Source organism: Dactylosporangium salmoneum (assembly GCF_039532525.1).
GTDB classification, from domain to species: Bacteria; Actinomycetota; Actinomycetes; order Mycobacteriales; family Micromonosporaceae; genus Dactylosporangium; species Dactylosporangium salmoneum.
Map to the genome: position 1 here is coordinate 1 of NZ_BAAARV010000018.1, position 55,573 is coordinate 55,573.

Annotated in this window: 55 protein-coding genes; 32 read left to right on the forward strand and 23 right to left on the reverse strand. The window is 74.8% G+C overall.

The genetic code is table 11. The annotated features are described in order from the left end of the window. Nucleotides 1-121: 121 nt before the first annotated feature. Nucleotides 122-286: a hypothetical protein gene (locus tag ABD352_RS09840; RefSeq protein ID WP_344611952.1), complete on the reverse strand. Its 165-nt coding sequence runs from the start codon at nt 284-286 to the stop codon at nt 122-124. A gap of 49 nt (nt 287-335) precedes the next feature. On the opposite strand from ABD352_RS09840, the gene ilvD reads away from it, so the two are divergent. Beyond that, a complete protein-coding gene (gene ilvD / locus ABD352_RS09845; protein WP_344611953.1) occupies nt 336-2,030 on the forward strand; it encodes a dihydroxy-acid dehydratase in 1,695 nt (564 codons plus the stop codon). A 128-nt stretch (nt 2,031-2,158) separates the two neighbouring features. Here the strand turns inward: ilvD and ABD352_RS09850 are convergent, their stop codons facing one another. Then, the gene (locus ABD352_RS09850) at nt 2,159-2,719 is read right to left on the reverse strand and encodes a hypothetical protein (RefSeq protein ID WP_344611954.1); all 561 of its coding nucleotides are present in this window, start codon (nt 2,717-2,719) and stop codon (nt 2,159-2,161) included. Nucleotides 2,720-2,780: 61 nt separating this feature from the next. Between ABD352_RS09850 and ABD352_RS09855 the strand changes: the two genes are divergently transcribed. Next, on the forward strand, nt 2,781-3,110 hold the full coding sequence (locus tag ABD352_RS09855) for a response regulator (protein ID WP_425553516.1): 330 nt from the start codon (nt 2,781-2,783) through the stop codon (nt 3,108-3,110). On the opposite strand, the gene ABD352_RS09860 is transcribed toward ABD352_RS09855, so the two are convergent. Further along, nucleotides 3,086-5,983 (reverse strand): phosphodiester glycosidase family protein, encoded by a 2,898-nt coding sequence (locus ABD352_RS09860; protein WP_344611956.1) that lies wholly within the window; start codon nt 5,981-5,983, stop codon nt 3,086-3,088. The two genes, ABD352_RS09855 and ABD352_RS09860, sit on opposite strands and share 25 nt — an antisense overlap. 108 nt (nt 5,984-6,091) lie before the next feature. On the opposite strand from ABD352_RS09860, the gene ABD352_RS09865 reads away from it, so the two are divergent. Beyond that, entirely contained in the window at nt 6,092-6,907 is an 816-nt protein-coding gene (locus ABD352_RS09865; RefSeq protein WP_344611957.1) for a hypothetical protein, read from the forward strand. A 14-nt stretch (nt 6,908-6,921) separates the two neighbouring features. Here ABD352_RS09865 and ABD352_RS09870 read toward each other — a convergent pair whose 3' ends face one another. From ABD352_RS09870 to ABD352_RS09885, 4 genes are read right to left on the reverse strand one after another with little or no spacing between them, the layout of a single operon-like run. After that, complete coding sequence (locus ABD352_RS09870; protein ID WP_344611958.1) at nt 6,922-7,551, reverse strand: RraA family protein; 630 nt, start codon at nt 7,549-7,551, stop codon at nt 6,922-6,924. Continuing rightward, nucleotides 7,500-8,450 carry a lysylphosphatidylglycerol synthase domain-containing protein gene (locus ABD352_RS09875; protein WP_344611959.1) on the reverse strand — a complete coding sequence of 317 codons (951 nt, stop codon included), beginning with the start codon at nt 8,448-8,450 and terminating at the stop codon, nt 7,500-7,502. Before ABD352_RS09875 ends, ABD352_RS09870 begins: the two co-directional genes overlap by 52 nt. Before the next feature lie 45 nt (nt 8,451-8,495). Continuing rightward, nucleotides 8,496-9,926, reverse strand: a complete 1,431-nt coding sequence (locus ABD352_RS09880) for a sensor histidine kinase (RefSeq protein WP_344611960.1) — start codon at nt 9,924-9,926, stop codon at nt 8,496-8,498. Further along, entirely contained in the window at nt 9,923-10,627 is a 705-nt protein-coding gene (locus tag ABD352_RS09885; RefSeq protein WP_344611961.1) for a response regulator transcription factor, read from the reverse strand. Before ABD352_RS09885 ends, ABD352_RS09880 begins: the two co-directional genes overlap by 4 nt. A 507-nt stretch (nt 10,628-11,134) precedes the next feature. Between ABD352_RS09885 and ABD352_RS09890 the strand changes: the two genes are divergently transcribed. Together ABD352_RS09890 and ABD352_RS09895 are read left to right on the forward strand one after the other, a co-directional pair. Beyond that, nucleotides 11,135-11,491, forward strand: coding sequence for a hypothetical protein (locus ABD352_RS09890; RefSeq protein ID WP_344611962.1), 357 nt, complete (start codon nt 11,135-11,137; stop codon nt 11,489-11,491). Nucleotides 11,492-11,557: 66 nt separating this feature from the next. Continuing rightward, nucleotides 11,558-12,070: a BON domain-containing protein gene (locus ABD352_RS09895; RefSeq protein WP_344611963.1), complete on the forward strand. Its 513-nt coding sequence runs from the start codon at nt 11,558-11,560 to the stop codon at nt 12,068-12,070. Between the two features lie 233 nt (nt 12,071-12,303). On the opposite strand, the gene ABD352_RS09900 is transcribed toward ABD352_RS09895, so the two are convergent. Further along, nucleotides 12,304-13,881, reverse strand: coding sequence for a methyl-accepting chemotaxis protein (locus ABD352_RS09900; RefSeq protein WP_344611964.1), 1,578 nt, complete (start codon nt 13,879-13,881; stop codon nt 12,304-12,306). Between the two features lie 55 nt (nt 13,882-13,936). Here ABD352_RS09900 and ABD352_RS09905 point away from each other — a divergent pair, with 55 nt between their 5' ends. The 3 genes from ABD352_RS09905 to ABD352_RS09915 all read left to right on the forward strand — a co-directional run bounded on the left by ABD352_RS09905 (nt 13,937) and on the right by ABD352_RS09915 (nt 20,342). Then, nucleotides 13,937-15,328 carry a sensor histidine kinase gene (locus ABD352_RS09905; RefSeq protein ID WP_344611965.1) on the forward strand — a complete coding sequence of 464 codons (1,392 nt, stop codon included), beginning with the start codon at nt 13,937-13,939 and terminating at the stop codon, nt 15,326-15,328. Nucleotides 15,329-15,365: 37 nt separating this feature from the next. Continuing rightward, on the forward strand, nt 15,366-18,095 hold the full coding sequence (locus ABD352_RS09910) for a hybrid sensor histidine kinase/response regulator (protein ID WP_344611966.1): 2,730 nt from the start codon (nt 15,366-15,368) through the stop codon (nt 18,093-18,095). A gap of 417 nt (nt 18,096-18,512) precedes the next feature. Then, nucleotides 18,513-20,342 carry an ABC transporter ATP-binding protein gene (locus tag ABD352_RS09915; protein WP_344611967.1) on the forward strand — a complete coding sequence of 610 codons (1,830 nt, stop codon included), beginning with the start codon at nt 18,513-18,515 and terminating at the stop codon, nt 20,340-20,342. Nucleotides 20,343-20,353: 11 nt separating this feature from the next. On the opposite strand, the gene ABD352_RS09920 is transcribed toward ABD352_RS09915, so the two are convergent. Further along, entirely contained in the window at nt 20,354-21,271 is a 918-nt protein-coding gene (locus ABD352_RS09920; protein WP_344611968.1) for an EamA family transporter, read from the reverse strand. Between the two features lie 68 nt (nt 21,272-21,339). Between ABD352_RS09920 and ABD352_RS09925 the strand changes: the two genes are divergently transcribed. The 4 genes from ABD352_RS09925 to ABD352_RS09940 all read left to right on the forward strand — a co-directional run bounded on the left by ABD352_RS09925 (nt 21,340) and on the right by ABD352_RS09940 (nt 24,232). After that, entirely contained in the window at nt 21,340-22,194 is an 855-nt protein-coding gene (locus ABD352_RS09925) for a LysR family transcriptional regulator (RefSeq protein ID WP_344611969.1), read from the forward strand. A 14-nt stretch (nt 22,195-22,208) separates the two neighbouring features. Beyond that, the gene (locus tag ABD352_RS09930) at nt 22,209-22,784 is read left to right on the forward strand and encodes an FhaA domain-containing protein (protein ID WP_344611970.1); all 576 of its coding nucleotides are present in this window, start codon (nt 22,209-22,211) and stop codon (nt 22,782-22,784) included. Beyond that, on the forward strand, nt 22,781-23,350 hold the full coding sequence (locus ABD352_RS09935; protein WP_344611971.1) for a hypothetical protein: 570 nt from the start codon (nt 22,781-22,783) through the stop codon (nt 23,348-23,350). The genes ABD352_RS09930 and ABD352_RS09935 overlap by 4 nt, the downstream gene beginning before the upstream one ends. Nucleotides 23,351-23,755: 405 nt before the next feature. Next, a complete protein-coding gene (locus tag ABD352_RS09940; protein ID WP_344611972.1) occupies nt 23,756-24,232 on the forward strand; it encodes a macro domain-containing protein in 477 nt (158 codons plus the stop codon). On the opposite strand, the gene ABD352_RS09945 is transcribed toward ABD352_RS09940, so the two are convergent. From ABD352_RS09945 to ABD352_RS09965, 5 genes are read right to left on the reverse strand one after another with little or no spacing between them, the layout of a single operon-like run. Continuing rightward, complete coding sequence (locus tag ABD352_RS09945) at nt 24,223-25,197, reverse strand: quinone oxidoreductase family protein (protein ID WP_344611973.1); 975 nt, start codon at nt 25,195-25,197, stop codon at nt 24,223-24,225. The genes ABD352_RS09940 and ABD352_RS09945 overlap by 10 nt on opposite strands. After that, nucleotides 25,197-25,559 carry a hypothetical protein gene (locus tag ABD352_RS09950; RefSeq protein ID WP_344611974.1) on the reverse strand — a complete coding sequence of 121 codons (363 nt, stop codon included), beginning with the start codon at nt 25,557-25,559 and terminating at the stop codon, nt 25,197-25,199. Before ABD352_RS09950 ends, ABD352_RS09945 begins: the two co-directional genes overlap by 1 nt. After that, a complete protein-coding gene (locus tag ABD352_RS09955) occupies nt 25,556-26,419 on the reverse strand; it encodes a DODA-type extradiol aromatic ring-opening family dioxygenase (protein WP_344611975.1) in 864 nt (287 codons plus the stop codon). Before ABD352_RS09955 ends, ABD352_RS09950 begins: the two co-directional genes overlap by 4 nt. A 3-nt stretch (nt 26,420-26,422) precedes the next feature. Next, nucleotides 26,423-27,190, reverse strand: coding sequence for a citryl-CoA lyase (locus ABD352_RS09960; protein WP_344611976.1), 768 nt, complete (start codon nt 27,188-27,190; stop codon nt 26,423-26,425). Then, nucleotides 27,175-28,296, reverse strand: coding sequence for a CaiB/BaiF CoA transferase family protein (locus ABD352_RS09965; RefSeq protein WP_344611977.1), 1,122 nt, complete (start codon nt 28,294-28,296; stop codon nt 27,175-27,177). The genes ABD352_RS09960 and ABD352_RS09965 overlap by 16 nt, the downstream gene beginning before the upstream one ends. Before the next feature lie 128 nt (nt 28,297-28,424). Between ABD352_RS09965 and ABD352_RS09970 the strand changes: the two genes are divergently transcribed. Both ABD352_RS09970 and ABD352_RS09975 read left to right on the forward strand, forming a co-directional pair. Then, a complete protein-coding gene (locus tag ABD352_RS09970; protein ID WP_344611978.1) occupies nt 28,425-29,840 on the forward strand; it encodes an amidohydrolase family protein in 1,416 nt (471 codons plus the stop codon). Nucleotides 29,841-29,863: 23 nt separating this feature from the next. Further along, complete coding sequence (locus tag ABD352_RS09975) at nt 29,864-30,655, forward strand: IclR family transcriptional regulator domain-containing protein (protein ID WP_344611979.1); 792 nt, start codon at nt 29,864-29,866, stop codon at nt 30,653-30,655. Between the two features lie 13 nt (nt 30,656-30,668). Here the strand turns inward: ABD352_RS09975 and ABD352_RS09980 are convergent, their stop codons facing one another. Further along, complete coding sequence (locus ABD352_RS09980; protein ID WP_344611980.1) at nt 30,669-31,055, reverse strand: hypothetical protein; 387 nt, start codon at nt 31,053-31,055, stop codon at nt 30,669-30,671. A gap of 30 nt (nt 31,056-31,085) precedes the next feature. Here ABD352_RS09980 and ABD352_RS09985 point away from each other — a divergent pair, with 30 nt between their 5' ends. Beyond that, complete coding sequence (locus ABD352_RS09985; RefSeq protein ID WP_344611981.1) at nt 31,086-31,958, forward strand: TIGR03620 family F420-dependent LLM class oxidoreductase; 873 nt, start codon at nt 31,086-31,088, stop codon at nt 31,956-31,958. Here the strand turns inward: ABD352_RS09985 and ABD352_RS09990 are convergent. The 4 genes from ABD352_RS09990 to ABD352_RS10005 all read right to left on the reverse strand — a co-directional run bounded on the left by ABD352_RS09990 (nt 31,945) and on the right by ABD352_RS10005 (nt 34,755). Continuing rightward, nucleotides 31,945-32,694 (reverse strand): inositol monophosphatase family protein, encoded by a 750-nt coding sequence (locus ABD352_RS09990; protein ID WP_344611982.1) that lies wholly within the window; start codon nt 32,692-32,694, stop codon nt 31,945-31,947. The genes ABD352_RS09985 and ABD352_RS09990 overlap by 14 nt on opposite strands. After that, nucleotides 32,675-32,860 carry a hypothetical protein gene (locus ABD352_RS09995; RefSeq protein ID WP_344611983.1) on the reverse strand — a complete coding sequence of 62 codons (186 nt, stop codon included), beginning with the start codon at nt 32,858-32,860 and terminating at the stop codon, nt 32,675-32,677. The genes ABD352_RS09990 and ABD352_RS09995 overlap by 20 nt, the downstream gene beginning before the upstream one ends. Further along, complete coding sequence (locus ABD352_RS10000) at nt 32,857-33,294, reverse strand: VOC family protein (RefSeq protein ID WP_344612071.1); 438 nt, start codon at nt 33,292-33,294, stop codon at nt 32,857-32,859. Before ABD352_RS10000 ends, ABD352_RS09995 begins: the two co-directional genes overlap by 4 nt. Nucleotides 33,295-33,378: 84 nt before the next feature. Further along, on the reverse strand, nt 33,379-34,755 hold the full coding sequence (locus tag ABD352_RS10005; RefSeq protein WP_344611984.1) for a dihydrolipoyl dehydrogenase family protein: 1,377 nt from the start codon (nt 34,753-34,755) through the stop codon (nt 33,379-33,381). Between ABD352_RS10005 and ABD352_RS10010 the strand changes: the two genes are divergently transcribed. Further along, a complete protein-coding gene (locus tag ABD352_RS10010) occupies nt 34,754-36,001 on the forward strand; it encodes a hypothetical protein (protein WP_344611985.1) in 1,248 nt (415 codons plus the stop codon). The two genes, ABD352_RS10005 and ABD352_RS10010, sit on opposite strands and share 2 nt — an antisense overlap. Before the next feature lie 61 nt (nt 36,002-36,062). Continuing rightward, on the forward strand, nt 36,063-36,383 hold the full coding sequence (locus ABD352_RS10015) for a GlsB/YeaQ/YmgE family stress response membrane protein (RefSeq protein ID WP_344611986.1): 321 nt from the start codon (nt 36,063-36,065) through the stop codon (nt 36,381-36,383). Here ABD352_RS10015 and ABD352_RS10020 read toward each other — a convergent pair. After that, the gene (locus ABD352_RS10020; RefSeq protein ID WP_425553513.1) at nt 36,380-37,903 is read right to left on the reverse strand and encodes a methyl-accepting chemotaxis protein; all 1,524 of its coding nucleotides are present in this window, start codon (nt 37,901-37,903) and stop codon (nt 36,380-36,382) included. The two genes, ABD352_RS10015 and ABD352_RS10020, sit on opposite strands and share 4 nt — an antisense overlap. Nucleotides 37,904-38,014: 111 nt before the next feature. On the opposite strand from ABD352_RS10020, the gene ABD352_RS10025 reads away from it, so the two are divergent. The 11 genes from ABD352_RS10025 (at nt 38,015) to yicI (ending at nt 49,868) form a co-directional block, all read left to right on the forward strand. Then, complete coding sequence (locus tag ABD352_RS10025) at nt 38,015-39,010, forward strand: LacI family DNA-binding transcriptional regulator (RefSeq protein ID WP_344611988.1); 996 nt, start codon at nt 38,015-38,017, stop codon at nt 39,008-39,010. A 61-nt stretch (nt 39,011-39,071) separates the two neighbouring features. Further along, a complete protein-coding gene (locus ABD352_RS10030) occupies nt 39,072-39,962 on the forward strand; it encodes a S1C family serine protease (protein ID WP_344611989.1) in 891 nt (296 codons plus the stop codon). Nucleotides 39,963-40,004: 42 nt separating this feature from the next. After that, a complete protein-coding gene (locus ABD352_RS10035; RefSeq protein ID WP_344611990.1) occupies nt 40,005-40,997 on the forward strand; it encodes an AAA family ATPase in 993 nt (330 codons plus the stop codon). A gap of 4 nt (nt 40,998-41,001) precedes the next feature. Then, nucleotides 41,002-41,895 carry a DUF58 domain-containing protein gene (locus ABD352_RS10040; RefSeq protein WP_344611991.1) on the forward strand — a complete coding sequence of 298 codons (894 nt, stop codon included), beginning with the start codon at nt 41,002-41,004 and terminating at the stop codon, nt 41,893-41,895. Then, nucleotides 41,892-42,815, forward strand: coding sequence for a vWA domain-containing protein (locus ABD352_RS10045; RefSeq protein ID WP_344611992.1), 924 nt, complete (start codon nt 41,892-41,894; stop codon nt 42,813-42,815). Before ABD352_RS10040 ends, ABD352_RS10045 begins: the two co-directional genes overlap by 4 nt. Next, nucleotides 42,815-43,888, forward strand: coding sequence for a VWA domain-containing protein (locus ABD352_RS10050; protein WP_344611993.1), 1,074 nt, complete (start codon nt 42,815-42,817; stop codon nt 43,886-43,888). Before ABD352_RS10045 ends, ABD352_RS10050 begins: the two co-directional genes overlap by 1 nt. Before the next feature lie 55 nt (nt 43,889-43,943). Continuing rightward, complete coding sequence (gene lipB / locus ABD352_RS10055; RefSeq protein ID WP_344612072.1) at nt 43,944-44,567, forward strand: lipoyl(octanoyl) transferase LipB; 624 nt, start codon at nt 43,944-43,946, stop codon at nt 44,565-44,567. Between the two features lie 81 nt (nt 44,568-44,648). Beyond that, the gene (locus ABD352_RS10060; RefSeq protein WP_344611994.1) at nt 44,649-45,947 is read left to right on the forward strand and encodes an ABC transporter substrate-binding protein; all 1,299 of its coding nucleotides are present in this window, start codon (nt 44,649-44,651) and stop codon (nt 45,945-45,947) included. Continuing rightward, on the forward strand, nt 45,944-46,816 hold the full coding sequence (locus ABD352_RS10065; protein ID WP_344611995.1) for a carbohydrate ABC transporter permease: 873 nt from the start codon (nt 45,944-45,946) through the stop codon (nt 46,814-46,816). The genes ABD352_RS10060 and ABD352_RS10065 overlap by 4 nt, the downstream gene beginning before the upstream one ends. Then, nucleotides 46,813-47,625, forward strand: coding sequence for a carbohydrate ABC transporter permease (locus ABD352_RS10070; RefSeq protein WP_344611996.1), 813 nt, complete (start codon nt 46,813-46,815; stop codon nt 47,623-47,625). The genes ABD352_RS10065 and ABD352_RS10070 overlap by 4 nt, the downstream gene beginning before the upstream one ends. Before the next feature lie 8 nt (nt 47,626-47,633). Then, nucleotides 47,634-49,868, forward strand: coding sequence for an alpha-xylosidase (yicI, locus tag ABD352_RS10075; RefSeq protein ID WP_344611997.1), 2,235 nt, complete (start codon nt 47,634-47,636; stop codon nt 49,866-49,868). 4 nt (nt 49,869-49,872) lie between these two features. Here the strand turns inward: yicI and ABD352_RS10080 are convergent, their stop codons facing one another. Further along, nucleotides 49,873-50,337 (reverse strand): RrF2 family transcriptional regulator, encoded by a 465-nt coding sequence (locus ABD352_RS10080; protein WP_344612073.1) that lies wholly within the window; start codon nt 50,335-50,337, stop codon nt 49,873-49,875. Between the two features lie 99 nt (nt 50,338-50,436). Between ABD352_RS10080 and ABD352_RS10085 the strand changes: the two genes are divergently transcribed. Further along, a complete protein-coding gene (locus ABD352_RS10085) occupies nt 50,437-51,180 on the forward strand; it encodes an SDR family oxidoreductase (protein ID WP_344611998.1) in 744 nt (247 codons plus the stop codon). A 10-nt stretch (nt 51,181-51,190) separates the two neighbouring features. Here ABD352_RS10085 and ABD352_RS10090 read toward each other — a convergent pair whose 3' ends face one another. Beyond that, nucleotides 51,191-51,874 (reverse strand): TetR/AcrR family transcriptional regulator, encoded by a 684-nt coding sequence (locus ABD352_RS10090; protein ID WP_344611999.1) that lies wholly within the window; start codon nt 51,872-51,874, stop codon nt 51,191-51,193. A gap of 131 nt (nt 51,875-52,005) precedes the next feature. On the opposite strand from ABD352_RS10090, the gene ABD352_RS10095 reads away from it, so the two are divergent. Next, nucleotides 52,006-52,764 (forward strand): aminotransferase class IV, encoded by a 759-nt coding sequence (locus ABD352_RS10095; RefSeq protein ID WP_344612000.1) that lies wholly within the window; start codon nt 52,006-52,008, stop codon nt 52,762-52,764. Nucleotide 52,765: 1 nt separating this feature from the next. Here ABD352_RS10095 and ABD352_RS10100 read toward each other — a convergent pair whose 3' ends face one another. Further along, the gene (locus tag ABD352_RS10100) at nt 52,766-53,341 is read right to left on the reverse strand and encodes a helix-turn-helix domain-containing protein (RefSeq protein WP_344612001.1); all 576 of its coding nucleotides are present in this window, start codon (nt 53,339-53,341) and stop codon (nt 52,766-52,768) included. A gap of 47 nt (nt 53,342-53,388) precedes the next feature. Here ABD352_RS10100 and ABD352_RS10105 point away from each other — a divergent pair, with 47 nt between their 5' ends. Next, nucleotides 53,389-54,240 carry a class I SAM-dependent methyltransferase gene (locus ABD352_RS10105; protein WP_344612002.1) on the forward strand — a complete coding sequence of 284 codons (852 nt, stop codon included), beginning with the start codon at nt 53,389-53,391 and terminating at the stop codon, nt 54,238-54,240. A gap of 224 nt (nt 54,241-54,464) precedes the next feature. After that, entirely contained in the window at nt 54,465-55,463 is a 999-nt protein-coding gene (locus ABD352_RS10110) for an RNA polymerase subunit sigma-70 (RefSeq protein ID WP_344612003.1), read from the forward strand. Nucleotides 55,464-55,573 lie beyond the last annotated feature (110 nt).

The window sequence follows — 55,573 nt, forward strand, 5'->3', positions numbered from 1 at the left end:
GAGTCGCTCGACCGCACCTGCGGGCGAGGAACCACAAACCGGTGAACGTTTGTGGTCACAGCACTAGTATCATCAGACGTCTGCAGCGACTCGAGGCCCGAGGGCCCGTGGCGCGCCGTCCTCAACCCGAGCACGGCCGGCGCTGCTGGTCGAGGTCACCGACGCCCGCCGAGAACCGGCGGCCGAGGCCCAGCGCCTGGCCGAAGGCGTCAACGCCAGAGCGGTCGCCCTGCTCCGGCCGGCCGATGTGCACGAACTGCACCGGCTGCTGCCGGAAGCTCGCCACCGGACGCGGCCTGCACGAGCCGCCGATCCACCACTGCCCAGGAGTCCTGATGCCAGAAATCGACATGAAGCCCCGCAGTCGTGACGTCACGGACGGGCTCGAGCGGACCGCGGCGCGGGGCATGCTGCGCGCGGTCGGCATGGGCGACGACGACTTCGCGAAGGCGCAGATCGGGGTCGCCTCGTCCTGGAACGAGATCACCCCCTGCAACCTGTCCCTCGAGCGGCTCGCGCAGGCGGCGAAGGACGGGGTGCACGAGGCGGGCGGCTACCCCTTGCAGTTCGGGACGATCTCCGTTTCCGACGGCATCTCGATGGGGCACCAGGGTATGCACTTCTCGCTCGTCTCCCGCGAGGTGATCGCCGACTCGGTGGAGACCGTGTTCGGCGCGGAGCGTCTCGACGGTTCCGTGCTGCTGGCGGGATGCGACAAGTCGCTGCCCGGCATGCTCATGGCCGCGGCCCGGCTGGATCTGGCGTCGGTGTTCCTCTACGCCGGTTCCACGCTGCCCGGGCGGGTGACGCTGTCCGACGGCGTCGACCGCGAGGTCACTATCATCGACGCGTTCGAGGCCGTCGGCGCCTGCGCCCGCGGCGTCATGTCCCGCGACGACGTCGACGCGATCGAGCGGGCGATCTGCCCGGGCGAGGGCGCCTGCGGCGGCATGTACACCGCGAACACGATGGCCAGCGCGGCCGAGGCCCTGGGCATGTCGCTGCCCGGCTCGGCCGCCCCACCGGCCGTCGACCGCCGCCGCGACGGCTACGCCCGCGCGTCCGGCAAGGCGGTCGTCAACCTGCTCCGGCAGGGCATCACCGCACGGGACATCCTCACCAGACCGGCGTTCGAGAACGCGATCGCGGTCGTCATGGCCCTCGGCGGCTCGACCAACGCCGTGCTGCACCTGCTCGCGATCGCCCACGAGGCCGAGGTCGGCCTCACCCTCGACGACTTCGCGCGGATCGGCGCCAGGGTGCCACACCTGGCCGACGTCAAGCCCTTCGGCCGCCACGTCATGACCGACATCGACCGCATCGGCGGCATCCCCGTGGTCATGCGGGCCCTGCTCGACGCCGGCCTGCTGCACGGCGACGCCCTGACCGTCACCGGACGGACGATGGCCGAGAACCTCGCCGCCCTCAACGCCCCGCCGGTCGACGGCGACGTCATCCGCCGGCTCACCGACCCCGTGCACCCCACCGGGGGCATCAGCATCCTGAAGGGCTCCCTCGCCCCGCGTGGCGCAGTGGTCAAGTCGGCCGGCTTCGACGCCACCGTCTTCGAAGGCCGCGCCCGCGTCTTCGACCGCGAGCGCGCCGCCATGGACGCGCTGGAGGACGGCACCATCACGGCCGGCGACGTCGTGGTCATCCGCTACGAAGGACCCAAGGGCGGACCCGGCATGCGGGAGATGCTTGCCATCACCGCGGCGATCAAGGGCGCCGGGCTCGGCAAGGACGTCCTGCTGCTCACCGACGGCCGCTTCTCCGGCGGCACCACCGGCCTGTGCATCGGGCACATCGCCCCGGAAGCCGTCGACGGCGGGCCCATCGCCCTGGTCCGGGACGGCGACACCATCCGGGCCGACATCGCCGGCGGCACCCTCGACGTCCTCGTCGACGGCGCCGAGCTGGAGGCACGCAGGACCGGCTGGCGCCCGCTGCCGCCGGCCTTCACCCGCGGCGTCCTGGCCAAGTACGCCAAGCTCGTGCGGCCCGCGGACGAAGGCGCCGTCTGCGGCTGAACCTAGGCGAACCCCCGCAGGCCCTCCAGCGTGATCTCGACCTGGCCGGGCCCGCCCGCCCGCGCGTCGAGGCACACCCTGCCCCGCGATCGACATGCACCGAATCGTGGCACGGCGGACGAGGGTCTTCACGGCAGGCGTACGACCTTCACCGGCAGGCCCGGCCAGGTCAGACCGGCGGGGTCCACCGGGGACAGGGCGCGGTCCGGCCGGAACCACACCGTCGTGCCGGTGGTGCCGCCGGCGGGGACCGGCTCCAGGCCGGTGACCGGCAGGCCGTGCTCGTAGCGCTGGGCCCAGGCGCCGTCGTGGCGGTGGTTGGTGTGCACGAGCCACTCGCTCAGGGCGGCGACGACCGAGACACCGCGGCGCGGGTGGCCGTCGGGGAGCCGCTGGGCGGCGGGGTGGTCGAAGTACCGCAGATCCCTGGTCGCCATGACCGGCTTGCGGACCGGGCGGCCCTGCGCGTCGCGGCGGGTGTCGGTGCCCCGGCCGTTGTCGGCGACGGCGACCGAGCCGTCGGGGTGCAGCGTGACGACGCACCGGGTGACGGCCTCGTCGGCGGCGTAGGCGAGGACCTCCAGGACGAGGTGGAGGGCGCCTCCGGGCGCGAACTCGCCGGGGTGGCGGCGGATCGCGGCCAGGTGCGCGGCGTCGACCCCGGCGGACCAGTCGTGTGTGCTCGTCACCGTTGCATCGTCGCAGCCGGGGGTGGGGCAGGGCGATGCACGCTTGTAGATTCGGATCGTGCTGCTGCAGGTCGTCCGGGGGCTGTACCGCTGCGCCGTGCTCACCGCGCTGACGGTGCTGCTCGCCGCGCTCCTCGGGCACCGGCCCGATGCGTCCATTGTGGACGTACGACTCCCGCCGACCCAGTCCGACGAGGGCCTGCAGGCCGCCCTCGCCGCCCGCCGGGAGGTGCCCGGCCTGCCGGTGCTGATCCTGTCGCAGTTCCTCAGCGAGGGCGCCATCAGCAAGTACACGACGACCATCTTCGCCAAGCTCGGCCTGGCCGCCGACGACGACACCAACCGCCGGGTCCGCGCCGTCCTGGCCTACCTCGACGCCACCGCCCCCTGATCCCCGGCCGGCACCAGGTCGACGACGGCGGAGGCGGTCCGCCCGCCCGCGGCCACCGTCAGGGTGACCCTGCCCGGGCGCAGCGCGGTCAGCGTCCCGGCGCCGATGTCGAGGACCGCCAGCGCCTTGCGGGTGTCGGCGCCGGCGAGCACGAGGCCGGGGCCCCCGCTCCACGTGACGCTGGCCGGGTACCGCAGCGGGAACCGCAGCCCGAACTCGCTGGTGATGCCGGTCGCGCCGACGGGGGCCGACGCGCCGGCCGCGAGCGACGAAGGCGCGGCGAGCTCGATGCCGTCGATCAGGGGGCGGCTCTCCGCGAGCAGCCAGTCGCGGGTCTGCGGGCTCGGCCGGCCGGGCTGCACCCGGGCCGGGCGAGGGTCGACGCCGACGCTCATCCAGCCGAAGAACCCGCCCTGGTCGGGGGAGCTGTACGGCGTCTTGCCCACGGCCGGCGTGGTGACCTCGAGGACGCCGTCGGCGCGGCTCACCGCGGCGGTGTGCGCGTGCCCGGTGAACAGCGCGACCGGCTTGCCCGACTGTTCCCGGAAGTCGGCCAGCCACCGCTTGAACAGGCCGGCGGCGAGCCGGTCGGACAGCTGGGAGGCATCGGCCCCGGACGGGTCGTGCAGCGGGTGGTGGAACGAGACCACGACGCCGGTGACCGACCGGTCGCCGGCCGCGGCGGCCAGGGTCGCCTGTAGCAGCGGCACCTGGTCCCAGTCGGACGTGCGCATGTCGCCGGTGTGCGAGTCCAGCAGGATGAACCGGGTGCCCTTGTGGTCGAAGACCTGCCGGTTCGGGCGGCCGGTGGCGGCGGTGAAGGCGTCGAGGCCCCCGGTCGCGGACAGGCCGGCCTCGTGGTTACCGGGGGTCCAGTACACCGGCAGGCCGGCCGGCACGTGGTCGTGCAGCAGGGCGTTGGCGAGGGCGAAGTCGGCGGGCTGGTTGTCGTCGACGAAGTCGCCGTTGATCAGGATGAAGTCCGGGCGGGACGCGACGGCCTGGTCGAGGGCGATCGCGGCCTGCCGGGCCGAAAACGAGTCCGGGCCCGCGGCGGCGCTCACGTGCAGGTCGGACAGGACCGCGAAGGTCCAGCGGTCGCCGGGCACGCCGCCCTGCTCGACCACGTAGGGGTCCGGCCGCGGCGGCTCGGCCGTCTCGGGCCGCTGGCCGACCTGGGCGGCGAGGCCGTCGAACCGCAGCCGTCCGGCGTTCTTGTTGGTCTGGGAGGTCTCCGCGATGTACACCCGCAGCAACGTGATCGGCTCGGAGAAGCCCGCCGGGATGTCGCCCACGACGCGGCGCCAACCCGTCCAGTCGACCGTGTCGGCGAAGGTGAACGGCACGTTGGTGGTGCCCTGGGAGCGCATCATCGCGCGCAGCCAGTGCCGCTGCCCGTCGCCGTCGACCCAGAGCGCGACCTTCTTCGCCCCGGACGGCAGCGTGATCGGGTCGATGACGGCGTACGCCGCCGAGGTGCTCGACTGGCCGGTGAAGTCGTACGTCAGGCCCAGCGCGTGGTTGTCCGGGCCGGCGCCCGGGCGGTCCGCGGCGGCGGCGAAATCGACCGAGGCGGTGCCGCGGGCGGCGAGCGCGGTCCAGCGCTCACCGGGCTCGAACTCGGCGAGCGGCACGTCGACGAGCCCGACCGTCACCGGAAGCCGCGCGGTCACCGACTGCGCCGTGGCAGTGATCGTGGTGGTCCTGCCGCCCGCGTCCGCGGCGCCGGTGACGGCGAGGCTGCCGTCCGCGCCGGCCGTGACCGTGACCACCGAGCGGTCGTAGCCGAGCTCGACGTCGCGGGGCGCGACGGGGGCGTCGAACCCGTCGGCGTCGAAGCCGGTCAGCCGGACCAGCGCGGTCGCGCCCGGGTCGATGGTGACCGCCCGCTCGGTGAACGCGAGGCGGTCGAGGTCGCCGAGGACGCGCAGCGGGTGCTCGCCGGCCGCGGACCCGGCCCGGGCCCGCAGGGTGCCGGCGCCGGGCCGCCGGGCCCGGAACACGCCGTCGCGGGCGTCGCCGAGCAGGCCTGGCTCGGCGGACCATTGCACGCCACGCGGGCCGACCGGCGCGGGCCCCCAGGTCTCGTCGAAGCCGGCCGCCGCGACGTCCATGGTGAGCCCGGGCAGGACCCGGTCGGCGCCGGGCCGCACGTCCAGTCCGCGCAGCGTCCCGGAGCCCTTGGCGGCGAACAGGCCGACGCCGTTGGGCACGGCCCGCTCGCTGCCGTCCGACGGGGTGTTCACGACGTGGACGGCGGCGTCGCCGGGGCGTCGGGCGACGAGCTCGGTGGAGCCGCCGCCGTCGAGCATGAACGCATCCGCGGCGCCGAGGCGCACCATGAGCCGCGCCATGTCGTCGAAGCTCAGGCCGGTGGAGAAGTTCGCCGACCCGTCGACGGCGACCAGCAGCAGCCGGTGCCCGCCGGCCGGCCAGCCGAGCGCGGTGCGCGGCTTCGGCTCGTCGTTGCCGGTGCTGGGCGGGAAGTCGACCGCCACGCCGCCGCGGACCAGCACCGCGCCGCTGCCCAGCGCCATCCGCAGCGGGGCGGCCGTCTGCGGCGCGAAGGTCACCTCGACCGGGTCGCCCGGCCGCGCGCCGGCCAGCTGGGCGGCGGCGACGCCGCGGCCGAGGACGATGAGCCCGTTGCCCGGCACGGGGGTGGTGGTGATCCGGTCACTGACGGCGGTGACCTTGCCGTCGGTCACGACGAGTTCCGTGTACGGCCCGGCGTCCGCGATCAGGGTGCGGTTCCCGGCGCCCCACAGCGGCGTGAAGACGTCGATGCCGTCGGCGGGGATGCCGGCCGAGTTGAGGGCGGCGAGCGCCCGGGGCACGCCGGCGATGGTCACGGTACCGCGGGGTGATGACATTTCCGATTTACGAAGTTACATACACCCCCGGCAGGTATAGCCAGCGTTACCCTGGAGACTCCCTCCAGCGCCATGGATCGGCGTCGCCGCCCCCGCCAGGCTGGGGCCATGCACGCACTTCTCTCGCGCCATGCCGGCCGAGCGCTGACCGGGCTCGTCCTGGCGCTCGTCGCCGCCTTCGTCCTCGCCCCGGGCCCGCTGGCCGCGGCCGGCCCGGGCGGCGGCGGCCTCGCCGACCAGGGCCGCCTCTCCTCATCGCTGCGCGGCGCGTTCCTCGAGTACTGGCGCTCCGGCGACCGGGACCTGCCGCCGGACCTGACCCGCGTCGTCGACTTCTGGTTCCGCTACCACGTGGTGAAGGGCGCGATCGCCGCGCTGCTGCTGGTCGCGCTCGCCGGGCTCGGCGTGGTGCTGTACCGGCGGTACCTGCGGCCGGGCCGGCGGGCGGCGACCGTCGCGGCGGGGGTGTTCGTGTGGCTGCTCGGGCTGCTGGCCCTCGCGACGGTGATGGCGAACGTCCAGGGGGCGGTGGCCCCGTTCGCGTCGCTGCTGCCGATCCTGGCCTCCGGCGCCCCGGACGGGCCGCTCGCCGACGCCCTCGCGCAGACCCGGCAGCGGCTGGCCGAGGGCGGGCACTACCCGCCCGCGGTGCAGGCGATGGTGGCGGACTTCGGGCGGTACCACGAGGCGATGGCCGTCATCGCCGCCGTGGTCGCGGTCGCCCTCATCGCCGCGAGCGTCCTGCTGTGGCGGCGCTTCGCCCTGACGGCCCGGTCCGACGTGCGCGCCCGCCGGGGACTCCGCGCGCTCGGCGCCGCCTCGGCCCTGGCGTCGCTGGCCGTCCTGGTCGTCGTGGTCGCCAACACCACCGTCGCCGCGGACCCCGCGCCCGCCCTGCTCGCCTTCTTCGACGGCGGCTGGTGACCGTCTACACCCGTTTACACCGTGAACCGCAGGGCCGACGGGCGGCCCGCGGCCAGGTCGGCGGCGTGCTCGGCGACGTTCAGGCAGTCGCCGAGCGAGCCGCCCTCGGCCAGGCGGGCCAGCGCCCGCGCCTCGGTCGCCTTCAGCTCGGCCGCCGCCGCCAGCACGGCCGGGGCGGCGGCGGGGTCGAGGACCACGATGCCGTCGAGGTCGGCGAGGATCAGGTCGCCGGGCCGGACGGTGACCCCGCCGCACGTCACCGGCTCGTTCAGCGCGCCGGGCCGGGCCGTGGTGCCGGCCATCGGGGTGACGTGGCGGCTGTACACCGGCAGCTCGCACGTCGCCACGTAGCCCAGGTCGCGGTACCCGCCGTCGACGATCAGCCCCGCCAGCCCGCGGTTCTCGGCGGCGCGGGCGAACAGCTCGCCGGCCAGCGCGGTGGGCCGCCCGCCGCCGTCGACCACGACCACGTCGCCGGGCGCGGCGGCCTCGATCGCCCGGGCCACGGCGAAGAAGTCCTCCCGGCAGCGCACGGTGAACGCCGGGCCGAGGATGGCGGGGTTGCGGGAGCGGCAGCGCAGCTCCGGCGACATCACGCGGGTGTCCTTGGCAACGTCGCAGACCGCGCTGGTGTCCACCTCCACGCTCGGGAATGTACCGGACCGGCCCGCCGGGCCGCTGCCCAACAGGCCAGGCCGATCGGCAGCACGCCCCAGCAGGACAGCACCCGGTAGACGAGCACGGCCGCGGCCGCCGGGGCGGTGGCCGCTCCGGCCGCGGTGAGGGCGATGATGAGCGCGGCCTCGATGACGCCGGCCCCGCCGGGCGTGGCGGGGATCTGCCGGGCCAGCTGCGCGACGAGATACCCGGTCGCCACCGCCGTCCACGGCACGTCGAGATGCACGGCCTGTACGGCGGCCAGCAGGCACCCCAGGTCCGTGGCCCAGTTGGCGGCGGCGATGCCGACGACGGCGACCCACCGCCCCGGCGGCACCGTCCGGGCCAGCCGCAGCGTGTCCCGCAACCGCCCGCCGGACGGCCCGGCCGCGTCCGCCGCCCGGGGGAGCAGCGCCAGCACCACGGCAGCGCCGGCGAGTACCCACAGCAGCCAGGGCATCTCGATCACGCCGTACAGCACCGCCAGCCCGGCCAGGGACGCCACCCCCGACAGCAGCACGACGGCCCCGGCCGCGGCGTGCCCGGCGCCGCGGTCCCGGAAGCGCTTGAAGGCGTACCCGGCGGAGATGGCCGACCCGGCCGGCAGCGCGGCGGCCATGGCCGAGCGCACGTACGTCAGGGCCAGGGACGCCCCCGCCGGCATCAGCACCCCGAACGCGGCCAGCAGCCGGCGCTGCTGCTCGGAGAACGCGGCCATCGACACCACCGACAGGGCGGCCGCGGCGGCCAGCCACCACGGCGCCGCAGCCTGCATCGCCAGCCAGGTGGCGCCGGGGGACGGCAGGTGACCGCGCAGCCCGGCCACGGCCACGGCGGTCCCCGCGACGAGCAGCGCCGGGCGCCACCAGCGGGCGGAAGGCCTCATACCGACCACGATCGTCGGCCAGGGTAAGAGCTGGCTGCGGCGAACCTAAGAACCGGGTGAGAAAACCGGCAGCCGGATCGTCAGCACCGTGCCGCGCGGCTCGTTCGGGGCCACGGCCGCGGTGCCGCCGTGCTGGGCCGCGGTCTGCGCGACGATGGCCAGCCCCAGCCCGGAGCCGGGCATCGAGCGGGCCGCGGTGGCCCGGTAGAAGCGGTCGAACACGTGCGGCCGGTCGGCCTCGTCGATGCCCGGCCCGGCGTCGGCCACCCGCAGCTCGCAGTATCGGCCGCCGGGGCGCAGCGTGACGGTGACCGTGCCGCCCGGCGGGCTCCACTTGGCGGCGTTGTCCAGGCCGTTGACCACCATCCGCTCCAGCTCCCCGGGGCGCCCGTCGACGGTCACCGGCTCCAGGTCGGCGGCGAAGGCCAGGCCGGGCGCGCGGGTGCGCACCCGGGCGACCGCGGCGGCGACCACGCCGGCGAGGTCGACCGGCTCGGCCTCCTCGTGGTTGGTCTCCTCCCGGGCCAGCTCCACCAGCTCGGTGGTGAGCGTGGCCAGCTCGGCCACCTGCGACTCGAGGTCGGCCAGCAGCCGGGCCCGCTCCTGCGGCGGCAGCCGGTGGGCCAGCTCCGGGCGCCGCTCCACCGCCAGCAGCAGCTCCACGTTGGTGCGGATGCTGGTCAGCGGCGTGCGCAGCTCGTGGCCGGCGTCCTCGACCAGGGCCCGCTGGGCCCGCCGGGACGCGTCGATCGCGCCGAGCAGCGTGTTCACCGAGCGGCCCAGCCGGGCGATGTCGTCGTCGGCGCCGGTCACCGGCACCGGATGCGTGAGGTCCAGGGTCGCGGTCACGTCCTCGACCGCCTCGGCGAGGCGCTGCACCGGCACCAGCCCGGCCCGGGCCACCGCCCGGCCGAGCAGCGCCGCCCCGGCGATCCCGGCCGCGCACCCGGCGGCCAGCAGCAGCCCCAGCTGGGCCAGGGTGCGGCGGGCCGGGTCCCGGTCGATGGCCACCTGCACCACGCCGCCGCCGGAGGCCGGGAGGGTCAGCATGAGGTACCCGTCGCCGTCGATCATCACCGCCTCCCGCGCCGACGAGCGCTGCCCGGCGAGGACCTGCCGGGCCGCATTGGTCAGCGGCAGGGCGCCGGCGTCGCCGACCGCCTGGCCGCCGGCGTCCACGATCTGCCAGCGCGCGCCGAGGTCGCGCGGCCGCCGGTGGCCCGGCGGCCCGTGCCCCTCGTCCGGCCCGAAGTCGATCCCGCCCGGCAGCTGCCCGGCGCTGGCCTTCCACTGCTCCGGCTGGGCGGCGATGGCCTGCGCGTCGACCGTGAGCTGCTGCTCGATCTGCCGCCGCTGGATCCCGGCCACCGCGGCCAGCGCCACCCCCGCCCCGGCCAGCACAGCCACCGCGACCGCCCCGGTCACCAGCAGCGACAGCCGGGCGTGCAGCGTGCGCCGGTGCCACCAGCCGATCACAGCGGCTCCTCGCGCAGCACGAACCCCACCCCGCGCACCGTGTGCAGCAGGCGGCCCTCGCCCGCGGCCTCCAGCTTGCGGCGCAGATAGCCGAGATAGACGTGGATGCTGTTCGAGGTCTCGCCGAAGTCGTACCCCCACACGTGCTCGAACAGCACCTCCCGGGTCAGCACCTGGCGGGGGTGGCGCAGGAACACCTCCAGGATGGCGAACTCGGTGCGGGTCAGCCGCAGCGCCCGGCCGCCCCGCCAGACCTCCCGGGTCTGCGGGTCCAGCCGCAGGTCGGCGAAGGTCAGCAGCCCGGATGTGGCCGCCGGCTCGGCCCGGGCCGGCACGTTCAGCAGCGAGCGGCGCAGCAGCGCCCGGAGCCGGGCCAGCAGCTCCTGCAGCGCGAACGGCTTCACCAGGTAGTCGTCGGCCCCGGCGTCGAGCCCGGCGACCCGGTCCCCGACGCTGTCGCGGGCGGTGAGCATGAGCACCGGCACCAGCAGCCCGCCGGCCCGCAGCTCCCGGCAGGCGGTCAGCCCGTCGAGCACCGGCATGCTGACGTCGAGCACCACCGCGTCGGGCGGGTCGGCCCGCACCGCGTCGAGCGCCTGCCGGCCGTCGGCCGCGGTCTCCACCTGGTAGCCCTCGAAGCGCAGCGTGCGCGCGAGCGAGTCGCGCACCGCCGCGTCGTCGTCGACCACGAGTATCCGCACGCCGCCTCCGTCGTCCTGCTCCTGCTGTGCCGTGCCCGCTTCCGACGATCACCGGTCGGGGTGAGAACCGCCGGGCCGCCGTCCTAAGAGTTTCGTAAGAGGGGCCCGGCTCTCACGCAATTCTTATGCGCGCCGGTTGGCGAGCCTTAACCGGACGCCCGACCATGGGCATCATCAGCGGCGCCATACCCCGGGTGCCGCCCGACCCTGGAGCCCACCATGAGCGACGACGCCGAGGCCCGTTCGCACCCGGAGGAGCCCCCGCCGGTGTACCACGAGCCGGAGTACTCCGAGCCCTTGCCGCCCGCGGCCACGACCCCGCCCGCGGCGCCCCCGCCCGGTGCCGTGCCCCCGCCTCCGCCTGGCGCGGTGCCTGCGTCCGGCGCCGTGCCCCCGCCTCCGCCTGGCGCGGTGCCTGCGTCCGGCGCCGTGCCCCCGCCTCCGCCTGGCGCGGTGCCTGCGTCCGGCGCCGTGCCCCCGCCTGGTGCCGTGCCTCCGCCGGCCGCTGTGCCTCCGCCGGTCGGTGCGCCGCCGCGGGCCGGCTGGCGGGAGACGATGCGCGGCCCGCGCGGCCCGGTGATCGCCGGTGCCGCCCTGCTCCTCGGCTGTGTGCTGGGTGCCGGCGTGACCGCGGTCGGCGCGGTCGTGGCCGGCACGATCGGCCACCACGGCCACGGCGGGCCCGGCGGGCACCACCAGCGCTACGACCGCGGCCCCGGCCGCGACGGCGAGTGGAACCGCGACGCCCCCGGCAACCGCCCCGGCAACGGGCCGGCGCGCCCGCGTTACCCGGTCAACCCGGGACCGACCCAGCCCGCCACCCAGGCCCCCGCACCGGCCACCCCGGCCCCGTCCGCCTCGTAAGCGACGACCTGGTCACCGGCCCGCGGGTGAGGCCGCCTCACCCCGGGCCGAGGGACCGTGGCCGCCATGGACCCGGACGCACGGCCGGCCGAGAACGGCGCCGATGCCCAGTGCGCCGACGCCGAGCAGGCCGACCCCGGCGTGGACGGGGCCGACGCGGCGGCGCAGCGGGCGGTCGTCGACGCGCTGCGGCGCGACCCCGACACGTGGCCGAACGACATCGCGGTGGCGGTCCGCCGGGGCGTGGTGACGCTGGCCGGCTGGGTGGACCACGACCGCAAGCGGCTGGCCGCGGTCGCCGCCGCGCACCGGGCGCTCGGCGAGCCGCCGGGCGTGCGGGCCGTGGTCGACGACGTCGGGGTGCGCCTGCCCGGGGTGCTGCCGCGCAGCGACGCCGGGATCGCCGCGGCCGCCGTGCGCGCCCTCGCCGGGGCCGAGCAGGGCCGCCGCGTCGAGGTGACCGTGACCGACGGCTGGATCACGCTGGACGGGGATCACGCCCCGGTGCCGCGGCGCCTGCACGACGCCACCCTGCTGTCCCGCCTGTCCGGCGTCAAAGGCGTGACCGACGCCCGGTGACATGCCAGGGCGTCTGTTGCGGCCTGTCCGGCGCAGCGTGTCCGAGGCGCGGTGGCAGGTCGGGGCGTCTGTTGCGGCCTGTCCGGCGGCGCAGCGTGTTTGAGGCGCGGTGGCAGGTCGGGGCGTCGGTTGCGGCCTGTCCGGCGGCGCAGCGTGTCCGAGGCGCGGTGGCAGGTCGGGGCGTCGGTTGCGGCCTCTCCGGCGGCGCAGCGTGTCCGAGGCCCGGTGACCGGTCAGGGCGTCGGTTGCGGCGCGAGGCGGAAGCCGCCGACCACCTCGCGCAGCCCCGCCGACATCGCCGCCAGGTCGCCGGCCGCGGCCCGGGTCTCCTCGGCCGCCGCGGTCGTCTCGTCGGAGGAGCGCCGGACCGTGGCGATCCGCGCGGTCACGTCCGCGGTGCCGTCGCTGGCCCGGGCCGCGTCGCCGCTGATCCGGTCGCGCACGCCGCCCTGCTCGGCCACCGCGGCGGCGATCGCCCGCTGCGACTCGGCGATCCGGCCGATGGAGCCGGCGACCAGGCCGAGCGCGCCGGCCGCCCCGGCGCTGTCGCGCTGGATGGCGGCCAGCCGCTGGCCGATGTCCTCGGTGGCGCGGGCGGTCTGGTTGGCCAGCTCCTTGACCTCCCCGGCGACGACAGCGAAGCCCTTGCCCTGCTCGCCGGCGCGGGCCGCCTCGATCGTGGCGTTGAGCGCGAGGAGGTTCGTCTGCTCGGCGATGGCGGTGATCACCCGGGCCACCTCGCCGATGCGGGCCGAGGACTCGCCGAGCTCGACGATCGTCGCGTTGGCCCGTTCGGCGTGGGCGACGGCCTCGGCCACGATGTCGGTGGCCTCCTGCGCGCCGCGGGAGATCTCGTGGATCGAGTCGCGCATCCGGTCGGTGCCCTCGGCGACGGAGTGCACGTCGCCGCTGACCTCGGCGGCGCGGGCTTGCGCGGCGGAGGCATCGTCGGCGACCCGGCCGGCCCGGGCGGTCAGGTTGGCGCTCACCCCGCCGAGGCGCTGCGAGGCGGTGCTCAGCCGCTCCGCCTCGCCGGCCATGCGCTGCAGGGCGGTGCCGACCCGGTCGATGGTGGTGTTGACCGCGGTACCCATGTCGGCCAGGTCGTCGCGGCCGCGCACCGGCAGCCGGCCGGAGAAGTCGCCGCCGGCCACCTGCCGCAGCATGTGCCGGGTGCGGGCGACCGAGCCGCCGATGACGCGGGCTACGACGACGGTGGCCGCGGCGACGGCCAGCACGGCCAGCAGCGCCACGAAGAGGATGCTCAGCCGGGTCTGCCGCGACCGGCCGGTGGCGGCGGCGCTCTCCCGCGCCGCGGCCGCGTCGATCGCCCCGGTGAGCCGGTCGCTGGTCTCGTCGAAGGCCGCCCACTCCTCGTCGACGGCGGCCAGGGTGCTCGCGTCGACCGTGCCGCCGGCCGCCTCGATCGCCGCGGCGCTGGTCAGCACCCTGTCGATGGCGGGCAGGAAGCCGCCGGCCAGCTCGCGGTCGGTGGCCGCGTCGACGTGCGCGGCGCGCAGGGCGTCGGCGTGCTCGCGCAGCTCACCGGCGTGGGTGGTGAGCTCGTCCAGGACGCGCGCGCGGGCCTCGGGGCCGGTGCCGGCGGCGAGGATGTTGGCGTCGGCGTACACGACGGCGACCGTGTGCTGGGCGTCGAACACCGTGGCCCGGGTCTCCGCCACGGCCAGCGCCGTCGCCGACTGGGTCGAGGCCAGCCCGGCCTGCACGAAACCGATCCCGCCGACGACGATCGTGGCCACCACGCCCAGGGCGCCGAGGGCGGACAGCCGCCGTCCGATACTCCACCGCATGCCTGCCCCATCGGCGGGTCGCCGGCGTGGTTGAGCGGGACGCTACCGTCGCAGGATGAAGGGCTTCGTGCGGCGCATCCGGCAGCGGCTCGGTGTGCGGATGCGCTCGGCGCTGGCCGCATCGGCGGTCGTCGCGGTCGCCTCCGTGCTCACCGGGGTGACGTTCGTGATCGCGGCCCGGTGGATTCTCACGAACAACGTCGACCAGAGCACCGCCGACCGGGCCACCCAGGTCGCCGATGCGCTCGACGACCCCAGCCGGGCCAGCCTGCGGGCGGTGATGACCCCGTCGGCCCGCGACCGCACCGTCGTGCAGATCGTCGACCCGTCCGGGCGGGTCGTGGTCGCCTCGGCCGCCGTCGCCGGGGCGAAGCCCATCTCCGCGCTGCGCCCGCCCGCGGGGGAGACCGGGCGCGAGCAACGCCGGCTCGAAGTGGCGCACAACGAGTACTTCCGCATCACCGCCCTCGGCGTCGACACCGCCGCCGGCCCCCGCACCGTGCTGGTCGCCCAGTCCATCGACGAGATCGACGACGGCACCGAGGCGGCCGTCGGCGCCCTGGCCATCGGGCTGCCGCTGCTGACCGTCATCGTCGGCCTGGCCACCTTCCTGTTCGTCGGGCGCACCCTGCGCCCGGTCGACGCGATGCGCCGCCAGGCCGACACGATCACCGGCCGCAGCCTGCACACCCGGCTGCCGGTGCCGCCGACCGCGGACGAGATCGCCGCCCTGGCCACCACCATGAACACGATGCTCGACCGGATCGAGGCGGCCACGGCCGCCCAGCACCGCTTCGTCGCCGACGCCTCGCACGAGCTGCGCAGCCCCCTGGCCACCATCCACGCCGGGCTCGACCTGCTCGAGGCGGCCGACCTGCCCCCGTCCGCGGGCGCGCACGTGACCCGGATGCACCGCGAGAGCGAGCGGATGGCCCGGCTCATCGCCGACCTGCTCCTGCTGGCCCGCGTCGACGAGAAGGGGCTGCAGCTGCGCCGCGAGGACGTCGACCTCGACGACCTGGTGTACGCCGAGCGCGAGCGCCTCGCCGCCCAGCGCCCCGACCTGCGCGTCACCGTCGGCGTCGCCCCGGTCCGGGTCAGCGGCGACGCCCACCACCTGCAGCGCGTCCTGCGCAACCTGCTGGACAACGCCGCCGCCCACGCGAAGGGCAACGTCGAGATGACCCTGAGCGCCGCCGGCGGTACCGCGGAGATCACCGTCGCCGACGACGGCCCCGGCATCCCCGAGGCGGAGCGCGAGCGCATCTTCGACCGTTTCGTCCGGCTCGACGACGACCGCTCCCGCTCCGGCGGCGGCACCGGGCTCGGCCTGGCGATCGCCCACGACATCGTCACCGCCCACGGGGGCATCCTGACCGCCGAGGCCGCCCTGTCCGGCGGCGCCCTGATGCGCATCCACCTCCCGGGCCCACCCGACGCGGCGTGACGCTCAACTCCGGCGCCGTCCGGGCGATGAGACGGGTGTGGAGGAGCCCGCTCGGCGGCAGCTGCGGGGTTGGACGGTGGCGCGGCTGCTCGCCGCCGGCTACCTGCTGGCCATCGGCGGGCTGCTGCTCGTGGGGGTCGTCTCCTACGACCGCATCGGCGTGCTCGTGGCCGCCCGGGCCCAGGCCGAGGCCGGCCACGCCGTGCTCGACGACGCCGAGGAGCTGCGCAGCGAGCTGCACGACGCCGAGCGCGGCCAGCGTGGCTACATCATCACGGGAGACGAGGAGTACCTGGGGCCCTACACCGCCGCCGTCGGGCGGGTCCACGCCACCATGGCCCGCCTGGAGGCCGCCACCGCCGGCGACCCCGACCAGCACGGCGCGATCGTGCGCATGCGCGGCCCGCTGTCGGACAAGCTCGCCGAGCTGCACCTGACCATCACCCTGCGCCGCGAGTACGGCTTCGAGGAGGCCCAGCGGCTCGTCGACACCGACCGCGGCGCCCGCGACATGGCCCGCATCGAGGCCGGCCTCGACGAGATCCGCGCCGGCCGGCTGGCGCTGCTCGACGCCAAGCAGCGCCAGACCGCCCGCGACGCCACCCAGACCCGCCGGGCCATCATCGCCGCCACGCTCGGCACCGCGCTGCTCGCCGCGGCCGGCGCCCTGTGGGCCACCCGCAAGGTGACCCGGCCGATCGCCGAGGTGACCGCCGCCGCCCGGCGCGTCGCCACCGGCGAACCGGCCGGCCCGGGCGGCGGCCGCGGCGCCCGCAACGGCCCGGTCGAGCTGGCCGAGATGGCCGCCGCCGTCGACGAGGCCACCCGGGTCGTGCTGCGCGCCCGCGACGAGGCGATGGCCGCCACCCAGGCCAAGTCGGCGTTCCTGGCCACCATGAGCCACGAGATCCGCACCCCGATGAACGCCGTCATCGGCATGACCGGCCTGCTGCTGGACACCGGCCTCAGCGACGAGCAGCGCGAGCTGGCCGGCACCGTGCGCGACAGCGGCGAGTCCCTGCTCGCGATCATCAACGACATCCTCGACTTCTCCAAGATCGAGGCCGGCCAGCTGGAGCTCGAGCACGCCGTGTTCGACCTGCGCGACTGCGTCGACAGCGCCCTCGCCCTCGTCGCCGTCACCGCCGCCGGCAAGGGCCTGGAGCTCGTCGCCGACGTGACCGACGCCCCGCCGCTGCGCGGCGACGTCACCCGCCTGCGCCAGGTGCTGGTCAACCTGCTCTCCAACGCGGTGAAGTTCACCGCGGGCGGCGAGATCGTGGTCACCGCCCGCACCGAGCCGCTCCCGGACGGCCGCCTGCGGGTCTGCCTGGCCGTCGCCGACACCGGCATCGGCATCCCGCCGGAGCGCATGGACCGGCTGTTCCGCTCGTTCAGCCAGGTCGACGCGTCCACCACCCGCACGTACGGCGGCACCGGCCTGGGCCTGGCCATCAGCCGCCGCCTGGCCCGCGCCATGGGCGGCGACATCACCGTCACCAGCCGCCCCGGCGAGGGCTCCACGTTCACCGTGACCGCCGTCCTGCAGGTCTCCGCCGAACGCCCCGAGGCCGCCGCCACGCCCATCGACCTCACCGGCCGCACCGCGCTCGTCGTCGACGACAACGCCGCCAACCGCAGGGTGCTGCGGGCCCAGCTGGCCGGCTGGGGCATGACCTGCACCGTGGCCGCCTCCGCCGGCGAGGCCATGGAGGTCGCCGCGGCCGGCGACGGCTACGACGTGGCGCTGCTGGACATGCACATGCCCGACGGCGACGGGGCCGACCTGGCCGGGCGGCTGCGGGCGGTGCCGCGCCTGGCCGGGATGCCCCTCATCCTGCTCAGCAGCGTCAGCTGGCACGCCGACCCCGGCCTCAGCCGCCAGTTCGCCGCCGTGCTGACCAAGCCGGCCCGCGCCGCCGCCCTGCACGCCGCCCTCGGCCGGGTGCTGACCGGCCGCCCGGCCGTGCGCCCCGCCCCGGCCGCCGAGGCGCCGCGCCAGCGCCCGCTGCGCATCCTGGTCGCCGAGGACAACCAGGTCAACCAGACCGTCGCCACGATGATGCTGGCCAAGCTCGGCCATCGCGCGGACGTGGCCGCCAACGGGGCGGAGGCTGTGGAGGCCGTCAGGCGGGTGCGGTACGACGTGGTGCTCATGGATGTCCAGATGCCCGTCCTGGACGGCTTGGACGCGACCCGGCGGATCCGCGCCGAGCTGCCCGCCGGCGCGCAGCCGCACATCGTCGCCCTCACCGCGAGCGCGCTGATCGAGGACCGCGCCGCCTGCGAGGCCGCCGGCATGGACGACTACCTGACCAAGCCGGTCCGCCCGGCGGACCTGGCCGCCGCCCTGACCACCTTCGCCGGCGCCACCGCAGCCCCCGGTGCGCCGGTGTCCGGTGCGCTCGAGGACGACATCAGGGCGAGGGTCCGCGAGCTGACCGACGACGAGGACCCGTCGCCGCAGGAGCTCGCGCTGGTGGGCCGCGTGCTCGGCTCCTTCTGCGACAAGGCCCCCGGCACCCTCGACCGCCTGGCCACGGCGATCGCCGAGCGCGACGCCCCGGCCGCGGCCGGCGCCGCCCACACCCTGGCCGGCGCCGCCGGCAACGTCGGCGCCGTCACCCTGGCCCGCCTGAGCGGCGAGTTCGAGACCCGGGCCCGGTCCGGCCTGCCCGGCGAGGAGACGGCCGCCCTGGACGAGCTGCGCCACGAGCTGGACCGCGTGGTGGCCGCGGTGCTGGCGGTCCGGGAGCGGCTCACCTGAGCGTCGAATCCCGCCGCCGGTCACGGCCTGCGTGTCGAAATCCGCACCGTCACCCGCCGGTCGCAGGCGCCGCCCAGGCCCCGCCGACAGTCTGGTCGGCGTGAACGACAAGACCCTGGTGATCGGCGCCCGCGGCAGCGTGGGCCGGCACGTCCTCCTGCGAACCGCTCCCGTTCGCCACCTGGGCCGAGGACCACGCCACCGACTTCACCGCGCCCTGACCCGTCCGGTGCCGTCCTGCGCCGGCCCCCGCCGGCTTGCCGCCTGGAAATCCATGGCGATCATCGGGGGCGATGGCTAACGTCGGCCCGGGAAGGGTGATCGCACCGTCACGAGGGGAGATCGGCGCATGACTCGGATCGGCACGACCTCGCGCACCATGCCGGTTCCGCTGTCGATCCCCTCCGGAGGCAACGCTTGTTCCGCCTGCTCGCCCGCGCCGTCGACCCGTTCCAGGACGAGGTAGCCGGGGGCGCGGTGGCCGCCCCGCCGGCCGCCGTACCGCGATATCTGTGGCGCGCGCTGCGCCCCGTCCGTGCCGTCGTCGCCGCCAGCCTCGCGCTCTGCGTCGGGTGCGCGGCCGTCGACGTCTGGCTCGTCGCCTACGCCGGGCGCCTCGTCGACCTGCTCGCCGTCGCGGCCCCGGAGACGTTCTGGGCGGAGCACGGGCGCGAGCTGCTCGGCGCCGCCGCCCTCGTGCTGATCGTGCGGCCCGCCGTGCACCTGGCGCGCGAGTCGCTCGACGACATCGCCCTGCGGCCCAACGCGCTGACGCTGGCCACCTGGCGCGCCCACCGCCACGTGTCCCGCCAGCCCGTCGGATGGTTCCGCCGCGACTTCGCCGGCCGGATCGCCACCTGGGTCCGCGACGGCGGGGCCGCCGCGACCACCTGCATCTACACCACGGTCCACGCGCTGGCCTACCTCGTCGCGTTCATCGCCGGCTCGGCCTGGCTCATGGCCGACGCCGACCCCCGGCTGCTGGTGCCCCTCGCCGGATGGCTCGCCTGCTACCTGGGCCTGATGTGGTACGTCATCCCGCGCTACCGCCGCGCATCGGCCCGCCAGCAGGACGCGAGCTCCGCCCTGACCGGCCTGCTCGTCGACGCGTACGCCAACGCCGACACCCTGGCCCTGCTCGCCGACCGCGCGGCCGAGGAGCGCACCGCCCGCACGGTCTTCGCCGGCGCCCGCCGCGCCCACCTCGGCGTCCAGCGGCTCGAGGTCACCATGAACGCCGCCCTGTACCTCCTCGGCGGCGTCCTGCTCGCCGGCCTCGTCGGCTACAGCATCCTGCTCTGGCAGACCGGCGCCGCCCCGCTCGGCCTGGTCGCCACCGCGCTCGCCCTGAGCTTCCGGATCATGTCCCTCGCCGAGTGGCTGCTGGACTCCGTCTCGGCCCTGTTCGGCGCGGTCGGCGCGCTGCGCCAGTCCCTCGCCACCGTGGCCCAGCCCCTCGAGGCCGCCGACCGCGAGGACGCCACCACCCTGTCGGTCACCGGCGGCGCCATCGCGTTCACGGCCGTCAGCCACCACTACGGCAACGGCGCCGGCGGCCTGGACCGGCTGACCCTGCGCATCGCCCCCGGCGAGCGGGTCGGCCTGGTCGGCCGCTCCGGCGCCGGCAAGTCCACCCTCGTCAACCTGCTGCTGCGGTTCTACGAGCCGGAGTCGGGCACGATCGAGATCGATGGCCAGGACATCTCGGCGGTGACCCAGGAGAGCCTGCGCCGCCACATCGCCATGGTCACCCAGGACACCACGCTGCTGCACCGCTCGGTCCGCGAGAACATCGGCCCCGGGGACCTGCCCGGCATCGAGGCCGCTGCCCGCGCGGCCGCCGCCGCGGGCTTCATCGCCACCCTGCGCGACCCCGAGGGCCGCGGCGGCTACGACGCCCGCGTCGGCGAGCGCGGCGTGCGCCTGTCCGGCGGCCAGCGCCAGCGCATCGCCCTGGCCCGCGCCCTGCACCGCGACGCCCCGATCCTCATCCTGGACGAGGCCACCTCGGCCCTGGACTCGGAGACGGAGGCCGTCATCCAGGAGTCGCTGGAGCGCGTGATGGCCGGCCGCACTGTGCTGGCCGTCGCCCACCGCCTGTCCACCATCGCCCGCATGGACCGCATCGTGGTCCTGGACGCCGGCCGCATCGTCGCCGAGGGCACCCACGACGAGTTGCTGTCCCAGGAGGGCCTGTACGCCACCCTGTGGTCCCGCCAGTCCGGCGGCTTCCTGGGCGAACACTGACCCGGCCGGGCTCAGGCGGGCACCGGGGCGGGCTCGGGAGCGGGCACCGGGGCGGGCTCGGGCGCCGGGGCCGGGTGCGGGGCCGGGGCGCTGCGGTGGCGGGCGGCGGCCAGGGAGACGGCGGTGGCGTTGACGGCGACGACGACGGCGATGCCGAGCCACACGTGGGCGGGCGGGACCTGGCCGAGGATGACCGCGCCGGCCAGTGCGGCGAAGACCGGGTGCACGCTCTGCAGCAGCCCGAAGAAGCGCGTCGGGATGCGGCGCAGCGCGACCAGATCGGCCGCGTACGGCACCACCGAGCACAGCACGCCCGCGCCGATCGCCCAGCCGACCCCGGCGAGGGTGAAGCGGTGGTGCAGCGCCATGACGAGGGCCACCGGGACGTACAGGACGGCCGAGACGGTGGTGGCCGCGGCCGGGGCCTGCAGGCCGGGCAGCCGGGCGCCGATCAGGCGGTTGAGCAGGATGTAGGCGGCCCAGCAGGCGGCGGCGAGCAGGCCCAGGGCCATGCCCGCGTAGTCGCTGCTCGGGCCGGGCAGCACCAGCACGTAGACGCCGGCGCCGGCGAGCAGGGCGCAGGCCAGGTCGGCGCCGGTGCGGGAGCCGGCGAGGGCCACGGCCAGGGGGCCCAGGAACTCCAGGGTCACCGCCAGGCCCAGACCGACCCGGTCGACGGCCGTGTACAGGCTGAGGTTCATGGTGGCGAAGACCAGGCCGAGCAGGAGGGTGGGCCACCACTGCGACCACGTGAAGCGACGCAGGTTGGGGCGGGCCACCGGCAGCAGCACGGCGGCGGCGACGAACTGCCGCACGGCGACCACGCCGGCCGGGCCGATCGCGGGGAACGCCTTGGCGCCGAGGGCGGCGCCGGCCTGGTTGCCGGCGGCGGAGGCGATCATCGTCGCGAGGGCGAGCCTGAGTTTCACGACACCAGTCTGGGCTGGTGAGAGGCCCCCGAGAAATGCGGCGAGCGAGAGATCCATACGCTGGACGCATGGATCTGGAGCTGCGGCAGCTGCGCGCGTTCGTGGCCGTCGTCGACGCCGGGACGTTCACCGATGCGGCGGCGGACCTCGGGCTGTCGCAGGCGGCGGTGTCGCGGTCGGTGGCCGGGCTCGAGGCGGCGCTCAGCGTGCGGCTGCTCGCCCGCACCACCCGCCAGGTGCGCCTCACGGCGGCCGGCACGCAGGCCCTGGTCCGGGCCCGGGCGGTGCTGGACGAGGTCGCGCACCTGCGGCGGGCGGTCGAGCGGTCCCGCACCGAGCTGCGCGTCGGCTACGCCTGGGCGGCGATGGGCAAGCACACCCGGCGGGTGCAGCGGGCCTGGGCGGCGGCGCATCCCGCGGTACCGCTGGTCTTCGTCCAGTCCAACACCCCCAGCGCCGGGCTGGGCGACGGCAGCGCGGACGTGGCCGTGGTCCGCCGGGCGATCGAGGACCCGCGCTTCGGCACGGCGCTGGTCGGGGTGGAGACCCGGTGCGCGGCGGTGGCCACCGACAACGCCCTGGCCCGGCGCCGCTCGGTGCGGCTGGACGACCTCACGCGGTACACGATGGCCATCGACGCCCGGACGGGGACGACGACCCTGGACCTGTGGCCGCCCGGGGGCGGGCCGGCGACGGTGCGCCGCACCGGCGGCGTGGACGAGTGGCTCACGCTCATCGCCGCCGGGCAGGCGGTCGGGCTCACCTCGGAGGCGACCGCCAACCAGAACCCGCGGCCCGGCGTGGCGTACCGCCGGGTCCGCGACGCCCCGGCGATCCACGTCTGGCTGGCGTGGTGGCGCGACGACCCGCCCGCCGGCCTGGACGACCTCATCGCCCTGATCAGGGCCGCGTACGGGCAGTGACTAGACTCGCGCGCATGAGTCTGGACCGGCTGGCGATCCTGCACGCGATGCAGCGCGAGGCCGAGGTCGGCGAGCAGACCCTGGCGCCGAACAGCTACCTCGTCCTCGTCGCGCCGGACGAGCACCCGCACGCGGCCGGGCACGCCCCGGCGCTCGCGGCCGCGCAGGCCGAGTGGCTGCGGGAGCAGGGCTGGGAGGTGCGCGATGCGGTCGTCGTCGACGTGCAGCCCGACGAGGAGGTGCCGCCGGGGGAGGTACGGGTCCTGGCCGACGTGCGGCGGGCCCGCACGCGCCGGGCCGACGAGGCCGGGCGGGGGATCGGGCTGCTGCTGGGCGACGGCCGGCGGTACACGATGCAGTCGGGCACGACGGTCATCGGCCGCGGGCGGCAGGCGGACCTGCGGCTGCGCGACGAGGGGGTGTCGCGGATGCACGCGCGGCTGCAGTACGACGGCCGGGCCCTCACCGTCGCCGACCTCGGCTCGACGAACGGCACGACGGTCAACGACCAGCCGGTGAGCGGCGCGGTGCAGGTCGCGCCCGGCGACACGATCGGGATCGGCGCCGTGACCCTCACGGTCGAGCCATGAGCCGTCGCCTGCTGCCGGTCGCGGCGCTGCTGGCGCTGGTGGCGGGCTGCCACGGTACACCCGCGGCACCCGAGACACCGATGAGCTCGCCGACCGTGGCGTCCGTCGACGGCCCGGTCGCCTTCCACGTGCGCCTCGGCGCCGGCCAGCGGCTCACCACCCAGACGCCCGGCGCGGACGGCTGCCCGGCCGTGGCCGTGACCGTCACCCTCGGCCAGGGGCGCGTCGTGCGGCTCGTCGCCTTCGCCACCACCTGCGTGGCCGTCGGCGACAACGCCCGCCCCGGCAACGGCCGCCACGGCGTCTTCCGCACCGCCGACGACATCCCGGCGGAGCGCCGCGACGGGGCGAGCACCGTGCAGACCGCGCTCGGGACGGCGACGATCTTCACGCAGCCGTACTTCGAGTGCACCAACTCCTGCAAGAACTTCACCGAGCCGGTCGCGGTCATCGTCCTCGACCACCCCGCCGACCCCGGCGTCAAGGCGCTCACCGCCCTCGCCGAGAAGGGCGCGGTCGACCGCGACGCCCTCACCGCCCTGCTGCGCGACCAGCTGACGGCGTGAGCTCGCGCCCGCAGGCGACGACGCGCCGGGCGACGGTGAAGCCGGCCCGGGCGTAGACGCCGGGGGCCGGTCCTCGTCGAGCTCGGCGCGCCTGGTCTCGGCGCGGGCGAGCTGCCAGGCCAGCAGCTCGCGCCCGATGCCCTCGCCGTGCCGGTCGGGGTGTACGCCGCCGATGAGCTCGACCCGGTCGCCGCCCTCCGGTGGCGTCGGGACGAGCGCGGCGACCGGCCGGCCGTCCGCGCCGGTGATCACCAGCGTGTCGGTGGCCGGGTCGCGGACCTCGTGGGGGACCACGTCCTCGACCTCGGCCGCCGTGATGGATGAGGGCGGCCACCGCGGCCGCCTCGCCGGACGCGTACGGGCGGCGGTGGAGGGCGGGCATCGACCCACCATAGGCTTGGTCCCGTGGTACCGCTGAGCATTGTCCGGGGCGACGCGACCAGCCCCCAGGCCGCCGGTCGGAAGATCATCGCGCACGTGTGCAACGACCTGGGCGGGTGGGGCAAGGGCTTCGTCCTCGCGATCTCGCGGCGCTGGCCGGAGCCGGAACGGGCGTACCGGCGCTGGCACCGGGAGCGGGCCGGCAACGACTTCGGGCTCGGGGCCGTCCAGCTGGTGCAGGTCCGCCCGGACACCTGGGTGGCGAACATGGTGGCCCAGCACGGGATGCGGACCGGCAGCAACGGGCCGCCGATCCGGTACGACGCCGTCGCCACGGCCCTTGCCACCCTCGCCGGGCACGCGCTCGCGCTGAACGCCTCGGTGCACATGCCCCGGATCGGCTGCGGCCTGGCGGGTGGCCGCTGGGAGCGCATCGAGCCGCTCGTCACGGCGGCCCTGTGCGAGCGTGACGTCGCCACGACCGTCTACGACTACGACTGAGGCAGCAGCACCATCCGGGAGGAGCTGGCGGTCCACGCGTCGGGGGCGGCGTCCAGCGGTACCGCGTCGAAGTCCACGGTCAGGCGGCCCGCGGCGGCGTGGGCGGCCACCGTCCGCAGGGTCTCGGCGCGCTCGGCCTTGGACAGGGCGTTGTTCGTGTAGCCGAGGATCCGCAGGGAGCCGCTGCGCAGCGTGGCCGAGTCGATGGGCGCCGTCGGGGAGGCCGAGCCGCCCAGGTTGACGAGGCGGCCGCCGGGGCGCAGCACGCGCAGGGCCGCGGCGGCCGGGACGCCGAACAGGGGGTCGAGGACGAGGTCCACGGGGCCGTCGAGGGCCGGGCGCAGGCGCGCGGCCAGGGTGTCGGCGTCGTCGGTGTCGTCGAGGGGTACCACCGCGTCGGCCCCGTGCCGGGTGGCGCGCTCCTGGGCGAGCGCGGACCGGGCCGCGGCGACGACCCGGCGGGCGCCGAGCAGGCGGGCGATCTGCACCGCGGCCTGGCCGACGACGCCGCCGGCGCCGAGGACCAGGACCTGCTCGCCGTGGCGGAGGTCGCCGGTGCCGGCGAGTGCCTGCCAGGCGGCGACGGCGGACAGGCCGAGCGCGGCGACGAGCCTCGGGTCGGCGCCCTCGGGCAGGGGGACGACGTCCTCGTGGGGGACCCGGGCGCGCTCGGCCATGCTGCCGTTGCCCGGGCGCATGCCGGCGTCGGTGGCGAACCAGACGGGCGTGCCGTCGCCCAGCGTGCCGTCGCCCAGCGCGCCGACGCCCTGCACGCCGGGGACGTAGGGGACGGCGGGGGAGCCGAAGTACGACGTGCCGCTGGCGCAGAACACGTCCAGCGGCGTGACCGGGGCGGCGGCGACCGTGACCTCGGCGAGGCCGGGGGCGGGGGCGGCCGGGGCGGGGTCGAAGTGGTCGGCGACGACCGGCGGGCGGCCGCAGCGCAGGATGAGGACGGCGCGCATCAGGTGGCGATGTCCGGGTACGGCAGCGAGAAGTGCCCGAGCAGTTCCCCGTAGCGCTTCTGGTACGCGAGGGGCTCGGTGTGGTCGCGCTCGAACATGGCGATGAACAGCGTCAGCGTCAGGAACGGGTGGGCGCCGAGGGCGAACAGGGCGACGTGGTCGTGGGCGGCCAGGGCGCCGCGCTCCTCGTCGGTGAACGCGAGCCAGGTGGTGGCCTCCCCGCTGTGGCAGTTCAGCAGCGACGGGCCGAGCGTGCGCTCCCACCACTCCACCGTGCCGGCCGGGTCGTCGCGGTAGCGCTCGACGAGGTCGGGGTCCCGGTCGACCGTGTAGAGGAACTTGTTCAGCAGGTACTTGCTCATGCCGGTGCTCCGTCCGGGTACCAGGTGAAGTACGCCTCCATGGTGTGGAACAGGTCGAAGGTGTCGACGTAGTCGGCCTTCCGGCCCGCCCCGGCGACGCCCATCATGAGCATGAAGTCCATGAACCCGTGGGTGGCGTTGCCCGGCGCGTGCAGGCTGTCCAGGGTCACCTCGGACAGGCACCCGTCGAGGTCGCCGGTGGCGATCCACTCCACGGCCCGCCGGTCGAACTCGGGGTCGGGGCCGTGCGGGCCGAACTGGCGGGGGCCGCCGAGCTCCAGGGACAGGTGGCCGGTGCCGATGACCGCCACCCGCAGGTCGCTCGGCCAGGACTCGACCAGCTCCCGGATGGTCCGGCCCAGCTGCACGAACCGCTTCGGCTGCGGCAGCGGCGGGGCGAAGATGTTGGTGTAGATGGGCACGATCGGCAGGTCGGCGTCGGGGCGCAGGGTGATGATCGGGCACGTGATGCTGTGGTCGATGCGCAGCTCGTTGCTGAACGCCAGGTCGAAGCCCGCGTCGAGCCCCTCGCGCAGGATGTACGCCGAGAGGTCCTCCTGCCCGCGCAGGAACAGCCTCGGCAGGCCGAACTCGCGCTCCTCGTTGTACCAGTTGGCGTCGTAGGACGGGGCCTTGCCGACGAGGAACTGCGGCATGTTGTCCAGCCACAGCTGGTGGAAGTGGTCGGAGCCGACCATGACGAGGACGTCGGGCCGGGCGCGGGTCAGGGTCTCGCGGAACTTCAGGATCTTGGCGACCCACTCGTCGGCGAAGGGCGGGCGGTCCTCGCCGGTGGCCGTGCTGGCCTTGTAGTAGAAGGGGTGGTGCGTCGAGGCGATCACCGCGACGATGTTGGCCACGGGTCAGTCCTTTCCTGCGACGTAGGCGGCATTGCGGTCGACGGTCCGGTAGATCTCGAGGCCGAGGCCGGTGCGGCGCTCCTCGGCGAGGTGGCCGAGCAGGCCGGCGGCGCGGGCGAGCAGGGCGAAGCCGCGCAGCATGTCGACCGGCAGGCCGAGGTCGGCCAGCGCCGCGCCGCAGACGCCGGCGCCGTTGAGCGGCAGGGTCTTGCCGAGGATGGCGGGGTGCACGCGCCCGATCGCCTCGAACAGCCGCAGGTGGGGCCCGTAGAAGCCCTCCTCCTTGGCGATGGCGATGAGCACCGGTGTGCGGGGGTCCTGGACCTTGTGGACGGGGTGGCCCAGGCCCGGGATGCGGCCCTTCGCCGTCGCCACGGCGTGGGTCGCGAGATCCTCGACATCGGAGATGTCCGAGTTGTTCAACGTGTCGTGCAGAAACCGGCCGGTGTCCTCGGTGACGCCCAGGAAGCGCGAGCCGCCGCCGAGCAGGCCCGCGGCCAGGGCGCCCTGCAGGGACTCAGGGGCGGAGGCGTACGTGACCCGGGCCGCGATCGCCGTCGGGGTGAAGCCGTGGTCGGCCAGCGCGACCAGCACGGCCTCGAACACCCGGGTCTCGCCGGGGGAGGGGCGTCGCCCGGCGACGAGCCAGAAGGCCAGCTCGCCGAAGCCGACCTTGCCCATGAGGTCGGCCGCGAGGTCCTGGCCCAGCAGCCGGATCTGGTCGGCGTCGGACGTGCCGATGCCGGTCGGGAAGCTCAGCTCTTCAGCCACTGCCGGATCTCCTCGCCGTGCTCGTCCAGCCCCGGCGGCGGCAGCTCGTGCCGGGCCGGGGTGGCCGAGAACCTGATCGGATTGCGTACGCTGGGCACCCCGCCCGGCGCCACCACGGGCTCCAGCCCGAGCGACTCGGCGAAGGCGACCCCGGCGTCGATGGTGTTGATCGGCGCGCACGGCACCCCATCCGCGATCAGCTCCGCGAACCACTCGTCCTTGCCCTTCGCGGCCAGGGCCTCGACCAGCAGCGGGCGCAGCGCCTCGCGGTTGGCGGTGCGGTCCTGGTTGCGGGCGAATCGCGGGTCGTCGAGCAGGTGCTCCACGCCCAGCACCGCGCACAGCTTGCGGAACTGCCCGTCGTTGCCGGCGATGACGACGAGCTCGCCGTCGGCCGTCGGCAGCGGCTCGTACGGGAACAGGCTCGGGTGCGCGTTGCCCATCCGGAACGGCACGCTGCCCCCGGCCACGTAGCCGCTGCTGTGGTTGACCAGGCCCGACAGCGCCGAGGAGAGCAGGTTGACCTCGAGGCGCTGGCCGCGGCCGGTGCCGTGCCGGTGGTGCAGGGCGGCCAGGATGCCCAGGCCCGCGTGCATCCCGGCCATCACGTCGAAGACGGAGATGCCGGCCCGGAAGGGCGGGCCGTCCGGGTCGCCGGTGAGGCTCATCAGCCCGGAGATCGCCTGCACCATGAGGTCGTAGCCGGGCAGGGCCGCGCCGGCACCCGAGCCGAAGCCGCTGATGGAGGCGTAGACGATGCCGGGGTTGCCGGCCGACACGGTGTCGTAGTCGAGCCCGAAGCGGGCCAGGCCGCCCGGCTTGAAGTTCTCGATGAGCACGTCCGCCCGCGCCGCCAGCTCCCGGCCGGCGGCCAGGTCCTCGGGCCGGCGCAGGTCCAGGGCGATGCTGCGCTTGTTGCGGTTGATGCCGAGGTAGTACGTCGAGACGCCGTCGCGCGTCGGGGGCATCCAGGTGCGGGTGTCGTCGCCGCCCGGCCCCTCGACCTTGATCACGTCGGCGCCCAGGTCGGCCAGCAGCATCGTCGCGTACGGCCCCGCGAGGATCCGCGAGAAGTCCGCCACCAGCAGCCCGTCGAGTGGACCCACGGCACCTCCTGCCCGTCCAGCGGACAGTTGTCCGCAAGTCGTTGACACGATACAACGCCGAGCCCAGAATTCCAGCACCTGGCCAAACTGACCGCCTGGCGGACTGATGTCCGAGATTGGAGCCCGCGATGAGCGCCGTGCTCTTACGCAACGGCCTGGTCCTCACCATGGATGACGCCCACACGGTGCTGCCCGGCACCGACGTGCTGATCGTCGGCGAGCGCATCGCCGGGATCGGCCCGAACCTGACCGCCCCGCCGGGCGCCGTCGAGATCGACGCGACCGGCGGCATCGTCATGCCCGGCATGATCGACACCCACCGCCACATGTGGCAGACGGCGATGCGCGGCTACGGCGCCGACTGGACCCTGACGCAGTATTTCGTCTGGTACTACCTCGAGTCCGGCAGGCACTTCCGGCCCGAGGACATCTACGCCGGCAACGTCCTGGCCGCCTGGGAGGCCCTCGACGCCGGCGTCACCACCACCGTCGACTGGTCGCACGGCCTGCAGACCCCGCAGCACGCCGACGCCGCCGCCGACGCCCTCGAGTCGGTCCCCGGCCGCTTCGTCCTCGCCTACGGCAACATCCAGCAGGGCCCCTGGGAATGGTCGGCCGCCCCGGAGTTCCGCGACTTCGTCGAGCGGCGCATCCGCGGCGGCGACATGCTGGGCTTCCAGATGGCCTTCGACGTCACCGGCGACCCCGCGTTCCCGGAGAAGGCCGCCTTCGAGGTGGCCCGCGACCTCGGCGTGCCGGTCACGACCCACGCCGGCGTGTGGGGCGCCACCAACGACGACGGCATCCGGCTCATGCACGAGCACGGGTTCATGACCCCGCAGACCGTGTACGTGCACGCGGCCACGCTGACCGCGGACTCCTACCACCGCATCGCGGCGACCGGCGGCTCGGTGTCGGTCTCCACGGAGAGCGAGCAGAGCGCCGGGCAGGGGTACCCGCCCACCTGGCAGCTGCGCGACCACGGCATCGGCGTCTCGCTGTCCATGGACACCAGCGTCTGGTGGAGCGGCGACCTGTTCTCGGCCATGCGCAGTACCCTCGGCGCCGACCGCTCCCGCGAGCACCTCGCCGCGCACGAGCGCGCCGAGACGGTCACCCACGTGCACCTGCGCGCCGAGCAGGTCGTCGACTGGGCCACCCGGGGCGGCAGCCGGGCCCTCGGCCTCGACGGCGTCGTCGGGAGCCTCGAGACGGGCAAGAAGGCCGATGTCGTACTGCTGAAGAACGACGCCTCGCCCGTGATGTTCCCGATCCTCAACCCGTACGGCCACGTCGCCTTCCAGGCCCAGCGCGCCGACGTGCACTCCGTCGTCGTCAACGGCCGCCTCGTCAAGCACGAGCACCGCCTGGTCGGGGCCGACCTGGCCAAGGTCCGCGCCGACGTGGAGCGCACCGTCGAGTACCTCATCGGCGTCATGGGACCCGAGGCCTGGGACAAGGGCATGAACCCCGACATCCCGGAAACCACGGTGATGGACAATCCGTACACCTACACGGACTGGAAGCGGGACCCCGCTTCCTGACAGGCTTCGTCGGAGAGGACGTCATGGCACGCGACGCGGGACCGGACTTCATCGAGGCTCTCGCCCGCGGGCTCGACGTGCTGCGCTGCTTCCGCCCGGGCCGGCCGGTGATGACGCTCAGCGAGATCGCCGCCGCCACCGGCCTGGCCCGCCCGACCGTCCGGCGCATCCTGCTCACGCTCGAGGAGCTGGGGTACGTCCGGGCGGCCGAGCGGGGCTACGCGCTCACGCCGCGGGTGCTGGAGCTGGGCATGGCCTACGTCAACGCGCTGAGCCTGTGGGACGTGGCCCGCCCGCACATGCAGCGCCTGGTCGCCCAGACCAACGAGTCGACGTCGATGGCCCAGCTCGACGGCTCCGACATCGTCTACGTGGCGCGGGTCGCGGTACCGAAGATCGTCACCCTGGCCGTGACCATCGGCACCCGCTTCCCGGCGCCCGCCACCTCCATGGGCAAGGTGCTCCTCGCCGCCCTGCCCCCCGACGAGCTCAGCCGCACCCTGGCCGAGCCCGGCCGCTCCGGCATCACCCCGCGCTGGCAGCCGTCCCGCGACGAGCTCGACGCCGCCCTGCGCGAGGTCCGGGCCAAGGGCTGGGCCCTGGCCGACCAGGACCTGGCCCCCGGCATCCGCTCGGTCGCCGCCCCGGTCCGCGGCGGCGACGGCCGCGTGGTCGCCGCCCTGAACGTGACCGTCCACGCCGCCGAGACCACCGTCGAGACGCTGACCGAGCACCACCTGCCCCTGCTGCTGCGTGCCGCCGCCGACATCGGCCACGACTGGTCCCTGCTGGACACGGTCCCCCTGGCGACCTGACCGCGCACCGCGGCTACTCGTACTCCTGGCCGCAGCGCGCCAGTTCGCACAGGACGTCCCAGCCGAGGGCGCCCGGGGCGAGGGTGCCCGGCTCCGGCTCGTCGAACAGCGACACGACCGGGCCGGGGACGGGGATGCGCACGCCGTCGTCCTCGTCCCAGCCGCCCAGGGTGCCCGCGGTGCCGCACTCCAGGTAGGCGCCGACCCCGAAGTTGTACCAGCGCCGGCTCGTCGCGCGGCGGCAGTGGTCCGGGCGCGGGGCGTCCAGGCCGAAGTAGGCCTGCGGGTCGAGCGGGCCCTGGTCGGAGATGTCGGCCAGGTCGGCGATCTGGGAGAGCACGATGGCCTCCCAGGCGGCGAACGTGTCGGGCTCGTCACACGGTACGGGAGCCGCTCGCATGAAGCGGCGGGAGCAGGGAACGTGGCCGGCATGGAGACGGTGGAGCAGGCCCGGCGGGCGCTCGGCGGGACCGGCGTGTGGGTCAACGTGCTGCAGCAAGAGCCGGCGGCGGCCCAGCGCGCGGCGGTGGCGCGGATCGAGGAGCTCGGGTACGGCTCCGTCTGGACCGGCGAGGTCGTGGGCGGCAACGACGTCTTCGCCCAGGAGGCGGTCTGGCTGGCCGCGACCTCGCGGATCGCGGCCGGCACCGGCATCGCGAACATCTGGGCCCGCCACCCCGGGACGGCCCGCGCGGCCGCGGCGCTGCTCGGTGACGCGTGGCCCGGCCGGTTCCTGCTCGGCCTCGGGGTCAGCCACGCGCCGATGGTGGAGCACTACGACAAGCCGCTGCGGCGGATGCGCGAGTACCTCGACGGGCTCGGCGACCCGCCGCCCGGCGTGCCGGTGGTCCTCGCCGCGCTGCGCCCGCGGATGCTGGAGCTGGCCCGGGAGCGGGCCGGCGGCGCGCACACGTACTTCGTGTCGCCCGAGCACACCGCCGGCGCCCGGGCCGTGCTCGGCCCCGACCGGCTGCTCATCCCCGAGCAGGCGGTGGTGCTCGAGGCGGACCCGGCGGCGGCCCGGGCGACCGCCCGCGAGCACACCGCGCGCTACCTGCAGCTGCCCAACTACGTGAACAACCTCAAGGAGCTGGGCTTCACCGGCGAGGACCTGACCGGCGCGGGCAGTGACCGGCTCGTCGACGCCATCGTGGCGTGGGGCACGCCGGAGGCGATCGCGCAGCGGGTCCGGGCGCACCGCGACGCCGGCGCCGACCACGTGCTGGTGCAGCCGCTCGGCGGCGGGGCGGCCGGGGCGCTGCGCCAGCTCGAGGCGCTGGCCCCGCTGCTCACCGGGGGATGAGGTCCAGCAGCGCCGCGTGGGTGCCCGGGTCGGCGGCGGCGAGCAGGCCGCCGCGGCCGGTGCCGACCGGGCCGCCGTCGAGGTTCGTGACCACGCAGCCCGCGGCGCGGCACAGGGCGATGCCGGCGGCGAAGTGCACGCTGTCGTGCACCTGGCCGTCGGTCAGGTAGGCGGCCCGCCGGCCCGTCGCCACCCAGGCCAGGGCGAGGGTGGTCGAGGTGACCCGCGGGCGGAACCGGGCCTCGAAGCCCGGCTCGGTGAGCAGGCGGGCGGCCCGGAACGCCGGGGCGTTGGGCCACGGCGGGTCCAGGTTCAGGTCGACCAGCGCGGTGTGCGCGGATGGGGTGAGAGGGTCGTCCGTGCGGTACACCTGCCCGGCGAACGGGTCGGCGACGGCCGCCGCCGTGACGTCGCCGCCGTCGCGCAGGGCCACGTTCACCGCGACCAGCATCGCGCCGGCGGCGAAGTTCAGCGTGCCGCACAGCGGGTCGACCAGCCAGGTCCGCCCGGCGCCGGCCGGGCCGCCGGGGCCGCTCTCCTCGCCCAGCACCGCGTCGGCGGGGCGGGCCGCCCGCAGCACGTCCAGGATGGCCCGCTCGGCCTCCAGGTCGGCGGCGGTGGCGAAGTCGCCGCCGCCCTTGTCGACCCGGTCCAGCTCGGCGCCGAAGCGGGCCCGGACCACGGCGGCGCCGGCCCGGGCCGCGGCGGCCGCGAGGTCAAGATCGTTGAGGCTCATGCGGGGAGCGTACCGACGCCGGGTCCCGCATCATGAACTCGGCGTACCAGTCCGGCCAGCCCTCGTCGTAGTGGCCCAGGGCCTTCTCGTGCTCGCCGTGCGCGGCCGCCGCACGGCGCAGGGCGGCGGCCAGCTCCCCGGCGGAACCGAAACGCAGGTCGCTCATCGGCCCGGGGCCCGGACCTTGACCTCCTGCAGCACCCAGCCGTTGCCGTCCGGGTCGCTGAACGAGGCGAACGAGCCGTAGTCCTGCCGGTCAGGGTGCGGTCCGGGGACCCGGGACTCGGTGCCGGCGTGGTGGAAGACCCCGTAGGCGTCGTGGAAGACCTCGCTCACCTCCACGCCGCGGGCGACGAGCTCCTCGCGGGCCTTGCCGATGTCGTACACCACCAGGTGCAGGCCTTGCACCGAGCCGGGGGCGGCGGTGGTGAGCCGCTCGCCGAAGATCACCGATGCCTCCGAGCCGGGCGGGGTGAGCTGGATGACCCGCAGGCCGTCGGGGGCGGTGAAGTCGGCGTCCAGGCGCCAGCCGAGCCCGCCGTAGAAGCGCTTCGCCCGCTCGGCGTCGGCGACGGGCAGTACCAGTACCTCGAGTTTCATGTCCACGCCGCAACGATCGCGCGCCCGGGGATGCCGACGGGGCAGGTGAACCGCAACTCCCGCCGCGGCTCACCCGCCCCGCGCTCACAGGCCGAGGGCGTTGAAGAGGTACAGCCAGATCTCGCTGCGCGTCGGGAACGCCGGGATGGCGTGGCGCAGCCGGGGCAGCGGGACCTCCCCGACGATGGCGATGGTGGCGGCGTGCAGGAAGTCGGCGACCTCGGAGCCGGTGATGGTGGCGCCGACGAGGAGTTGGCGCCGCTCGTCGACGAGGAAGCGGCTGGTGCCGCGGGCGCCGTTGCCGTAGTACGAGCCGCCGGCGTTGGCCGAGGTGCCCAGGTCCACGACGCGCACCTCCAGCCCGGCCGCCTTCGCCGAGGCCGTCGTGTGGCCGACCGCCGCCACCTGCGGGTCGGTGAAGATGACGCGCGGGGCGCCCGGTCCGTCGGCCAGGTGGGTGGCGGCAATCGGCTTGCCGAGGATGTGCCCCGTGGCCAGGGCGGCCTGGTACTTCGCCATGTGGGTGAACAGCGCGCGGCCGTTGAGGTCGCCGACGACGTACAGCCAGTCCTTGCCCGGCACCCGGGTGTGCTCGTCGGTCTCGATGTAGCCGCCCTCGGGCAGGCCGACGGCGGACAGCCCCAGGTCGTGCGACTCCGGCACCCGCCCGGTGGCCACGAGCAGCTGGTCGCCCTCGGCGGTGCTGCCGTCGCCGAGGGCGACCACGACCCGGTCGCCCTCGCGGCGCACCCCGGCGGCCTTCTGCCCGCAGCGGATGTCCACGCCCAGCTCGGTCAGGGCGGCGGTGACCTGCTCGCAGGCGAACTCCTCCTCGCGGGGCAGCAGCCGCCGCTCGCCCTCGATCAGGGTGACCCGGGTGCCCAGCGACGCGTACGCCTGGGTGAGCTCGGAGCCGACCACCCCGCCGCCGAGCACGACGAGCCGCCCGGGCAGCTCGCGGGCGGTGGTCGCCTCCCGGTTGGTCCACGGCGAGGCCTCCGCCAGGCCCTCGATCGGCGGCAGGGCCGGCGCGGTGCCGCCGGCCAGGATGACCGCCCTGCGCGCCTCGAGGATCTCCTTGCCGACGACGACCCGGCGCTCGCCGTCCAGGCGCCCGCGCCCGCGGACCAGGGTGATCCCGCGCTCCTGCAGCCACGGCAGCTGCCCGGCGTCGTCGAGCCCGCCGATGAGCTCGTCGCGGCGGCGCAGCACCGCGGCCGGGTCCAGCGGGCCGGTGATCGCCTCGGCCACGCCCGGCACCCGGCGCGCCTCGGCGAGCAGCTCGCCGGGGCGCAGCAGCGCCTTCGACGGGATGCAGGCCCAGTACGAGCACTCCCCGCCGACCTTGCGGTCCTCCACGATCGCGACCTCGAGGCCGGCCTCGGCCAGCCGTCCGGCCGCGACCTCGCCGCCCGGGCCGGCCCCGACCACCACCACGTCGAAGCTGCGTTGCTGCATCATGGACGTCCCTTTCGTGTGGGTGTACCTCGACCGTACGCGGGGCCTGGGCCATGCTGTGCGGGTGACCCGGACCGCCGCCGTCGCGCTGAGTCTCCTGCTGGCCCTGAACGTGGCCGGCTGCGAGCAGCTGCGCGAGCCGCCGGCCCCGTATCCGCGCAGCGCGGCACCGACGGTCGCGTTCGACCCGCCGGCCCGCTTCGCCCGCCCGTCGGTGCCGCTGCGCTTCTCGCTGGGCCGCGGCGACTACGAGGTGACGCTGGACGGCCACACCGTGCTGATCGCGCCGCGCAGCGGCGACGGGCCGCTGCAGGGTGCGGTGTTCCCGTCGTCGGTGCCGGCGTGGCAGGCGGCCCCGGTGCACCCGTACGCGATGCCGGCCCTGGCCGCCAACACCTACCCGGACGCGGCCCACCCCCGGCCCGTGCCCGCCACGCTCGGGGGACGCCGCCTCGTGCTCTTCGGCGCGCTGGTCGCGACGGACGGCGGGCACCGGGCCGTCGAGGTGGACGCGGCCGACCCGGCCACCGGGGAGCTCGCCTGGCACGCCGAGCTGCCGGTCGCCGACGGCGCGGGCGCCGGCGGCTGGTTCGCCGTCAACGTGTTCGACGCGGGACCGGCCGGGCTGCTGGTCGGCCTGGCCGGCGAGCACGCCCAGTCGTGGCTGCTGGACCCGGCCACCCGCGAGGTGCGCTGGCACGACGCCACGGTCGGCGTCCTCGCGGTCGAGGGTTACGCCGTGGGTACGACGGGTGGCCCGTCGCAGCCGCACCGGGTGGTCGCGCTGCGCCTCCCCGACGGGACGCCCGCCTGGTCGGTGGACGGCGCCGCGGACCGGCTGTGGAGCGCCGGGCCGGGCCTGATCGCCTACCGGGCCGCCGGCGGCGGGCTGCGGCTGCTCGACGCGGCGACCGGCGCGCCGGTGCCGGGTCTGGTGCCGGACGGCGGCGTGGGCCCGTGCCGGTACGACGGCCGCGGCATCACCGTCTGCGGTGCCTTCGACGGCCGCCCCGGCCCCGTCTTCGCCGTCGACCCGGCCGCCCGCCGCCTGCTGTGGAGCCGGCCGGACCTGGCCGTGTCGGCGCTGTTCCACGGCGCCCTCTACGGCCTCGCCGTCTACGACGCCGCCACCGCGCGGGTCCGCGAGGGCAGCCCCGGGCTGCCGGCCGCGCCGTACGCGGTGAACGAGTACCTGGCGGTGGCGCCGGCGGACGGGGCGCCGTTCGTCGGCTACTTCGCCACCGGATGAGCAGCTTGCGCGGCGGGGGCACAATGCAGCTGGAGAAGCCAGCTGCGAGGAGGCCCCCGGGATGCACCTGCACGACTACGTGGCCGCGATCGTGTTCGGCGCGGTCATCGGGATCGTCGCCCGGATTCTGCTGCCCGGCCGGCAGCCGATCGGCCTGATCCTCACCGTGCTCATCGGCATGGGCGCCGCCGTCGCCGGCACCTGGGCCGCCGACCGGTGGGACCTGCACAGCGACAAACACCTGACCGTGAGCGGGCACACGTACGACTGGCTCGTCATCGCCGTGCAGGTCGGCATCGCCATCGTGGGCGTCGGGGTCGCCGCCCTGCTGGCGCGGGCCTTCTCCTCCGATGACGACGACCGGTACGGCTACCGCCGCTAACGTTCGTTCAGCAGCCGCGCGAGGTGGGCCTGCTCCTCCAGGATCGCGGTGATGCGGCCCTGTACCGCGTCCATCTGCCCGATGGCGTCGCTGGTGGTGTGGATGCCGGAGGACACCGAGCGGGCGCTGTCCTGGATGCCGGCGATCTGCTCGGCGACCCGCTGGGTGGCCGCCGCCGTCTCCCGGGCCAGGTCCTTGACCTCGCCCGCGACCACGGCGAAGCCCTTGCCGACGTCGCCGGCCCGGGCCGCTTCGATCGTCGCGTTCAGCGCGAGCAGGTTCGTCTGGTCCGCGATCGATGAGATGATCTTGATGACGTCGCCGATCGCGGCCGAGGCCCGGCCCAGCGCGTCGACCTCGCCGGTCATCGTCGAGGCGCGGTCGACCGCCTCCCGGGCCACGCCGGAGGCGTCCTGGCTGGCCGCCCGCAGCCGGGAGATCGAGTCGAGCAGCATCCGCCCGTTGCGCTCGGCCGCCTCGCCGGCCCGCACGATGTCGAGGCGCTGCGACACCAGCTGCTGCACGTTGCGCAGCGCCGAGGCCCGCGAGTCGCTCAGCGCGATGCGCTCGGTGGTGAAGAAGTCCATGGTGCCGACGACCCGCCCGCCCGACATGACCGGGAAGCAGATCCCGGAGCGCACCCCGGCCCGCTGCGCCGCCGGGGCCCGCACGCAGTCGGTCAGCTCGGCCAGGTCGGGCACGAACACGAGGTCCCGGGCCTTCCACGCCCGGCCCGACAGCCCGACGCCCTCGGCGAACGTCGCGGACAGGGTCACCTCCCGGAACTCCGGGCCGGCCGAGCCGGACTCGTGCCGGAACACCAGCACCGGGCCGGTGGCGCGGTCCTCGACCTCCCAGTAGGAGGCGTACGCCCACCCGAACGCGCTGCGCACCGTGTCCAGCGCGCCCCGGACCGCCGCCTGGCTGTCGTGGGTCTGTCCCAGCGCGGTGACCACGGCGGTGACCGCGGCCCGGTCGTCGGCCACCTGCCGCAGCTCGGCCGCGGCGAGCGTCTGGCTGCGGGCCAGCTCGGCGATGCGGGCGATCGCCGTCCACTTCTCGGTGCGGGACTCGTCGACGTGGACGCGCTGGCGCGAGTAGTACTCGAACACGGCCACGGTCCGCCCGTCGCGGGTCACCGGGATGATCATCGCCGAGGTCATCCCGGCCCTGGCCGCCTCGGCGCAACGCGGGCAGTCCCGCACCTGCCCGAGGTCCCCGACGTAGATCGGGCGCCGGCTCTGCTGGGCCCGGGCGACGAGGGCGCTGGGGGAGCGCAGCTGCCCGGCGACGGAGCCGGTGCAGAACCCGATCTCCAGCGCGCCGCCGGGCCCGGCCGGCAGCCAGGCCGCGCCGTAGTCGCACTTGTGCGACTTCGCCACCGACTCGACGGTGATCCGCCAGGTGCTCGCCTCGTCCTGCGCCCCGGACAGCGCGATGACGAGCTCCTCGAGCGACTCGACGTCGCGCGGCACCTCGCGCGGCGCCGTGGTCGTTTCAGCACGTGACAACAGACCCACTGCGACTCCTCTCCGTGGCTACCATCGTCACGAACGCGGGGAATCCAAGATGGATAGTCGACGGATCTTCCCGGGAGAGCGCTTCCCGGGCCGACCGGCTACCGTGTCGCCATGGCGACGATCGGTGACGTGGCGAAGCAGGCTGGGGTGTCCGCGAGCACTGTCTCGTATGTCCTGAGCGGCAAGCGCAGCATCTCGGAGGAGACCCGCCGCCGCGTCCTGGCCGCGATCGAGGTCCTCGGCTACCACCCGCACGCCGGCGCCCGCGCCCTGGCCAGCAACCGGTCCAACGTCATCGCCCTGATCATGCCGCTGTACACCGGGCTGTACGTGCCGATCCTCATGCAGTTCGTGATCTCCGTCGTGGCCGCCGCCCGCCGCTTCGACCACGACGTGCTGCTGCTCACCCAGGACGAGGGGGAGAAGGGCCTGGAGCGGGTCGCGGCCAGCTCCCTCGCCGACGGGCTCATCGTCATGGACATCGAGGAGCACGACCCGCGCCTGCCCCGCCTGCGCACCCTGGGCCGCCCGTCGGTGCTCATCGGCTTCCCCGCCGACGGCGCCGGCCTGACCTGCATCGACCTGGACTTCGCGGCGGCCGGCGCGGCCTGCGTGGACCACCTGGCCGACCGGGGGCACCGGCAGGTCGCCCTGGTCGGCTCCCCGCCCGAGGTGTACGACCGCGGCCTCGGCTTCGCCCGCCGCACCGCCGCCGGATTCGACGACGCCCTGCGCCGCCGCGGCCTGACCGGCACCACCGTGCCCTGCGACCCGTCTCCGGCGGCCGTGCGGGCGACCGTGGAGGAGCTGCTGCGCCGCCACCCCGGCCTCACCGGCGTCGTGGTGCACAACGAGCCCGCGGTACCGCTGCTGCTGGACGCCTTCGCCGCCCTCGGCCGCGCCGTCCCGGGCGACGTCTCGGTCGTCGCCATCGGCCCGGACGATCTGGCCGAGCGCGCCACGCCCCGCCTGACCTCGGTCGGCATCCCGGCGGAGGAGATCGGCCGGCGCGCGGTGGAGCTCGTCGCGGCCAAGCTCTCGGGCCGCCCGGTCCCCGCCGCCACCCTCGTCCCGCCGATGCTGACCGTCCGGGAGAGCACCCGCTGAGCGTGCCGTCGCCGCTGCGCGTTCTTACCGTTCTCCGAGCAAGCGTGGTTATGTTCGACACATGCGCCCAGCCGGGAAGCCCGTGCGGTCGGCCGGTCAGTGGGCCGGCCCGGAGGTCAGCGTCATTCCCGAGCAGCCCCCGGCGGCGGCCGAGGTCTCGCCGGACGGCGTGAAGGCGCCCGTCGCGCTGACGCGGCGGGACCTCGCGATCGGGGTCGGGGCCGTCGTGCTCGCCATCGTGGTCACGGCCGTGCTGGCGTTCCGGGCCGGGGGCTCGTCCGGCGGGGCGCCCGCGGCCGCGCGGCCGTCGGCGGCGCCCTCGGCGAGCGCGTCCGGGCCGCCGACGACGGCGCAGATCTACGCCGCCGTGGCGCCGTCCGTGGTGACGATCGAGGCGGCCGGGCCCGGCGGGGGGTCCACCGGCACCGGGGTGGTGGCCAGCGCCGACGGGACCATCATCACCGCGTTGCACGTCGTGAAGGGCTCGACCGCGGTCAAGGTGCGCTTCGGCGACGGGACCGAGTCGGCGGCCGAGGTGGCGCAGTCCGACGCGGCGCTGGACATCGCGATGCTCGCCCCGGCCACGCTGCCCGACGTGCTCGTGCCGGCCGTGCTGGGCAACTCCGGGCGGCTGGCGGTCGGCAACCCGGTCGTGGCGATCGGCAACCAGCTCGGGCTGACCAGCAGTGCCACGGCCGGCGTCGTGTCGGGGCTGGACCGTACCGCCGCGAACCCCGACGGCACGAAGCTCACCGGGCTGATCCAGTTCGACGCCGCGGTCAACCCCGGCAGCTCCGGCGGCCCGCTGGTCAACGGCAAGGGCGAGACGATCGGCATCGTCGTGGCGCTGGCCAACCCCACCTCGGCCGGCACGTTCGTCGGGGTCGGGTTCGCCGTGCCGATCGGCGCGGCCCTCGGCGCCGGCGGCGGGGACCGGGCACCCGAACAGTAGGCACACCGAACCGCGCAGGCACCAGACGGGTAAGGACGAAGCATGGACGTACCAGACAACCGGCCCGCCGCCACCGCCGTCGAGCAGGTGCTCTACGAGGTGCGCAAGACCATCGTCGGGCAGGACGCGCTGCTCGAACGGCTCATGGTGGCGCTGCTCGCGCGGGGGCACATCCTCGTGGAGGGCGTGCCGGGGCTGGCCAAGACCCTGGCGGTGAAGGCCCTGGCGGCGGCGATCGGCGGGCAGTTCCACCGGGTGCAGTTCACCCCGGACCTGGTGCCGGCCGACATCGTGGGCACGCGGGTGTACCACCAGCCCAGCGGCGAGTTCCAGGTCGCGCTCGGGCCGGTGTTCACCAACCTGCTGCTCGCCGACGAGATCAACCGGGCGCCGGCCAAGGTGCAGAGCGCGCTGCTGGAGGTGATGCAGGAGCGGCAGGTGACCATCGGGCGGGAGACGCACCACATCCCCCGGCCGTTCCTCGTCATGGCCACCCAGAACCCGATCGAGTCGGAGGGCACCTACGCGCTGCCGGAGGCGCAGGTCGACCGGTTCATGATGAAGGTCCTCGTCGGCTACCCGAGCGCCACCGAGGAGTTCGTCATCGTCGAGCGGGCCATCCTGCCCGAGCCGGTGACCCAGGCCGTCGTCGACCCGGAGCGGCTCATCGCCATGCAGGCCCAGGTCGACGACGTCTACGTCGACCCGTCGCTCATCGAGTACTCGGTCCGGCTCGCCAACGCCACCCGCAACCCGGCCGACATCGGACTGGGCGACCTCACGCGGTACGTCACCTTCGGCGCCAGCCCCCGAGCCTCGATCAACCTCGTGCTGGCCGCCCGGGCCCTCGCGTTCATCCGCGGCCGGGACTACGTGGTGCCGGAGGACCTCGGCGAGCTCGCCGCCGACGTGCTGCGCCACCGCCTCGTGCTGTCCTACGAGGCGCTGTCCGACGACGTCACCCCGGACACGATCGTGGCCCGCGTCCTGGCCGCCGTGCCCGTCCCGGCGCCGGCGCGCACCGGAAGCCGCTGAGGCCGTGGCCACCGCCGCCGACCGCCTGCTGCACCGCCTGGAGTGGCAGGTCCTGCGCCGCCTCGACGGGCAGCTGCAGGGCTCGTACCGCACCATGTTCCGCGGCGCCGGCATCGACTTCGCCGACCTGCGCGAGTACACGCCCGAGGACGACGTCCGGCACATCGACTGGAACGTGACCGCGCGGCTGGACGAGCCGTACGTGCGCCAGTACACCGAGGACCGCGAGCTGACCGCCTGGCTGGTGCTGGACCTGTCGGCGTCGATGCGGTTCGAGGAGGACGGCCGCGGCAAGGGCGCCACCCTCACCGAGCTGGCGGTGAGCCTCGCACGGCTGTTCACCCACGGCGGCAACCGGGTCGGCGCGATCCTCTACGACAACGCCCAGCAGCGGGTCCTGCCGCCGCGGGCCGGGCGCACCCACGTGCTGCGCATCGCCCACGAGATCGAGAAGGCCTCGGCCCGCACCGCCGAGCGCGGCGCCACCGACCTCGCCGGGATGCTGCACCTCGCGGCCGCCACCGTCCGGCGCCGCAGCCTGGTCGTCGTCGTGTCCGACTTCATCGGCGCCGGCGGCACCGACTGGGAGCCGGGCCTGACCCGGCTCACGTTCAAGCACGAGGTCGTCGCCATCCGGGTCGTCGACCCGGTCGAGCTGGACCTGCCGGACCTCGGGCTGGTCGTCGTCGAGGACGCCGAGACCGGCGAGCAGATCCTGGTCGACACCGGCGACCCGCAGTTCCGCCAGCGGCTGCGGGCCGAGGTCGACGCCCGCGAGGCCGCCGTCGCCGCCGCGATGCGCCGCACCGGGGTCACCGCGCACGTCGTCGGCACCGGCGAGGACCCCCTCGAGGCCCTGGTCGCGATGGTCCGCGAGGCGAAGCGCAGGCGCCGATGAGATTCCAGTACCCCGTTGTCGTCGTCGTGGCGGTGCTCGCCGCGATCGGCCTGATCGCCTGGTACGTCGTGTCCTCCCGCCGCCGCCACGGGGGCTGGCGCCGGCACCTGCCGCAGACCCTGTTCCTCACCGCGGCCGGCCTGCTGCTGCTCGCCGTGGGCCGGCCCGAGGCGACGCTGCCGGTGGCCAACTCGGCCGGCACGGTCGTGCTCGCCTTCGACGTGTCCAACAGCATGAAGGCCGACGACGTCAAGCCCAGCCGGCTCGCCGCGGCGACGGCCGCCGCCACCGAGTTCGTCGAGTCCCAGCCCGGCACCGTCAGCTTCGGCATCGTCGCCTTCGACCAGGGCGCGCTCACCACCCAGCAGCCCACCGACGACCACGCGGCCACCACCGCGGCGATCAAGCGGCTCAAGGTCAACGGCGGCACCTCGCTCGGGCAGGCCATCCTCGCCTCCCTCACCGTCATCGTCGGGCACCCGGTGAACCTCCCCGGCGAGGGCCAGGCGGCGCCGGACCTCGGCTACTGGGGCAACGCCACGATCGTGCTGCTCTCCGACGGCGAGGACACCGGCGGGCCCGACGCCGTCGCCGCGGCGGGGCTCGCCGCCAAGGCCGGGGTGCGGATCGAGACGGTCGGCGTCGGCACCGTCGAGGGCGCCACGGTCGAGGTCGACGGCTACCAGGTGGCCACCTCCCTCGACGAGGACCTGCTCACCCAGATCGCGCAGACCACCGCCGGCGGCTACCACCGGGCCGAGAACGCCGAGGCGCTGCACGACGTCTACCAGCACCTGGACCTGCGGCTGACCACCCAGCACAAGCCGGTCGAGCTGACCGGCGCGGCCGCCGCGATCGCGGTGCTGCTGCTCACCCTCGGGGGCGTACTGATGACCACCTGGTTCGGACGGATCCTCTGATGTCGCTGCACTGGCCCTGGGCCCTCGCCACGCTGCTGGCCTTCCCGCTGCTGCTGGCCTACCGCTGGTGGGCCCGCCGCCGGCGCCGCCGGGTCGCCGTGCGGCTGCCCAGCGTCGCGCTCGTGCGGGCCGCGCTGCCCGGCCCCTCCTCGTGGCGGCGGCGCATCCCGCTGGCGCTGCTCGCCGTGGGGCTCGTGTTCGCCGGGACCGCCGCCGCCCGCCCCGAGGCGACGGTCGCCGTGCCCGACAACGCGGCCACCATCCTGCTCGCCCTCGACGTGTCCGGGTCGATGTGCTCCACCGACGTCGACCCGAACCGGCTCACCGCGGCCCAGAAGGCGGCCAAGCAGTTCATCGACGACCACGACGGCGGCGCGAAGATCGGGCTGGTCGCCTTCTCCGGCACCGCCGGGCTGCTGGTGCCGCCGACCACCGACAAGGACCAGCTGAAGAAGGCCGTCGACGGGCTGCGGACCTCGCGGGGCACCGCCATCGGGCTGGGCATCCTCACCTCGATCGACGCCATCGCCGAGGTCAACCCCGACGTGCCCCCGACCGGCGCCGAGGTGCCGGACAACGGCGGCGCGAGCTCGGCGGTCGCCGGCTACGAGCCCGACATCATCGTCATCCTCACCGACGGGCGCAACACCGACGGCGTGGACCCGGTCACCGCCGCCGAGCAGGCCGCGGCCCGCCGGCTGCGCGTCTACACCATCGGCTTCGGCACCGACCAGCCCTCGGCGATGGTGTGCAGCAGCAGCCAGATCGGCGGCGACACCTTCCGCGGCGGCTTCGGCGGGCCCGGCCCGGGCGGCGGCTTCGGCGGCGGGCGGGGCCGCTTCCAGGACCTGGACGAGCCGACGCTAACCAAGGTCGCCGAGATGACCGGGGCCAAGTACTTCAAGGCCGGCAACGCCAAGGCCCTCGGCGACGTGCTCAGCGACCTGCCCAGCCAGATCACCCTGCAGCACCGCAGGACCGAGCTGAGCTACTGGTTCGTGCTCGTCGCGGCCGCGTTCGTGCTCGCCGGCGTGGCCCTGGCACAGTGGTGGTCCCGCCCCAGGCGCCGGTGACGCGCGGCACGCCCCGGATGCGGACCCGCCGAGGCAGTATTGGTCCGTGGCGGGCATGATGCGGGTGGATCTGGGCGTGGTCGGATACGCGGAGGCGACGGAGGCGATGCGCGGCTGGGTCGCCGAGCGCCAGGCCGGCGCGGCGCCCGACCGGCTGTTCCTGCTCGAGCACCCGCCGGTGGTCACCTACGGGCGGCACACCCCGCCGGAGGACCTGCCGCGGGACGGCTCCCTCGAGGTCGTCGAGGTCGACCGGGGCGGCCACGCCACCTATCACGGGCCCGGGCAGCTGGTCGGCTACCTGGTCATGAACCTGCGCGAGCGGGGGCCCGGCGACGTGGTGCGCTGGCTCGAGCTCGGCCTGATCGCCGCGCTCGCCGATCTCGGTTTCGCGACGGTACGCCGGGAGACCCCCAAGGGCGCGGACAGCCTCGTCGGGGTATGGACGCCGGAGCACCACAAGCTCGTGTCGATCGGGATGCGCATCCGCGGCGGGGTGACCAGCCACGGCTTCGCCCTCAACGTCGACCCGGACCTCGGCGTCTTCGACCGGTTCACCGCCTGCCGGCTGCCGGGCGTCACCATGACCTCGCTGCGGCGGATGGCCGAGGCCGCCGGGGTGCCCGTGCCGGCCGGCGCCGACGTCCGCGACGCGATCGCGGCCCGCCTCACCGTGTAAGTTTCGCGACCTGTTGACAAGTGTCGATGTGCCTCCGTAGCTTCGTTGTCGAAGCGCTTCGACTACGAGTCAGGAGCACAGGTGATCACGCGAATCCGCATCGCCGCCGCCGTTGCCGCGGCCTCGCTCGCCCTCGGTGCGCTCGCCGCGTGCGGCGACGGCGGCGAGGACGCCGGCGGCGGCAACACGCTCAAGCTCTGGCACTACGAGGGCGCCGACAGCGCCATGGGCATCGCCTGGACCGAGGCGATCAAGCAGTTCGAGGCCGCCCACCCCGGCGTGAAGGTCGCCGTCGAGGAGAAGAGCTTCGAGCAGATCCGCCAGAGCGCCAACATGATCCTCAACTCCGGCGACGCGCCCGACGTCATGGAGTACAACAAGGGCAACGCCAGCGCCGGGCTGCTGTCCAAGCAGGGCCTGCTCACCGACCTCACTGCCGAGGCCGGCAAGCGCGGCTGGTCCAAGGCGCTCACGCCGGGCCTGGCCACGACCGCCCGCTACGACCGCCGCGGCATCATGGGCGACGGCAACTGGTACGGGGTGCCCAACTACGCCGAGTACGTCATGGCGTACTACAACAAGGACCTCTTCGCCAAGTACCACGTGCAGGTCCCGGCCAGCCTCGCCGACCTCGAGGCGGCGATGGACACCTTCAAGCGCAACGGGGTCACCCCGCTTTCCGTCGGCGGCGCCGAGTACCCGGCCCAGCAGATCCTCTACCTGCTCGCCCTGTCCAAGGCCGACCGGGCCTGGGTCGAGGACTACCAGCTGTACAAGAACAAGGTCGACTTCCACGGCCCGCAGCTGTCCTTCGCCGCGAACACGTTCGCCGACTGGGTGGCGAAGGGCTACATCGACCGCAACGCCACCGGCATCAAGGCCGAGGACATGGGTGTGGCCTGGGAGCAGCAGCGGTACCCGATCATGATCTCCGGCAGCTGGTGGTACGGCCGGATGGTCAAGGAGGCCACCTTCCAGTGGGGCACGTTCCTGTTCCCCGGCACGAAGCTGCAGCCCGGCTCCAGCGGCAACCTGTGGGTCGTGCCGGCCAAGGCGAAGCACAAGCAGCTCGCGTACGACTTCATCGACATCACGATGCAGCGCGGGATCCAGAACCTGCTCGGCAACTCCGGCGGCATCCCCGTCGCCGCCGACCCGGCGCAGATCACCGACCCGAAGAGCAAGGAGCTCATCGCCAACTTCGAGGCCATCACCGGGCAGGACGGCATCGCCTTCTACCCCGACTGGCCCGCCCCCGGCTACTACGACGTCCTCGTGGCCGGCGTGCAGAAGCTCATCAACGGCTCGGCGAAGCCGGACGCGGTCCTCGACGAGATCGCCAAGCCGTACAACGACAACCGGGCGAACGTCGGCAAATGACGCGCCGCAGGGGCTACTGGCCGTTCCTCGTCCCGGGAGCGGTGCTGTGCGGGTTCGTCGTCGCCGTGCCGCTGGTGATGACCGTGGGCACCAGCTTCACCGAGTGGTCCGGCGTCGGCACCCCCGCCTGGACCGGCCTGGCCAACTACGAGCGGCTGCTGCACGACGACAACTTCTGGCGGTCTTTTCGCAACATCGGCCTGATGATCCTGGCCATGGCGGTGCTGCCGACCCTCGCCGGGCTGGTGCTGGCCGCCGTGCTGTTCGACTACGTCGCGCCGCGCCTGGGCCCGCGCACCGCCCGGGCGCTGCGCAACGGGCTGTACCTGCCGCAGGTGCTGCCGCTCGCGGTCACCGGCATCGTCTGGGGCTGGATCCTCCACCCCGGCTACGGGGCGCTGAACACCGTCCTGGCCAAGACCGGTCTCGGCGGCCTCGCCCGCAACTGGCTCGGCGACGACCGCTACGCGCTGTACACCGTCATGGCGGTCATGGTCTGGGTGCAGATCGGCTACCCCGTCGTCATGTTCATGGCCGGCCTGCAGCGCGTCGACCCGCAGCTGCACGAGGCCGCCGCGCTCGACGGGGCCGGCTGGTGGCGGCGCCTCACCGGCATCGCCGTGCCCCAGATCCGGCCCGAGATCGCGGTTGTGCTCGTCACCACGACCATCGCCGCCCTCAAGGTGTTCGCCCAGATCTTCGTGCTCACCCGCGGCGGCCCCGGCAACGCCACCCTCGTGCCGTCCTACTTCGCCTACCAGAACTACTTCGAGCGGGCCGACGTCGGATACGCCTCGGCCATGTCCACCGTCCTGACCGTCCTCATCGCCGCCCTGACGCTGGTCTTCATCCGGGTGCAGGCCCGATGAGACGCTGGCTCGTCCTGGGTGCCCTGCTGGTCCTCGTCCTGCTGGTCCTCGCGCCGTTCGCGCTCATCGTCCTCAACGCGGTGAAGACGCCGCAGGAGTACGCCGGCTCCGGCCCGCTGTCGTGGCCGTCGCACGTCTCCCTCGACGGCATCCGCGCCTTCTGGACCCGCGTCGACTTCGGCCGCAAGCTCTGGAACAGCGCCGTGATCTCCGGCGCCGTGGCCGTCCTCGGCGTGCTGTTCTCGCTGCTGAACGCCTACGCCCTGGGCATCGGACGGATCCGGGGCCGGCACTGGGTCCTCGCCGCGTTCCTGCTGGCCAACCTGGTACCGCAGGAGGCGCTGATCTATCCGCTGTACTACCTCGCCAGGCAGGTCGACCTGTACGACACCCGCCTGGCGATCGTCATCGTCTTCACCGCCATCCAGAGCGCCTTCGGCACGTTCCTGCTCACCGGCGTCCTCGCCGAGTTCCCGCCCGAGCTGCTGGACGCGGCCGCGATCGACGGGGCCGGGCGGCTGCGCACCCTGGTCCGGGTCGTCGCCCCGGTCAGCCGGCCCACCCTCGGCGTGCTGGGCACGTTCTTCTTCGTGTGGACCTGGAACGAGCTGTTCATCCCGCTCATCTTCCTCATCTCCAACGACCGCCAGACGGTGCCGGTGGCGCTGGGGGTACTGCAGGGCGACCGGATGATGGACGCGACGGCGACGAGCGCGTCGGCGCTGCTCGGCATCGCACCGGCGGTGCTGTTCTTCCTGGTCTTCCAGCGCACGCTGACCCGCGGCGTCACCGCGGGCGCTCTCAAGTAGGGGCAGGCATGAGGTTCAGCGACGGGTACTGGCAGCTGCGCCCCGGTGTGGAGGCGCTCTATCCCGTGCACGTCCGCGACGTCGGGGTGCAACCCGACCGGCTGGTGCTCTACGCGCCCGCCAAGCGGGTCGCGGGCCGCGGGGACACGCTGAACACGCCGCTGTTCACCGTCGAGTGCACCGCGCCGGCCCCGGACGTGATCCGGGTCCGCGTCGCCCGCCACCTCGGCGGCGCCGACCGGGGCCCGCACTTCCGCATCGAGCCGCAGCCCGTGCGCCCCGAGGTCGCGCCCGGCTCCTTCACCTCCGGCGCGCTCACCGCCCGCTTCGGCCTCGGCGACGACTGGCGGCTGGAGTTCCTGGCCGGGGGCCGGGTCCTCACCGGCAGCCCCCGCAAGGGCCTCGCGGCACTGTCCACGCCGGACGGTCACTTCCTGCGCGAGCAGCTCGAGCTCGGCGTCGGCGAGACCGTCTACGGCCTCGGCGAGCGCTTCGGGCCGCTCGTCAAGAACGGCCAGAGCGTCGACGTGTGGAACGCTGACGGCGGCACCAGCAGCGAGCAGGCCTACAAGAACGTGCCGTTCTACATCACCAGCGGCGGCTACGGCGTCTTCGTCGACGACCCGGGACCCGTCTCGTTCGAGGTCGCCTCCGAGGCCGTGTCGCGGGTCCAGTTCAGCGTGCCGGGCCAGGTGCTGACGTACCTCGTCATCCACGGACCCACCCCGAAGGACGTGCTGCGCAAGTACACGGCGCTGACCGGCCGACCGGCCCTGCCGCCGGCGTGGTCGTTCGGCCTGTGGCTGTCCACCTCCTTCACCACCCGCTACGACGAGGCGACGGTGACGTCCATCGTGGACGGCATGGCCGAGCGCGGCCTGCCGCTGTCGGTGCTGCACTTCGACACGTTCTGGATGCGCGAGTTCCACTGGTGCGACTTCGAGTGGGACCCGGACACGTTCCCCGACCCGGCCGGGATGCTGGCCCGGCTGAAGGCGCGGGGGCTGCGCGTCTGCGTCTGGATCAACCCGTACATCGCGCAGCGCTCCCGCCTGTTCGCCGAGGCCGCCGCGGCCGGGTACCTGGTGCGGCGCCCGAACGGCGACGTCTGGCAGTGCGACCAGTGGCAGGCGGGGATGGGCCTGGTCGACTTCACGAACCCGGACGCGCGGGCCTGGTTCCAGGACAAGCTGCGGGCGCTGCTCGCCATGGGCGTCGACGCCTTCAAGTCCGACTTCGGCGAGCGCATCCCGACCGACGTGGTGTGGGCCGACGGCGCCGACCCGCTGCGCATGCACAACTACTACGCCCTGCTGTACAACGAGGCCGTCTTCGAGGTGCTGCCGCAGGGCGGCGCCGTGCTGTTCGCCCGCGCCGCCACGGCCGGCGGCCAGCAATTCCCGGTGCACTGGGGCGGCGACTGCGAGTCGACGTTCCCGTCCATGGCCGAGACCCTGCGCGGCGGGCTGTCCCTGGCCATGTCCGGCTTCGGCTTCTGGAGCCACGACATCGGCGGCTTCGAGGGCACCCCCGATCCGGCGCTGTTCATCCGGTGGATCCCGTTCGGGCTGCTGTCCTCGCACAGCCGCCTGCACGGCAACGAGTCCTACCGGGTGCCGTGGCTCTTCGGCGAGCGGGCGGTCGCGGTCCTCGCCGAGTTCACCAGGCTCAAGGCGCGGCTCATGCCGTACCTGTACGCCGCGGCCGCGGCCGCCCACCGCGAGGGCGTCCCGATGCTGCGCCCGATGTTCCTCGAGTTCCCGGACGACCCCGCCTGCGCCTACCTCGAGCGCCAGTACATGCTCGGCGACAGCATCCTCGTGGCCCCGGTGTTCACCGCCTCCGGCGACGTGGAGCTCTACGTGCCCGCGGGCCGCTGGACCGACCTGCGCAGCGGCGAGGTGCTGACCGGACCGGCCTGGCTGCGCCGGCGGTACGGCCCCGGCGACCTCCCCGTGCTGGTGCGCCCCGGCGCGGTCATCCCCTGGGGCGCCCACGACGAGCGGTTCGACTACGACTACGCCACCGACGTGACCCTGCGCGCCTTCGAGCTGCCCGACGGCGCGGCGGTCGCCGTCGCGCTCGTGGATGCCGAGGGCCGGCCCGCCGCCACCTTCACGGTGCGCCGGACCGGCGATGTCGTCGAGGCGCGCCGCGGCGGGAGCGCGGCGCCCTGGCGGATGCAGCTGGCCGGCGCGGGCGACGCCGGCCAGCTGGGCATCCGCTGCTCATCCCCGGACTGACCGGTCAGCCCAGCCAGTCGGCGATCCTTCGCAGGGTGTCCGGCCCGGTCTTGACGGTGACGTTCCTGGTGAGGTCGGCGATGCTCACCCCGCGGAGGGCGGCCCGCCACGCCTCGTCGGCGGCCGTCATGGCGGCGTGGATCGAGCAGGGGGAGAGGCACCGCTCGGGCGCGGCGGCGAGCGGTCCCCGCTGCCGGACCTCGGTGCAGGTGAACGCGGGCCGTGCCCCGTCCACCGCCTCCACCACGTCGAGGACGGTGATGAGGGCGGGGTCGCGGGTCAGCTCGTACCCGCCGGCGTGGCCCTGCACCGAGTGCACCAGCCCGGCCCGCGCGAGGCTCTGCAGCTGCTTGGCCAGGTAGCTGGCCGACACGTCGTGCATCTCGGCGAGCCTGGCCGCGGACGCCGGTGAGCGGGCGACGGTCAGCGCCACGCAGCAGTGCAGCGCCCACTCCACGCCGCCGGACATCTTCACGATCACATCCTACTTGACTCGGACAGCAGTTGTCCGAGTAGGCTGGCGGCGTAAGTCCCGGACAAAAGTTATCCGAGTTGCACTGGGGGAACGATGAAGATCGTGGTGTTCGGCGGCACCGGCCAGATCGGCGCGAAGCTGGTGACGCTGCTGCGTGCGTCCGGCCACGAGGCGGTCGCCGCCTCCCGCGGCCTGGGCGTCGACGCCCTGACCGGCGAGGGCCTGGACGACGCCGTGTCCGGCGCCGACGTGACGGTGGACGTGACCAACACGCCACCGACCTCGGCCGGCGCGCTGCAGCACTTCTTCCGCACCGCCACCGCCAACCAGCTGGCCGCGGCCAGGAAGGCCGGCGTGACCCACCACCTGGTCCTGTCGATCGTCGGCGCCGACAAGGCCCCCGGCAGCCCGTACCTTGAGGCCAAGGTCGCCCAGGAGGAGGTCGTCGCCGCCGGCGGTGTCCCCTTCACGATCGTGCGCGCCACGCAGTTCTTCGAGTTCGCCGAGGGCATCGCGGCGGCCGCGACGGAGGGCGACACCGTCCGCCTGGTCCCGACCCCGACCCAGCCCATCGCCGCCGACGACGTGGCCGCGGCCCTGGCAGACCTGGCCGTGTCCCCGCCCCGCAACGGCATCCTCGACCTGGCCGGCCCGGACGTCATCCGGCTGGACGACTTCGTCCGGCGCTACCTGGAGGCCACCTCCGACCCGCGCCGCGTCGTGGGCGACCCGGCGGCCACCTACTTCGGCGGCGGGGTGGACGGCGACCCGCTGATCGCCGGCCCCGGCGGCCGGATCGCCCCGACGCACTACGCGGACTGGCTCGCCGCCCGCTGAGTGTGCGCGGTCAGGCCCGGCTTCCGGCGATGCCGTCGATCATGGCCGTGAGGGACCAGCGCAGCCGCTCCTCGCCCGGGCCGGAGAGCAGCTCGTCGCGGGCGTGGGCGATCTGCGGGTAGGCGGCGGCGTCGGCCTCGGCGATCGCGGTCGCCAGGGCCTGCTCCTCCGCGGCCTCCGTGGCGGCGTCGGCGGAGCGGGTGCCCTGCTCGGCGGCCGTGGCCGTGGCGTGCTGCAGCAACAGGTCGACGCCCCAGGCGGCCGGGCGGGGCCGGACGCCGCCCGCCCGCAGCAGGCCCAGCAGGGTGTCGAAGAGGCGCAGGAAGTTCGGGCCGTACGGGCGCAGCAGGAGCACCGAGCGGGCCAGGCTCGGATGGCCGATGAGCAGCGACGTGTAGGCGCAGAGCAGCTCGACCAGGTCGTCGCGCCACCGCGAGGGCGTGCCGGGGCCGGGCAGGGGCAGGTCGGCCAGCAGCGCGTCGAGCAGGGCGCCGTGCAGTTCGGCGGCGTTGCGCACGTACACGTACAGCGCCGCCGGGCCGGTGTCCAGCTCCGCGGCCAGCCGGCGCATCGTGACCCGCTCCAGGCCCTCGTCGCGCATGATCCGCAGGGCCGCGCCGACCAGCGCGGCCCGGCTCAGCGGGGGCTTCGCGGGGCGGTCGCGGCGGCTCACGGGCTCGCGGCGGGGACTCATCACGTGATCGTAGAAGACGGCCGCCGGGGCGACGGCGCCGCGCATCCAGGCCTATGACCTAGTTTCCTAGGATGCCTTGCGTGATGTGCGCCGGTCAACTGCCCGCGTTCGCCGCCACTATGGTGGCGAGCGTGAGCAGTGCACCGATCCGGTTGGAGATCGACGGCCGGGAGCCCGAGGTCCAGCAGTTGTACGGCCCGTTGCTGTCCGGCGACGGCCACTTCACCGCCATGCAGGTCCGCGGCGGCCGGGTCCGCGGCCTGGACCTGCACCTGTCCCGGCTGTCGGCGACGGCCCGCGAGCTGTTCGCCGCGGACCTCGACCCTTCGCTGGTGCGGGCGCGGATCGTCCACGCGATCCGCGGGGTGCCGGACTGTGCGGTGCGCGTGTACGTGTACCAGCCGGACGACCTCATGATCATGGTGATGGTCCGCCCGCCGTCGGTGCCGCCCGCCGGGCCCCTGGCCCTGCGCTCGGTGCGCTACGAGCGGCCGGCCGCGCACCTGAAGCACGTGGGCGGCTTCGGCCAGGTGTACCACCGCCGCCGCGCGGCCGCCGAGGGCTTCGACGACGCCCTGCTCACCGACCACACCGGCGCGGTCGAGGAGACGGCGATCGCCAACATCGGCTTCTTCGACGGCGCGGCGGTGACCTGGCCGGCCGCCCCGCACCTGCCCGGCATCGCGATGCTGCTGCTTGCCCCGCTGCTGCCGTCCCGCCGGGCGCCGGTGCTGCTGGGCGACCTGCCGTCGTTCCGGTCGGCGTTCGTGTGCAACTCGATCGGCATCACGCCGGTCGGCCGCGTCGACGACGTGTCGTACCCGCCGGACCCGGACCTCATGTCGATGCTGGCCGCCGCCGAGGCCGGGATCCCGTGGGACGCGATCTGAGCTACTCCGGCAGGCGGCGCAGGTGGGTGCGCCGGCCGTCGTGGTCGAAGATGCCGAGCAGTTCGGCGGGGCCCTCGTGGGCGCCGAACGCGTGCGGGACCATGGTGGAGAACTCGGCGGCCTCGCCGGTCTCGACCAGGATGAGCCGCTCGCCGAGGCGCAGCGCGATCGTGCCGGACAGCACCGTGAACCACTCCCAGCCGGGGTGGGCGCGCAGGTCGTCCGGGCCCGGCACCGGCCGCTCGATGCGCATCTTCGCCACCGTGGTGCCACCCGGGCCGGCCTCGTGGCGCAGCGTCCACGTGGTCACGCCACGCTCGGGCTCGTGCCGGGGCCGGATCACGACGTCGGCGTCGGCGGACTCGACGAGGGCGTCGAGGGTCGTGCCGAGCGCCCGGGCGATGGCGGTGAGCTGGTCGAGGCTGATCCGCCGGTGCCCGGTCTCGATCCGGCTGAGCGTCGACGGGCTGATGTAGCAGGCGGCCGCGAGGTCGTCCAGGGACATGCCGAGGGCCGCGCGCAGGCCCCGGATGCGCTTGCGGACCAGCGCGTCGAGATCTCCATCCCCTTGCGTCATACGCAAGATACTATGCGATCGCCGCAAGGCTTGCCTACAGTGGGGGCATGCACACCCACCATGAGCATCACCACCCCGAGCACCACCACGGCGACGACCTCGCCGAGCTGCTGGACCTCGACGCGGAGGTCCTCGGCGACTTCCACGCCGGCATCGTCGCCTGGGTCGGCGAGCACGCCGGTGACCCGAAGCGGATCGTCGACCTGGGCGCCGGCACCGGGGCCGGCACCGTGCGGCTGCTCACCCGGTTTCCCGCGGCCACCGCCGTGGCCGTCGACGGGTCCCCGCAGATGCTGCACCGCCTGGCCGGGCACGCGGCCCGGCTGGGACTGGCGGACCGGGTGCGCACCGTCGTCGCCGACCTCGACGACGGCTGGCCGGCCGAGGTGGGTCCGGCGGAGCTGGTGTGGGCGACCAACTCGATGCACCACATGGCCGACCCGGTCGCCGTGCTGCGGGCCGCCGGGGAGGCGCTGACCGGCGGCGGGGTGTTCGCCCTGTTCGAGCTCGACACGTTCCCGAGCTTCCTGCCCGAGGACCAGGGCGTGGGCCGCCCCGGCTTGGAGCGGCGCCTGGCCGCGATCATGACCCGGCACCGGGCCACCGATATGCCCCACCTCGGCGGCGACTGGCCCGCCACCCTCGCCGCGGCCGGGCTCGAGGTCCGGGCCGAGCGCCGGTTCACCGCCGAGCTGACCGCGCCGCCGGCCGCGGCCGGCCGCTACGCCCACGCCTCCTTCACCCGCACCCGCCAGGGCCTCGCCGGCGACCTGGACGCGGACGACCTGGCCGCCCTCGACGCGCTGCTCGACGAGCGCCACCCCGCCTCGGTACTGCACCGCACCGACCTGGTCGTGCGGGCCGAGCGCCTCGGCTGGATCGCCGGCCGCCCGTCCTGACGAGCCACGCCCGCCCGTCCGGCGGGCCGGCGGGTCGTCCTCGGCGCTCGCTCAACCGGGCCCAGCCACAGCCGATGAGCGAGCGCCGAGGTTCGAATCCCCTCGGGCGCCGCATCTGCCCAGGTGGTGCCCGTGCGTCCAGGCCGACCGACCCTGGTGATGAGTTGTCGCGCCCGCACCCGTCATACCTACGACGGGACGCGACGAGGCGGAAGGATGACGCGATGGGTGCGGGCACGCGGCTGGAGGAGCTGGGCGTGAGCGGTCTGGGCGAGGTCGACGAGCAGGCGTTCTCGGGGCTGGCGCAGCGGCACCGGCGGGAGCTGCACGTGCACTGCTACCGGATGCTCGGGTCCTTCGAGGACGCCGAGGACACCGTGCAGGAGACGTTCCTGCGTGCCTGGCGGCGGCGGGAGACCTTCGAGGGGCGCTCGACGTTGCGGGCCTGGCTGTACCGGATCGCCACCAACGCCTGCCTGGACCTGCTCGCCAAGTGCCGCCCGGAGCCTGCGACCGGCGGCGAGGTGCTGTGGCTGCAGCCCTACCCGGACCGGCTGCTCGACGAGCTGCCCGCGGGCGACGCGGACGAGCCGGAGACCGTCGCCGTCGCGCGGGAGACGATCGAGCTGGCGTACCTGGTCGCGGTCCAGCACCTCGCGCCGCGCCCGCGGGCCGTGCTGATCCTGCGCGACGTGCTCGGCTGGCCGGCGAAGGACGTCGCGGGGCTCCTCGGCGACTCCGTCAACTCCGTGAACAGCGCGCTGCAGCGGGCCCGCGCCGGCATGCGGGAGCACTTGCCCGCCGAGCGGCAGGACTGGACCGGCGGCGAGGAGGACCCCGGGACGCGCGAGCTGGTGCGCCGCTACACCGACGCCAGCCTGGCCACGGACATCCAGCGGCTCGCCGCACTGCTGCGGGACGACGTCCGCTGCTCGATGCCGCCCACGCCGGGCCTGCACGTCGGCCGCGAGGCGGTGGTGAACGACTGGGTCGAGAGCGGCTTCGAGGGCATGCAGCACCTGCGCGCCGTCCGCACCGCCGTGAACCGGCAGCCCGCCGTCGCCTTCTACGTGTGGCAGGAGCGGGAGGGCGCGTACCTGCCGCTGACGATCGACGTCCTGCGCGTCGCCGGCGGGGCGATCACCGAGATCGTCACGTTCCACGACGACCAGTTCCCGCGGCTCGGGCTGCCGCAGCGCCTGCCGGCGGACGGCACGGAGTAGTCCCGGGACGCTCGCGCCGCGCGGCGGCGCGAGCGGTCCCGACGCGATCAGCCGGTACGACCTCGGGCTGCTCGTCGCACACCGTGACGGCGTGTCGCGGCGTCCGCGCC

Coding starts and splice junctions, on each gene's coding strand:
- ABD352_RS09950 (WP_344611974.1), bottom strand. CDS start 25,559: ATGAGCAAGTACCTGCTGAACAAGTTCCTCTACACGGTCGACCGGGAC.
- lipB (WP_344612072.1), top strand. CDS start 43,944: ATGATGCGGGTGGATCTGGGCGTGGTCGGATACGCGGAGGCGACGGAG.
- ABD352_RS09945 (WP_344611973.1), bottom strand. CDS start 25,197: ATGCGCGCCGTCCTCATCCTGCGCTGCGGCCGCCCGCCGGTCGTCGCC.
- ABD352_RS10010 (WP_344611985.1), top strand. CDS start 34,754: ATGGACGTCCCTTTCGTGTGGGTGTACCTCGACCGTACGCGGGGCCTG.
- ABD352_RS10050 (WP_344611993.1), top strand. CDS start 42,815: ATGTCGCTGCACTGGCCCTGGGCCCTCGCCACGCTGCTGGCCTTCCCG.
- ABD352_RS10030 (WP_344611989.1), top strand. CDS start 39,072: ATGCGCCCAGCCGGGAAGCCCGTGCGGTCGGCCGGTCAGTGGGCCGGC.
- ABD352_RS09995 (WP_344611983.1), bottom strand. CDS start 32,860: ATGAGCGACCTGCGTTTCGGTTCCGCCGGGGAGCTGGCCGCCGCCCTG.
- ABD352_RS09865 (WP_344611957.1), top strand. CDS start 6,092: ATGCACGCACTTCTCTCGCGCCATGCCGGCCGAGCGCTGACCGGGCTC.
- ABD352_RS09930 (WP_344611970.1), top strand. CDS start 22,209: ATGAGTCTGGACCGGCTGGCGATCCTGCACGCGATGCAGCGCGAGGCC.
- ABD352_RS10100 (WP_344612001.1), bottom strand. CDS start 53,341: ATGACGCAAGGGGATGGAGATCTCGACGCGCTGGTCCGCAAGCGCATC.
- ABD352_RS09875 (WP_344611959.1), bottom strand. CDS start 8,450: ATGAGGCCTTCCGCCCGCTGGTGGCGCCCGGCGCTGCTCGTCGCGGGG.
- ABD352_RS10080 (WP_344612073.1), bottom strand. CDS start 50,337: ATGTCCGGCGGCGTGGAGTGGGCGCTGCACTGCTGCGTGGCGCTGACC.
- ABD352_RS09925 (WP_344611969.1), top strand. CDS start 21,340: ATGGATCTGGAGCTGCGGCAGCTGCGCGCGTTCGTGGCCGTCGTCGAC.
- ABD352_RS09970 (WP_344611978.1), top strand. CDS start 28,425: ATGAGCGCCGTGCTCTTACGCAACGGCCTGGTCCTCACCATGGATGAC.
- ABD352_RS10005 (WP_344611984.1), bottom strand. CDS start 34,755: ATGATGCAGCAACGCAGCTTCGACGTGGTGGTGGTCGGGGCCGGCCCG.
- ABD352_RS09895 (WP_344611963.1), top strand. CDS start 11,558: ATGGACCCGGACGCACGGCCGGCCGAGAACGGCGCCGATGCCCAGTGC.
- ilvD (WP_344611953.1), top strand. CDS start 336: ATGCCAGAAATCGACATGAAGCCCCGCAGTCGTGACGTCACGGACGGG.
- ABD352_RS09935 (WP_344611971.1), top strand. CDS start 22,781: ATGAGCCGTCGCCTGCTGCCGGTCGCGGCGCTGCTGGCGCTGGTGGCG.
- ABD352_RS10035 (WP_344611990.1), top strand. CDS start 40,005: ATGGACGTACCAGACAACCGGCCCGCCGCCACCGCCGTCGAGCAGGTG.
- ABD352_RS09980 (WP_344611980.1), bottom strand. CDS start 31,055: ATGCGAGCGGCTCCCGTACCGTGTGACGAGCCCGACACGTTCGCCGCC.
- yicI (WP_344611997.1), top strand. CDS start 47,634: ATGAGGTTCAGCGACGGGTACTGGCAGCTGCGCCCCGGTGTGGAGGCG.
- ABD352_RS10015 (WP_344611986.1), top strand. CDS start 36,063: ATGCACCTGCACGACTACGTGGCCGCGATCGTGTTCGGCGCGGTCATC.
- ABD352_RS10045 (WP_344611992.1), top strand. CDS start 41,892: ATGAGATTCCAGTACCCCGTTGTCGTCGTCGTGGCGGTGCTCGCCGCG.
- ABD352_RS10065 (WP_344611995.1), top strand. CDS start 45,944: ATGACGCGCCGCAGGGGCTACTGGCCGTTCCTCGTCCCGGGAGCGGTG.
- ABD352_RS10070 (WP_344611996.1), top strand. CDS start 46,813: ATGAGACGCTGGCTCGTCCTGGGTGCCCTGCTGGTCCTCGTCCTGCTG.
- ABD352_RS10090 (WP_344611999.1), bottom strand. CDS start 51,874: ATGAGTCCCCGCCGCGAGCCCGTGAGCCGCCGCGACCGCCCCGCGAAG.
- ABD352_RS09860 (WP_344611956.1), bottom strand. CDS start 5,983: ATGTCATCACCCCGCGGTACCGTGACCATCGCCGGCGTGCCCCGGGCG.
- ABD352_RS09900 (WP_344611964.1), bottom strand. CDS start 13,881: ATGCGGTGGAGTATCGGACGGCGGCTGTCCGCCCTCGGCGCCCTGGGC.
- ABD352_RS09985 (WP_344611981.1), top strand. CDS start 31,086: ATGGAGACGGTGGAGCAGGCCCGGCGGGCGCTCGGCGGGACCGGCGTG.
- ABD352_RS10025 (WP_344611988.1), top strand. CDS start 38,015: ATGGCGACGATCGGTGACGTGGCGAAGCAGGCTGGGGTGTCCGCGAGC.
- ABD352_RS09905 (WP_344611965.1), top strand. CDS start 13,937: ATGAAGGGCTTCGTGCGGCGCATCCGGCAGCGGCTCGGTGTGCGGATG.
- ABD352_RS10110 (WP_344612003.1), top strand. CDS start 54,465: ATGGGTGCGGGCACGCGGCTGGAGGAGCTGGGCGTGAGCGGTCTGGGC.
- ABD352_RS09990 (WP_344611982.1), bottom strand. CDS start 32,694: ATGAGCCTCAACGATCTTGACCTCGCGGCCGCCGCGGCCCGGGCCGGC.
- ABD352_RS09975 (WP_344611979.1), top strand. CDS start 29,864: ATGGCACGCGACGCGGGACCGGACTTCATCGAGGCTCTCGCCCGCGGG.
- ABD352_RS10085 (WP_344611998.1), top strand. CDS start 50,437: ATGAAGATCGTGGTGTTCGGCGGCACCGGCCAGATCGGCGCGAAGCTG.
- ABD352_RS10105 (WP_344612002.1), top strand. CDS start 53,389: ATGCACACCCACCATGAGCATCACCACCCCGAGCACCACCACGGCGAC.
- ABD352_RS10000 (WP_344612071.1), bottom strand. CDS start 33,294: ATGAAACTCGAGGTACTGGTACTGCCCGTCGCCGACGCCGAGCGGGCG.